Here is a 40,633-nt window from a genome sequence, read left to right as displayed (position 1 = left end):
CCACCGTCATACCGGCGCAGGCCGGTATCCAGTGCCAAGCAACTCGGTGGCCATTGAGTCCGGCGGAAACCAAGGCACTGCGACTGGACCCCGGCCTTCGCCGGGGCGACGGGCTGGGTAGAGTGAAGCCGGGCTGTGCCTTCTGCGCGCTGTGGTCAGGCGGCGGTAGGCCACGGCGGGGCGGCGACTACGGCGGACCAACACCACCGTCATACCGGCGCAGGCCGGTATCCAGAAGGGGGCTCGTAGCCCCGGTCTTCAATCCCGGCGCTTGCGGTTGACCGCCTGGGCGGCCTTGATGATGTCTGCGCCGATCTGCGTTTCGAACTGCTGCCACACCGGGCGCATGGCGCTGCGCCAGGCGTCGCGTTCCTGCGGGCTCAGTTCGATCAGTGTGCTGTTCTTACCGGTGCGGATGCGTTCGCGCTCGGCCTGGTTCAGCGCCTCGGCTTCGCGGTTCACCACGTAGGTCACCTCGTCGATGATGCCTTCCAACTCCATGCGCTGACGATGGGGAATGCCGAACCAGAAGTCGGCGTTGCTCACCAGCATGTAATCGAGCGCACCGTGGTTGGTTTCGGTGATGTAGGGCTGGACCTGGTCAAGTTGCTTGCTAGTGATGTTCGACCAGGGGTTTTCCGCGCCCTGCACCTTGCCGCTCTGCAGCGCGGCATAGACCTCGCCGAAGGGCAGCTTCATCGCGCTGGCACCCAGTTGGGCGAACTGCGCTTCGAGCACCTTGGAGGGCTGGATGCGGAACGCAAGGCCGGCGGCATCTTCGGGGCGGCGCAACGGGCGGGTGGCCGATAGCTGCTTCATGCCGTTGTGCCAATAGGCCAGGCCAGTGATGTTGTGCTCCTCCATCGAGCGCAGCAATTGGCGGCCCTTGGCGCGCTTCTGGAATCGATTGACCGCATCCAGGTCGTCGAACAGGAACGGCAGGTCGAATACTTGCAGTTGCTGGGTGTATTGCTCGAACTTGGCCAGCGAGGGAGCGAGCAGCTGCACTTCGCCCTTGCGCAGGGCGTCCAGCTCGTCGGCATCGCCGAACAGCGTGGAGTTCGGATAGACCTCGACCCGCACCTTGTCGCCCAGGCGCTCCTCCACGAGTTGCTTGAACAGCAGCGCACCCTGGCCCTTGGGGGTGTTGTCCGCCACCACATGGGAGAACTTGATGACGATGGGACCACCCGCTTCGGCGGCAAGGGACTGGGTGGAAAGAAGCGCGAGGGCACTGGCGGCCAGGGCGATCAGAGGCTTGAGCATGGGTACTTCCTTTCTTGTTATCGGGTTGCGTCTAGCCCTCACTGTAGCGTGAGCCAGGCAATCGGTTAGGGGCGTGCGTCGGCCTGCCATTCGCAACGCGCGTGCCAATTTGTAAATGGACCCGGCTAGAGGCGTTGCCGGGCTTTTGACGACGTGAAACCGTCGGTCGCTGGCGGCTTTCCGCCATCCACGGGCGCAGCGTAGGCGGATTTTTGCTGATGGAGCTGTCAGGGCAGGTAGATCTTGAACTCGCCACCGCCAAGCGGGCCGCCGTTGCTCAGCTCGATGTGCCCATGAGTGCCATCGCGCTCGTGCAGGCGGGCGATGCAGCCGGCGAAGTACAGGCCCAGGCCGGTACTGCCGGTGCTGAAATTGATGCTCAGCACGTAGTCCGACTGTTGCTCGATCATCGCTGGTGGGTAGCCTTGGCCATCGTCGTTGATGGCCAGCACCAGTTGCCCACTTTCGTTCCAGGCGCGCACGTGCAGCGCGCTGCGGGCGTAGCGAATGGAGTTGGTAATGACGTTGGCGACTACCGAGCCCACCAATTCCTGGTCGAAGAAGCCCATCAGGTCGAACTCGTCGACCTCGTAGCTGGCTCTGATGGCGCGCGCGGTGAACACCTCGTCCTGGCGGGCCAGCTGGGCCTGGAGGAAGTCCTCGACCTCATGGTAGGCCGGCTTCAGCGGTAGCTGGTTGACCCCGAGCTTGTACAGGCCCAGCAACTGCACCAGCATGCCGTTCAGACGCGAGAATTCGTATTCGATGACGCCGCGCTCGGGACCGCCCAGTTGCTCCGGCGGAAGCTGCGCCACCCAGCGGTTGTGGGTCTGCATCAGCTGGCCGAGAGAGTTCTTCATGTCATGCACGGTGGACGCGATGACGGTGGAAAAATCCAGCGCCGGCCCGTCGGTTTTGCGCTTGCTCGTCACAGGCTGAACGCCTTGCGCCGCAGCAGATGATAGCGCTCGTAGCGGGGGTCGCTGCTGGGCATCATCCGGACCTGGTCAAGGCAGCTCTGGCACTCCTCGCGCAGCGTTGCATCGCCCTTGCCCTCGGCCAGCCGCAACAGGGATTGCGCGGTGTTCAGGGCCACGCTGATGTTCTTCGGCTGCAAGCGCAGGGCCTGGCGGAACAGTTGCAGCGCCTGCTCGTGCTCGCCTTGCTGGTAGCAGCGCACCCCCTGGCGGTTCAGCTCCACGGCCTCCTTGCTGCCCGCGAGAATCGCCGGGTCGTCGGTCTGCTTGGCCACGCGTTGCATGACCGCCGGGTCGTCGCCGTACATCTCGACGCAGGTCGAAAGCAGCGCGTCCGCATCTTCGCCGTGGCCCAGTTCGCGCAACTGGCTGGCAACGTTCATGGCGGTGTCGGCCGAAAAGAACTCGTCCAGTTCGCCGAGCCTGGCGATGGCTTCCTGGGCGAGCTTTTCCGCGCCGGCCTTGTCGCCGGCCTTGGCCAGCGTCCTGGCCTGGGCCAGGCGTCCCCTGGCGACCACGGCCTTGTTTTCCCCGTAGGCCTTGTCCAGTTCGCCGAGGGTCTGGTTGATTTCGGCCTGGACCTTCTTCTCCAGCGGCCCGTCGCCAGCCTGGGCGAGCAGGGCGCCGCTCAGGTTGAGGTAGTTCTCCGGGCTTTTGAAGCGCGAGTTGCGCCCCAGGTCAACGGCATGCCTGTAGGCCTTGGAGGCGCTGCCGAAGTCTTGGTTGAGGCTGGCCACTTCGCCGAGTTGCGCTTGCCGGCGAATCGACAGCGGCGAAAGCCGCACAGCGTCCTCCAGCAGGTGTTGGGCCTTCTGGCTGTCGCCCAGGGTGGCGTGCACGCTGGCAAGCCCGTCGTACAGGCCCGGCAGCATGGGAAAGGCACGGATCGCCTGCTCGTAGATCGAGCGCGCGCGTTCCAGATCGCCACGTTTTTGCAGGAGCCCGCCGAGGGCGAGAAAGGCCCACGGCAGCGGTCGGTCGGCCAGCACACCGTTGAGCAGCGCTTCCAACTCGTCCAGACGGTTCAGGGCCTGCAAGGCATTGGCCTTGAAGCGCAGACAGGCCTGCGCGTAGCGCTTGTCCTGGGCGATCAACTGGTCGCAGGCGGCCAGCACGGCGCTCGGGTCGTCCCGCTCCAGGGCGTCGTAGATGGGCTTGAGCTGTGCCTTGCGTTCGACCAGTTTGTCCAGTCGCTGGGCCAGGCTGGCACGGTTGAAGGGCTTGGTCAGGTAGGCATCGGGCTCGTGCTCCAGGGCGCTGAGCACCATGGCCTGGCTGCTTTCGGCGGTCACCATGACGAAGATGCTGTGGGGGCTGAGCAGCTTGCTGGCGGCCAGCTCCTCGAGTACCTGCTGGCCGTTCTTGCCAGCGCCGAGGTTGTAGTCGTGCAGGATGATGTCGTACTTCTTCTGCCGGCACAGGGTCAGGGTTTCCTCACCCCGGTCCGCGGTGTCGATGTCCTGGGCTCCCATCTGGCGAAGCATGGCCTTCACCGAGCCGAGAAAGTCGGAGAAATCATCCACCACCAGGAAACGCTTGTGGCTGTAGTCGATCATGCTGTCGATCCTTGGGCCTTGTTCCAGTCGACTATCGAGAACGGCAGGCGTTGACGAAGCGTCGTTGACAGTCGGTCTGGAATGTTCGTTTGCAGCGCGCAGGCCGAGTGCGCCCCCTGTCGCTTCCCCCATAGTCCGGATCTGGCGGTCGCCCAGCGACCTGCCGCCCGGGCACTGCTCGGCAGGTACCCGGCGAAGAGACGTCGGCGCATCGCCCCGGCCGTGGCCCTAAGTGTAGTAGACCGGCCCAGGCCAACCATGCCGTCGCTCACCGGGCCGTGCGGCTGTGGGTTCCGAGGGTGGGGGAGCGGTCCGGGTAGGCGGTTTGCACCTGGTCGATGATGAAACGGCTGCGGGGCACCATAGGTATGCGGTTCATTTCTATCGTCAGGTCTTGCGCCGGCACGCAGTAGCGCATGTCGCGGCAGAGCAGGCGCACGCTCGATTGCAGCAGGTCGAGGGTGATCCATTCGCCTGGGCGGCGATGAGGGTGCGCAGGGTCGCCACCACCCTGGGTGATGAAGTCGAAGGGGGTGGCGTGCCGGTGCGTGAAGCGTTCAGGATTGAAGTCGTTCGGCCGTGGCCAGCGGGCCGGGTCACGGTTGGTGCCGAACACATCCAGCAGTACCCGCGTGCCTTGCTCGAAGCGGTAGCCTTGCCATTCGAAATCCTTGCGCACCCGGGCGGCAACGAACGGGAAGAACGCATAGAGCCGGCGCACCTCCTGCACGAATGGCGCGACGAAGGTCTCGTCGGTCATCAGGCGCAGCCGCCACTGCGGGTAGCGGTGCAGGCAAACCGCGGCCAGCGCGACGAAGTGGGCGACGGCGACGATGGGGCGCAGCAGGTTGAGCAGCTCGACGGCAGCGACGCGCTCTTCCAGCAATTGCCCGTCGGCGTCGCGGAACTCGCTGATCGCCCGCAGCGGCGAGGCGGGTGGCGCGGGGCGGCTGTCGTCGCGGTCAGCGCGAATCAACTCCGACGTCCAGCGCTCGGCCTGCTTGCGCCCGCGCCGGGCACACCAGTAGTCCAATACCGGCTTGCCGGCGCCCTCGATCATCGCCGCCAGTTGGCTGGTGCGCTGCTCCACCTCGGCCTCCGCCAACGGCACTCCGGCCCAGGCGCAGGCGGCGCGGCAGAACAGGCGCTGTACCTCGCCCAGCAATTCGACCCGCCCGGCCAGCGCCCAGTGCCGAATCGACGCCTGCCACTCTTGCTCGGCGAGCGTAACCAGCGACTGGATGCTGGCTGGCGTCATGAACGACATGAGCAATTGCTTGCGCGCCCGTTGGGTATCACCGTCCAGACCCTGCACGCCGCCCACACCCAGCAGGTTTCGTTGCAGCAGCAACGGAGCGGCGCTTTCCCGGCTGAACAGGTCCTGCTCGTGGAACAGTCGCGCCATTTCCGCGCCACTGAAGCAGAGCGTGCGTTGGAATAGCAGGCGCGTCTGGAAAAGGGGGCTGCGATAGCGTCGGCACCGATTGGCGATAAAAAAGTAGCCTTCCTTGAACAAAGCCAGTGAGCTTTCCAGAGAGGCATCGCGAGGAATCTGCGGCATTGTTTGGTCCCGGTTGGCGTGGGTGCAGGCGGCGAGTCGGCTGCCGAGTAAGGACGGCAAAGCACCGGTTAGAGCGCCTGTTTTCAGATCGACCACGGGGGGCGGGAATCGTTTTGGGGGTTTACTCGCGGGCAGCGACCGCTCATCCAACGGAGTGCACTTTTGCTGCCGGGCTTTTTCTACCAGGGACATCCTCAGCCTTGGAGGTACCGCCATGAACCGGACAGAAGACGCTCCGAAGAAGCCCGATGACCTGGCCAAGGACAGTCCCGCCGATGTGAAGCGGGCGATAAAGCGCAACCGCGAGGAGCTGAAGAACGGCGCACAGGTTCCGGGCGGGTCCTATGATGTCGACCCCGCCTACGCATCTGCCGCCGCAGCCGGCGCCGACGACTCCTTCGCCGGCGACCTCGACGAGCAACTTGACCAGCCGACTAAGTCGCCCTGAGCCGGCAGCCCGCCAGGGTGGCGGCGCTGCCCTGGCGACCGAGGACAATCTCTCCGCTTTCGCCTATACCTCAACAGCGAAAGGGCCAGGTTTGCCGTACCCGTTATCGGCCGAACATGTCTGCGATGGACAGCTCGCAGCTGGCCCATCGCCCGTTTGGGGCGACGAACATGAGCGGAATAACCGACAAGGAAAAGTTCACCGAACTACTGCAGAACATCCGCCACTACAGCACGCTGCGTTTCGCCATGCTGACGGTGTACATGGCAGCCAACGGCGGCATGCTTGGTACCTTCTTCGATTGCACATTCGCCTCGCGCAACCCTGACGTGCTGCCGCTGTTCCGAGTCGGCGGCATGGCGTTGGCCGCTGCGTTTCTGATCTTCGAAAGCGCCCTCAACCATAACCTCAGCGACTACTGGGACAGCGTCGAACGCTATGTGGGCAAGGCAGACGCCTTCGTCGCCAATCGCTCCCGGCTGTACAAGGCCAGCGTGCCGTTCGCCACCCACTCAATCTTCGTCCTGTCTGGACTGTTCTGGTGGTATTGGGCGGCGGATTTCTATCCGTGCAGGGAATAGCAGCCCGCACACCTCGGCGCCCGAAGCCATGCTGGCACGCCCGATAAGGCGACGACGCATAAAAAAAGCCCCACGACCGGAGCGGGTCATGGGGCGAAGCGGTCGATTGGTTCGACCGGGAGCATGGGGTTCAGGCCTGGGGTTGCCAGCCGCCACCCAGGGCCTTGTAGATGGCGACGATGCCGCGATAGAGATCGACTTCCGCCTGGGCTTGGGCGTCCTCGGCGGCCAGTCGCTCGCGTTCGGCATCCAGCAGTACGAGGAAGTCCGCGGTGCCTTCGCGGTAGCGGATCGCCGCCTGTTCGGCGGCTTCGCGGCTGGCTTCCGATTGGCGTAACAGGGCGAGCAGCCGCTGCTGGGTCTTGGCATAGTCGTTGAAGGCGTTTTCCGACTCTTCGAGAGCCAGCAGCACCTGCTGCTCGTACTGGGCGAGGGCGCCGTCCGCTTCGGCCTCGGCCCCGCGCAGCCGGGCGCGCACACTGCCCAGATCGAACGCTGCCCAGCTGATGCTCGGGCCGATGCTCCAGGCCCGCGCCGCGGAGGAGCCGATCTGCGACCCGCGCCCGGCGGTGAAGCCGAGGAAGCCGGAGAGGCTGACCCGCGGAAACAGGTCCGCCGTGGCGACACCGACGTTCGCCGTGGCGGCTGCCAACTGGCGTTCGGCGGCATGGATGTCCGGTCGGCGGCGCAGCAGTTCGGCAGCGTCGCCAATCGGCAGGGCCTTGGCGATGGCCGGCAGCTCGCTGGGCGAAAGGTCGACATCGAGCTGGTCCGGACGCTGGCCGAGCAGGGTGGCGATGCGGTGCCGGGCCCTGGCTTCCTCGGCCTGCAGGCGCGGCAGGCTGGCTTCGGTGGCAGCCAAGCGGGCATCGCTGCGCAGCACGTCGAGCTGGCTGCCGATGCCAGCCTCCCGCAGTTGCTCCGTCAGGCCGCGGGACTTGCGCTGGTTCTTCAGGTTGGCACGGGCGATGCGCTCGCGCAGCTGGGCACCGCGCAGGTTGCCGTAGGCGTCCACCAGTTCGGCGATAAGACTGACCTGCAGCTGATAGAGCTCGGCCTCTGTGGCTTCCACCTGCGCCTCGCTGGCTTCGATCTGGCGCCGGATGCGGCCGAACAGGTCCAGCTCCCAGGCCATGTCCAGGCCCAGGTCGTAGCGCTCGGTCCTTACCCGGTCCTCGCCCAAGCCTGGCTGCTGGCCCTTGCCGATATCGGCGCTGGCGCGGCTGGTCACGGTAGGCACCAGGTCGTTGGCCGCATCGTCGCGAATCGCCCGTGCCGCCCGCAGGCGGGCAAAGGCGACGCGCAACTGGCGGTTTTCCGCCAGGGCCCGTTCGACCAGGGCATCGAGGGTCGGGTCCTCGAACTGGTGCCACCAGGCCGCCTCGAAGCGGGAGCGGTCGTAACTCGCCGCTTCGGCATGGGCCAGCTTGGCCGGTGCGGTCGCGGGGGCCCGATAGTCCGGGCCGACGGCACAGGCGCCAAGGGCCAGCGCAAGCAGCGCCGGTGCGAATACCTTGATCATGCGTGGGCCTCCTTGAGCGAGACGGCTTTCTTCGCTTCGCGGGTTTCCACGAAGGCGCGAATCAGCAGATAGAACACCGGGGTCAGCAGCAGGCCGAAGAACGTCACCCCGAGCATGCCGGAGAACACTGCCACGCCCATGGCATAGCGCATCTCGGCACCGGCGCCGGAGGACAACACCAGGGGCACCACACCCATGATGAAGGCGAAGCTGGTCATCAGGATCGGCCGCAGTCGCAGGCGGCAGGCCTCCAGCACCGCGCCCAGGCGATCCATGCCTTCCTCCTGCTTGTCCTTGGCGAACTCGACGATGAGGATGGCGTTCTTGCAGGCCAGCCCCACCAGCACGATCAGGCCGATCTGGGTGAAGATGTTGTTGTCGCCGCCGGAGAGAATCACCCCGGTGATGGCCGACAGCAGCGTCATCGGCACGATCAGGATCACCGCCAGCGGCAGGCTCCAGCTCTCGTACTGGGCGGCCAACACCAGGAAGGCCAGCAGCACGCAGAGCGGGAAGACGAACATGGCGGTGTTGCCGGCAAGGATCTGCTGGTAGGTCAGCTCGGTCCATTCGAAGGTCATGCCGTTGGGCAATTCCTCGCGCAGCAGTTTCTCGATCGCCGCTTCGGCCTGGCCCGAGCTGTAGCCGGGCGCGGCAGCGCCATTGATCTCGGCGGTGAGGAAGCCGTTGTAGTGCATCACCCGGTCCGGCCCCGAGCTGTTGGACACCTTGACGAAAGTGGACAGCGGCACCATCTCGCCACGGTTATTGCGCACCTTGAGCTGGCCGATCTGCTCCGGCTCCAGGCGGAACTTCTGCTCGGCCTGCACGTTGACCTGATAGGTGCGGCCGAAACGGTTGAAGTCGTTGGCATACAGCGAGCCCAGGTAGACCTGCATGGTGTCGAAGATGTCGTTGATCGCCACGCCGTGGGTCTTGGCCTTCTCCCGGTCGATGTCGGCATCGATCTGCGGCACGTTGACCTGGTAGCTGGTGAACAGCGACATCGGATCGAGTTCCGGCAATTGGCGCGCTTTGGCGAGGATGCTCTGGGTCTGCTTGTACAGTTCCTCGTAGCCCAGGCTGCCACGATCCTGCACCTGCAGGCGGAAGCCGCCGATGGTGCCCAGCCCCATGACCGGCGGTGGCGGGAAGATAGCGATGAAGGCGTCCTGGATTTGCGCGAACCGCCCGTTCAGCTCGGCAGCGATGGCGTTGGCGCTCATCGAGGGGTCCTTGCGCTGGTCGAACGGCTTGAGCGGGGTGAACACGATGCCGCTGTTCGGACTGTTGGTGAAGCCGTTGATCGACAGGCCAGGGAAGGCCACGGTGTTTTCGATGCCGGGGTGCTCGGCGGCGATCTCCGACATGCGTTTGATCACCGCTTCGGTACGGTCGAGGGTGGCCGCGTCCGGCAACTGGGCGAAAGCCACCAGGTACTGTTTGTCCTGCTGCGGCACGAAGCCGGTCGGCGTGCTGGCAAAGCCCAGGTAGCCCAGGCCGACCAGGCCCGCGTAGACCACCAGGGCGATGCCGCTGCCGCGCAGGACCCGGCGCACGGTGCCGACATAGCCACGCCCGGCACGTTCGAACACGCGGTTGAAAGGCTGGAACAGCCAGGCGCCGAAGAGCTTGTCGAGCAGCCGGGAGAAGCCGTCCTTGGGCGCATCATGGCTGCGCAGCAAGGCGGCGGCGAGGGCCGGCGACAGGGTCAGCGAATTGAACGCGGAAATCACCGTGGAGATCGCGATGGTCAGTGCGAACTGCTGGTAGAACTGCCCGGACAGGCCGGAGATGAACGCCGTCGGCACGAACACTGCGCAGAGCACCAGGGCGGTCGCGATGATCGGCCCGGTCACTTCCTTCATGGCTTGCTTGGTGGCCTCCACCGGCGTCTTGCCGAGGCCGATGTTGCGCTCGACGTTCTCCACCACCACGATGGCGTCGTCCACCACGATGCCGATGGCCAGGACCAGGCCGAACAGCGACAGCGCATTCAGCGAGAAACCGAACATGTGCATGATGGCAAAGGTGCCGATCAGCGACACCGGCACGGCGGCCAGCGGGATGATCGAGGCGCGCCAGGTCTGCAGGAACAGGATCACCACCAGCACCACCAGCACGATGGCTTCCAGCAGCGTGTGCACCACCGCCTCGATGGAGCCGCGCACGAAGATGGTCGGGTCGTAGACGATTTCGTAGTCGACGCCCTGGGGGAAGTCCTGCTTCAGCTCGGCCATGCGTTCGCGCACCAGGTCGGAGATGGCGATGGCGTTGGAACCGGGGCGCTGGAAGATCGGGATGGCCACCGCCGGCTTGTTGTTGAGCAGCGAGCGCAGGGCGTATTGGCTGGAGCCCAGCTCGATACGAGCGATGTCCTTCAGACGGGTAATTTCGCCGTTTTCGCCAGCCCGCACGATGATGTTCTCGAATTCCTCCTCGTTGACCAGGCGACCTTTGGTATTGATCGACAGCTGGAAGCTGGTCTCGCCGGGGGCGGGCGGCGCGCCGAGGGCGCCGGCGGCGACCTGGCGGTTCTGCTCGCGAATGGCGTTGACCACATCGCTGGCGGTGAGGTTGCGCGACGCGGTCTTGTTCGGGTCGAGCCAGACTCGCAGCGAGTAGTTGCCCAGGCCGAACAGCTGCACGTCGCCGACGCCTTCGAGCCGCGCCAGTTCGTCCTTGATGTTCAAGGCGGCGTAGTTCGACAGGTAGAGCATGTCGTAGCGGTCGTCCGGCGAGGTCAGGTGCACCACCATGGTCAGGTCGGGCGATGCCTTGTCCACCGTCACGCCGAGCCGCTGCACCTCGGTGGGCAGGGTCGGCATGGTGCGGGTGACGCGGTTCTGCACCTGCACCTGCGCCTTGTCCAGATCAGTGCCGATGGCAAAGGTGAGGGTGAGGGTCATTTTGCCGTCGGCGGTACCCTGGGAGGACATGTAGAGCATGTTCTCCACCCCGGTGATGGCCTGCTCGAGCGGCGAAGCGACGGTCTCGCCGATCACCTTGGGGTTGGCGCCGGGAAAGCTGGCGCGCACCACCACGGTGGGCGGCACCACGTCCGGGTATTCGCTGATCGGCAGCTGGAACAGCGAGATGGCGCCGCCGATCAGGATGATCAGCGACAGCACGGCGGCGAAAATCGGCCGCTGGATGAAGAATTGCGAGAAATTCATGGCCTGGTTCCCTGGTTAGCCGCGCGGCGTTTCGGCGGCGTTCTGCTTGGCGACCTTGGGTGCTTCGGCGGCCTGGATGGCGCGGCGTTGTTCCTTGAGCTGGGCGAGGGTCTGCTCGTCGGCCATCGGCACTTTCTGCGCCTCTACCGGCATGCCCGGGCGCACGCGCTGCAGGCCGTTGACGACGATGTTGTCCTGCGGACCGAGGCCGTCGCGCACGATGCGCAGGCCTTGCAGCTTCGGCCCCAGTTCGATGGCGCGGTACTGCACGGTGCCGTCGTCGCCGAGCACCAGGGCGAACTTCTTGCCGAGGTCGGTTCCCACGGCGGTGTCCTGGATCAGCACGGCGTCGTAGGTGGCGCTACCCACCAGTTTCAGGCGGGCATACAGGCCGGGGGTGAAGCGGCCATCGGCATTGTCGAACACCGCGCGGCCACGAATGGTGCCGGTGCGCGGGTCGACCTGGTTGTCGACGAAGTCCATGTGGCCGAGGTGCGGGTGGCCATCCTCGTTGGAGAGGCCCAGGTAGACCGGGCTCTGCTCGCCACGCTCGCCCTGGCGGGCCAGTTCGCTGTACTTGAGGAACACGCGCTCGTCGGCATCGAAGTAGGCGTAGACCTTGTCGGTGGACACGAGCGTGGTGAGCAGACTCTGCCCCGCGTTGACCAGGTTGCCGGCGGTCACTTCGGCCCGGCCGACGCGGCCATCGATGGGCGCGCGAACCTCGGTGAAGCTCAGGTTCAGCCGCGCCGCTTCCAGCTGCGCCTCGGTGGCGGCGACGGCCGCGCGGGCTTCCTGGGCGGCACTGGCGCGGGCGTCGGCCAACTCGGCGGAAATTGCATTGCTCTTGCGCAGGCGCTCGCCGCGCTGGGCTTCGCTGGCGGTGCGGGTCTGGTTGGCGCGGGCTTGCTGCAGTTGGGCTTCCAGGCGCTTCACTTCGGCCGCGAAGGGACGCGGGTCGATCTGGAACAACAGGTCGCCTTTTTTCACTCGCGAGCCCTCGTCGAAGGCCACGCGGTCGATCAGGCCGGAGACGCGGGGGCGGATCTCCACCGATTCCGGGGCCTCCAGGCGCCCGGTCAGCTCATCCCACTCGGTGATCGGCTGCTGGATCACCTGGGCCACGCTGACCTGCGGCGCGGGCATCGCCGGGGTGGCTTCGGGGGCGCGTCCGCAAGCGCCGAGGACCAGGAGGGCCAGGGCGAGAAGGGGAAAGCGCAGGGCGTTCAATGACTGTTCCATGTGGGCTCCGCAAGTCGAATCTATCGGTAGGCGCTGCGAAGTCTGCTGGCTAGAGCGGCTCGGCACGAATCGAATGGTGCGAAGTTAGTTATCACTGCCGCTGATGATTGCCGCAGTGGCATTGATAATTGGCTATGGCACGGCGCCCAGGAGGTTGTATGCTTGCCAAATGGCCGCCGCCATGCAGCCACCTGGCAATAGAGGACTCCGCCATGCACGCCACACTGTCCGATCTTCCCCTGTTCCATGCGCCGCAACAGAACGCTCCCTCGATCTGGAGCCTGCTCGGCCTGCCTTCGGAAACGCCGCAATTGCAGGCGGAAATCCAGAAGGGAGTGAACTACAAGACGGTGGAGTCCTTCGCCAAGCAGGCCATGCTCGACACCAGCATCATTCTCAAAACCATCCACCTGAGCGGCCGTACCCTGGCCCGGCGCAAAGAGAGCGGCCGCCTGCAGCCGGAGGAGAGCGACCGACTGGTGAGCTTTCTGACGGTCTACGACGCCGCCCTGCGGCTGTTCGGCGGTAACCCGGAGAAGGCCGCCAAATGGCTGAACAGCCCGGAGCGGGCACTCGGCGGGCAGTGTCCGATTGACGATGTGCGGACCGAGCTGGGTACCCGTGAGGTGCTGCGGCTGATCAATCGCCTCGAACACGGCATCTTCGTGTGAAGCTCTATCGCATCAGCAAGCGGCGTTACCTGTCCGGCTGCTGGAGCGGCGTCGGGGCGGAAACCTACGGTGGCCGCTGGAACAGCCCCGGCCGCCGCGCGGTGTATTGCGCCGGGTCGATTTCCCTGGCGATCCTCGAAGTGCTGGTGCACATCAAGGATGAAGAGACCCTGAACGAATTCGCCCTGCTGGAGATCGACGTACCGCGGGAGGCATTGATGCAACTCGCTCCGCTGCCGGAGCAGTGGAATGCGGAGCCCATCGCCGGCGCCTCGCAAGCGGCCGGCGATGCCTGGCTCGACAGTCTCGCGTCGATGGGACTGGTGGTGCCTTCGGTAGTGGTGCCGCAGGAGCGCAACGTGCTGCTCAATCCGTTGCACCCTGATTTCCAGCGCTGCCTGGGCACGGCCGCCGAGGTCGACCTGCGCTTCGACCCGCGCCTTCTGTAGGGCCGACAGACCGTTGGAAACCTATCTGCGTTGGCAATGACTGCGTTAGCAGGTTGGATCGCCAGCCCGGCTCGTTTGAAGCGCGTAAAGTCGGGTACGACCCCGGCGGCTTCCTCGCCTGTTTTTTGCGGGGCCGCCTAGGCCTTTTGTCTTACCTGCCTCGCAGACGCTTTTCAACGGGCTGCTAGAGGCTGTCCGGGTCGCCGATGAACATCTGGATACGCGAGCGCAACCAGCGCTCGGCCGGATCGTTGTCCTGGGCTCCGCGCCAGGCCATGGAGAGTTCGAAGGCGCGCGGCGTGTCGAACGGCAATTTCTCGGCGCGCAGGCCCCCGGCGGCGGCGAGCACCTCGGCGGCGTAATCGGGCACCGTGGCGACGATGTCGGTGCCGGCGATCAGGCTGCCCAGTCCGTTGAACTGCGGCACCGCCAATACCACCTTGCGCTTGCAGTCGATCAGCGCCAGTTCCTCATCGATGAAACCATTCAGGTCGCCAGCGAAGGACACCATCGCATGGGGGCGTGCGCAGTAGTCGGCCAGCGTCATCGCGCCGGGAATCGAGTCGGCACGCAGCAGCATCGGCCGGCTGCGGCGCAGGGTCTTGCGCTTGGCGTTGGCCGGTAGTTCGTCGGTATAGCTGACGCCCACGGAGATTTCCCCCGATGCCAGCAGGCTCGGCATCAGCAGGTAGTTGGCGCGGCGCACCACCAGCACCACTCCCGGCGCCTCGGTGCGCAAGCGTTTGAGCAGGGGGGGCAGCAAGGCGAACTCGACGTCGTCGGACAGGCCGATGCGGAACACCGCGGTGCTGGTGGCCGGGTCGAAGTCGGCGGCGCGGCTGATGGCGGTGGAGATCGAGTCCAGCGCCGGGGAGAGCAGGGCGAAGATCTCCTGGGCCCGTGCGGTAGGCTCCATGCTGCGGCCGGTGCGCACGAACAACGGGTCGTCGAACAGGGTACGCAGGCGCGCAAGGGCCGCGCTGATGGCCGGCTGGCCGAGGAACAGCTTCTCCGCGGCGCGGGTCACGCTGCGTTCGTGCATCAGCGTTTCGAACACGATCAGCAGGTTGAGGTCAACACGGCGTAAGTCGTTGCGGTTCATTCCCTGTTCACTCGAAGTCGCTGGGTAGACGATTGACTGGGGGACAATAGTAAAGCGGATGAGTGGCTTGCACATGACCATTTCACGCTATCAAATGGCAGTAGGGGTTTTAATGCCGCCTTCGGCCTGGTATTCAGGCAGCCCAGCGCCGGTGCGGTGTAATCACTGCCGGGCATGACAACTATCAATAGCGACGGGTAGTGTTGTCTGGCAGCAGGGGCTAGAGTCCCTACCCAATGAAGTGTCAATCCGTGATCCGAGGTTAGCGATGCCACGCATGATCCGTTTTCATCAGTTCGGCCCGGCCGATGTGCTCAAGATCGAGGAATCCCCCTTGCGGCATCCGGCGGCTGGCGAAGTGCTGATACGCGTCGAGGCGCTCGGGGTGAGCTGGAACGACGTGCTCTGGCGGCAGGACCTGGCGCCGCAGCACGCCCGCCTGCCGGCCGGCATTGGCAGCGAGCTGGCCGGCGTGGTGGAGGCCCTTGGCGAAGGCGTGAGCGACCTGGCCGTTGGTGACCGGGTCGCCAGCTTTCCGGCCCATAGCGTCAACGACTATCCGGCCTATGGAGAACAGGTGGTGCTGCCGCGCACCGCGCTGACCCGTTATCCGCAGCAGCTCGGCCCGCTCGAAGCCTGCGTGCACTACACCCCTTTGCTGATCGCCTATTTCGGGTTTGTCGAGCTGGCGCGCCTGCAGGCCGGCCAGCACGTGCTGATCACCGATGCCGCCCATTGTTCCGGCCCGGCCGCGCTGCAGCTGGCCAAGGCGCTGGGTGCCCAGGTCTTTGCCAGTACCGCGGATGCGGAGGATCGCGACTATCTGAAAGCCCTTGGTGCGGACCAGGTGATCGTCACCGAGGAACAGGACCTGGTCGGGCGTATCGCCAAGCTCACCGATGGCAATGGCGTGCAGGTGGTGCTGGATGCCTGTGGCGGGCCGCAGATGGGGTTGCTGGGCGACGTGATGGCTCCGTGCGGCAAGCTGATCCTCTATGGCCTCAATGGCGGCAACCAGACGCCTTTCCCCGCCTGCGCGGCATTCAAGAAGAATTTCAAGTTCTTCGTGCACTGCCTGCAGGACTTCACCGGCCAGCCTGAGCTCGGCATTGCTCAGGACAAGGCCGCCCTGGAGCGGGCACTGGTCCATATCAACCAGCTCACCGCCGACCGGCTGCTGCCGACGCAGATCGACCGCGTCTTCCCCTTTGCCGAGGTGCAGGACGCTCACCGCTACATGGAAACCTGCCCCAAGCGCGGCCGCGTCGTGCTGCAAGTCAGCCAGTGACAGCTTCGGCGTAGTCCAGCCTTCTCCCGATACTCGTCGCCACGCGCCGAGAGCGCCGGCGGCGCCAGCCTGTCTGCCACCGTGATCCCGGTGGAAACTTTTCCCCTCGCGTGCCAGTCCTCCCAATACCAGCTTTGTTTCAGCACTGGAGGACGCTTTCATGTCGCAAGCCAAGCAGACGCTCCCGCCGCAGCATCAGCAAGAGCCGCATGGCAAGGAAAGCCAGATGGATCCCCGCCCGCAATACAAGGCCGATGAATACCGGGCCGCAGGCAAGCTGCAAGGCAAGGTGGCCCTGATCACCGGTGGCGACAGCGGCATAGGCCGCGCCGTCGCCGTGATCTATGCCAAGGAGGGGGCGGACGTCGCCTTGCTCTACCTGGGGCACCACGACGACGCCGAGCAGACCCGCCAGGAAGTCGAAAAGCTCGGCCGGCGCTGCCTGTGCCTGGCCGGCGACGTGGCCGACGGCGCATTCTGCCGCCAGGCGGTGAGCGAGACAGTCGATAAGCTCGGGCACCTGGACATCCTGGTCAACAATGCCGGCGAGCAGCACCCGCAGAAGAGCCTGGAAGACATCGACGAAGAGCAGTGGGAGCGCACGTTCCGCACCAACATCTTCGGCATGTTTCACCTGACCAAGGCGGCGTTGCCGAAGATGAAGGCCGGCGCCGCCATCATCAATACCACTTCGGTGACCGCCTACAAGGGCAACCCGGTGCTGATCGACTACTCGGCCACCAAGGGCGCGATCACCAGTTTCACCCGCTCGCTGTCGCTGAACCTCGCGCCGCGCGGCATCCGCGTCAATGCCGTGGCCCCAGGGCCGATCTGGACGCCGCTGATCCCCTCCACCTTCGAGGAGGAAACCGTGGCCCATTTCGGCGCCAACACGCCAATGCAGCGCCCCGGACAGCCCGAGGAGGTGGCGCCGGCCTACGTCTACCTGGCCAGCAACGACTCCTCCTATGTCAGCGGCCAGGTGCTGCACATCAACGGCGGTTCCGTCATCAACGGCTAGGAGGCGGCCATGGCCAGGGTGATCTGGAAAGGCGCTGTCAGCTTCGGCCTGGTGCATATCCCGGTGGCCCTGGTTCCGGCGACCCGCAGCCAGGGCATCGACTTCGACTGGCTGGACAAGCGCAGCATGGACCCGGTGGGCTACAAGCGCGTCAACAAGGCCACCGGCAAGGACATCGACAAGGAAAACATCGTCAAGGGCGTTGAGTACGAGAAGGGCCGCTACGTGGTGATCAGCGAGGAGGAAATCCGCGCCGCGCACCCCAAGACCACGCAGACGGTGGAGATCATCGCCTTCGTCGAGGCGGCGGAAATCCCCCTGCTGTACATCGACCGCCCCTACTACCTGGCCCCGGACCGGCGCGGCGAAAAGGTCTACGGGCTGCTGCGCGAGGCCCTGAGCGCCACCGGCAAGGCCGGCTTGGCCAAGGTGGTCATGCACACCAAGCAGCACCTGGCGGTGGTGATGCCGATGGGTGAGGCGCTGGTGCTCAACACCCTGCGCTGGGCGGACGAAGTGCGTGGCGTCGAGGCGCTGGAGCTGCCCGACGCGGCCATCAAGCCCGATCTGAAGAAGGGTGAGCTGGACATGGCCAAGCGCCTGGTGGAGGACATGAGCGAGGCGTGGAATCCCGAGCAGTACCGCGACAGCTTCCAGGACGAAATCATGGCGCTGGTCGAGCGCAAGGCGAAGGAGGGCAGGATCGAAGCGGTGGCCACGGTGGAGGCCGAGGGCGAGCGCCGCGCTGCCGACGTGATCGACCTGACCGAGTTGCTCAAGCGCAGCCTGGCAGGCAAGGGCGAGGACGACGACGACGGCGAGGCCAAGGCGTCGAAGCGGCCCCGCAAGAGTTCGCCAGCCAAGCCTGGCAAGCGCAAGACCGGTTGACCCCAGACCTGAGCGACAGGAGTGGCGATGGCCAAGTCCCTGAGCGAATACCAGCGCAAGCGCGATTTCTCGATCACCAGCGAGCCGGAGGCGCAACCGCCGCGCAAGACCAGACGCAGCCAGGGTACCTTGCAGTTCGTCATCCAGAAGCACGCAGCGCGTCGGCTGCACTACGATTTTCGCCTCGAACTGGACGGCACCCTGAAGAGCTGGGCGATACCCAAGGGCCCCTGCCTGGACCCGAAGGTCAAGCGACTGGCCGTGCACGTGGAAGACCACCCGCTGGGCTACGCCAGTTTCGAGGGCAGCATTCCCGAAGGCCAATACGGAGCCGGCGACGTCATCGTCTGGGACCGGGGCGTCTGGTGCCCGGAAGATGCCGACCCGGCGGCCGCCTACCGGGCCGGCAAGCTCCGGTTCACCCTCGAAGGCGAGAAACTCGCCGGTGGTTGGGCACTGGTGCGTACTCACCTGCGGGGCAGCGGCGACAAGGAGCAGTGGCTGCTGATCAAGGAGCGGGACGAGACGGCGCGGCCCGCAACCGAGTACGACATCGTCGAGGCGCGCCCCGAGAGCGTGCTGAGCGACACTCGAATCGCGAGCAAACCGGCGGCACGCTCCGGCAAGGCTGGGCAGCCACGACAGTTGGCGGGTGCCCGCAAGGCCGCGCTGCCGGAAGCGCTGAAGCCGGAACTGGCCACCCTGGTCAGCGAGCCACCCGAAGGCGACTGGCGCTACGAAATGAAGTTCGATGGCTATCGCCTACTGGCGCGCATCTCCGACGGCCAGGTGCGTCTGTTCACCCGCAATGGCCACGACTGGACCGCCAAGCTGGAGGCGCAAGCCCGGGCCTTGGCGGAGCTGGATCTGGATTCCGCCTGGCTGGATGGCGAAATCGTCGTGCTCGACGAACGCGGCATGCCCAACTTCCAGGCGCTGCAGAACGCCTTCGAAACCCAGCGCAGCCAGGGCATCGTTTATTACCTGTTCGACATCGCCTATTGCAACGGCATGGACCTGCGCAAGACTCCGCTCGAGCAACGCAGGGCGCTGCTGGGCGGCTTGCTCAAGGGACGCAAGCCGGGCTTGCTGCGCTATTCCGAAGACTTCGACGCCCATCATCAGGACATCCTCGAAAGCGCCTGCACGCTGTCCCTGGAAGGCGTGATTGGCAAGCGCGCCGGCAGCCCCTATGTGTCCCGTCGCAGCGGCGACTGGATCAAGCTCAAGTGCAAGCATCGCCAGGAATTCGTGATCGGCGGCTACAGCCAGCCGAAAGGCAGTCGCAGCGGCTTCGGCGCCCTGCTGCTGGGCGTGCACGATGAGCAGGGCGGTCTGCGCTATGCCGGGCGGGTCGGTACCGGCTTTACCGAGGCGAGCCTGAAAGCCCTGCACCAGCGCATGAGCGAACTGGAGACAGCGAAGCCGGCGTTCGCCAACCCGCCTACCGGCAGCGAGGCGCGGGGAGTTCGCTGGCTGGAGCCGGCGCTGATCTGCGAAGTGGAATTCGCCCAGTGGACCGACGAGGGCATCGTGCGGCAAGCGGTATTCAATGGCCTGCGGGAGGACAAGCCGGTGCGACAGATCGTTCACGAAACGCCGGCCGGCCCGCCACCGGCCAAGCGCCGCGAGGAGGTGGCCGGCATAGCCATCAGCCACGGCGAGCGGGTCATCGACGCGCAGAGCGGCACCGCCAAGTTCGGTCTCGCCGAGTTCTATCTGCATATTGCAGAGTGGGTTTTGCCCGAGTTGCAAAAGCGTCCGCTGTCGATCCTGCGAGCGCCCGAAGGTGTCGGCGGCGAGCAATTCTTCCAGCGCCACGCGGACAAGCTGGCGATTCCACACATGGGCCAGATCCAGCACGAGCCGGGGGAAGCGCCGCTGATGCAGATCGACAGCCTGGAGGCGCTGGTCGGCGCGGTGCAGATGGGCACCATCGAACTGCACACCTGGAACGCCCGGAGCGACCGCATGGATCGCCCGGACCGCATGATCTTCGACCTCGACCCGGACCCCGCGCTGCCTTGGCGCAGCATGCTGGAAGCCACCCAACTGACCCTGGCCGTGCTGGACGAACTGGGGCTGAAGAGCTTTCTCAAGACCAGTGGCGGCAAGGGCATGCACCTGGTGGTGCCGCTGGCCCGCCGCCATGATTGGGAGGAGGTCAAGCGCTTCGCCAAGGGCATCAGCCTGCATATGGCCAAGGTGCTACCGGAACGTTTCGCCGCGAAGATGGGCCCGAAGAATCGGGTCGGCAAAATCTTCATCGACTACCTGCGCAACCAGGAAGGCGCCAGCACGGTCGCCGCCTACTCTGTCCGCGCGCGCCCAGGCTTGCCGGTATCGGTACCCATCGCGCGCGATGAGCTGCCATCGATCAAGGACGCCGGGCAATGGACAGTGGCCAATCTGGAGCAACGCCTCTCCACACTGAGCGCAGACCCCTGGGCCGATTACGCCCATGATCAATCCATCACCCAGGCGATGCGCAGGCAGCTGGGGGTCTAGTAACGGCAACTGTGTTGTTGTAGCAATCCACAGCGCACCTTCAATCGACACCGTCATACCGGCGCAGGCCGGTATCCAGAGCAGGCAACTCGGTACCAGTTGAAACCATCACGACTCCAGGGTACTTCGCCGGGGTGACGGGCTGGTTGGTAGCGGAGTCAGGGTGAACTGCGAGCCGCGTGCTTCCTTGGGCTCGGCATCAGGCTTCCGTGTCGTAGCAATCTACGGCGCACCTTCAACCCACTCCGTCATACCGGCGCAGGCCGGTACCCAGGAGCAGGCGACTCGGCGCCAGTTGGAAGCATCGTGAATCCCGGGCACTCCGCCTGGACCCCGGCTTTCGTCGGGGGCGGGCTGGTGAGGGTCGTGGAGTGGAGCAAATGAGGGGGCACGGAGAATCGGGACTCTGTCCGGAGCGGGTGAGATCAATCCCCCAGCGGTTCGTCCTCCAGCTTGCCGTTGCTCGGTGAGCCGGGCTTGACCTCTTCATGAGGCTCGTAGTCCGGGCCCAGGCGCATGTCGCGGGGGTTGCCCGGATCGTTGTGCACGATGGGGTCCGGTTGGGGAATGTCGGCGTGCTGATTCATCAGCGTTCTCCTGTCTGCTCGGCGGGCGACGGCCCTGTGTGGAATTGAATCAGGCCGCCTCGATAAGTTCCTGTTTTGCCCGGCAGCAGGCGATGGGCGGCGCGGCCTGGATCGGTGAACTTTTGGCGGCAGGTCCGTTCGGAATATTCAGGGTCGGTGATTACCGGCGCAGTCCCTGAGAACACAGCCTCCGTGTTAGCAGCTACGCCACCGGCAGGCCACGTGGCCCATTGGGCTGCAACACGGGGCAGCTATCCCAGCGATCTACTGGAGCCTGAGGAGAGTTGCTCGATGAGCGATGCCAAGCAGCAGCCAGCCAGCCACGCACCCTTGCCCCTGGACGATGCCATGCGCCTGCCGCGCATCGCCATCGAGGGCACCGAGCCGGTGCTCGATGGGGGACGCTTCGCGGTCAAGGCGGTGGCTGGCCAGACGATCACGGTGAAAAGCACGATTTTCGCCGATGGCCACGAGCAGTTGGCCGCGATCCTCGGCTGGCGCCTGGAAGGCGAGGACAACTGGCATGTAACGCGCCTGACGCATCTGGGCAACGACCTCTGGCAAGGCCAGTTCACGCCGCTCAAGGTCGGCCGGCACCAGTTCGTCGTCGAGGCCTGGTGGGACCGCTTCGAAACCTATCGCTACGACCTGTCGAAAAAGCATGCCGCCAGCCTGGACATCAGCCTGGAGCTGGAGGAGGGGCGGCTGATGCTGGCGGAGGCGGTCGAGCGCAGCCAGGGCGAGACCCGCCAGCAGCTCGCCGGCCTGCTGGAGCGGTTGAACAGAGGCATGGCCACCGAGCGCGCCGAACTGTTGCTGTCCGGCGAAGCCGCCTCGGCCATGGCCGCCGCCGATGCCCATGCGCACCGCACCCACAGTCCGGTCTACCCGCTGGAAGTGGAGCGGCCGCTGGCATTGTTCGCCAGCTGGTACGAGCTGTTTCCGCGCTCGGCCACCAGCGAGGCGTCGCGCCACGGCACCTTCGACGACGTGATCCAGCGCTTGCCGATGATCCGCGACATGGGCTTCGACGTGCTGTATTTCCCGCCGATCCACCCCATCGGCCGCAAATTCCGCAAGGGCCCCAACAATACCCTGCAGGCCGGCCCTTACGACCCCGGCAGCCCCTACGCGATTGGCAGCGAGGAGGGTGGCCACGACGCCATCCACCCGCAACTCGGCACCCGCGAGGACTTCCGTCGGCTGGTTGCCGCGGCAGCCGAGCACGGTCTGGAGATCGCGCTGGACTTCGCCATCCAGTGCTCCCAGGACCATCCCTGGCTCAAGGAACACCCCGGCTGGTTCACCTGGCGGCCGGACGGCACCATTCGCTATGCGGAGAACCCGCCGAAGAAATACCAGGACATCGTCAACGTCGACTTCTACGCCGAGGAGGCGATGCCGGACCTCTGGCTGGCGCTGCGCGACGTGATCGCCGGCTGGGTCGACGAGGGCGTGAAGATCTTCCGCGTCGACAATCCCCACACCAAGCCGCTGCCGTTCTGGGAATGGCTGATTGCCGACATTCGCGCCAAGCATCCGGAGGTGATCTTCCTCTCCGAGGCCTTTACCCGGCCAGCGATGATGGCGCGCCTGGGCAAGGTCGGCTTCAACCAGAGCTACACCTACTTCACCTGGCGCAATACCAAGCAGGAACTGGCCGACTACTTCACCGAGCTGAACCGGCCGCCGCTGCGCGATTGCTTCCGGCCGAACTTCTTCGTCAACACCCCGGACATCAACCCGTTCTTCCTGCAGACCTGCGGGCGGCCCGGCTTTCTCATCCGCGCCGCGCTGGCGACCATGGGGTCGGGGCTGTGGGGCATGTACTCGGGCTTCGAGATCTGCGAGTCGGCGGCCTTGCCCGGCAAGGAGGAATACCTCGACTCGGAGAAATACCAGATCCGTCCGCGCGACTACGGTGCGCCGGGAAACATCGTCGCCGAGATCGCCCAGCTCAATCGCATCCGCCGGCAGAACCCGGCGCTGCAGACCCATCTTGGCTTCCAGACCTATCAGGCCTGGAACGACAACATCCTGTACTTCGGCAAACGTACTGCCGACCTCAGCAACTTCGTGCTGGTGGCCATCAGCCTGGACCCGCACAACGCCCAGGAAGCCCACTTCGAATTGCCGCTCTGGGAATTCGGCCTGCCCGACGATGCCGCCATGCACGGCGAGGATCTGATGACCGGCCACCGGTGGACCTGGCACGGAAAAATCCAATGGATGCGCATCGAGCCCTGGCAGACGCCATTCGGCATCTGGCGCATCCACCCCGACGGCGAACCGGAAATCATCGATCGCTGATACGCATTGCCGCCCGCAAGCCGGGGCAGGAAGGGGGAAGTCGCCGCAAGATCGCCCGTAAGGAGCAAAGAATGGCCAGACAGCGCAAGCCAGCCGCATTTATCGACGACCCGCTCTGGTACAAGGACGCCGTGGTCTACCAGGTACACGTGAAGTCGTTCTTCGACTCGAACAACGATGGGATCGGCGACTTTGCCGGCCTGATCGAAAAGCTCGACTACATTGCCCAGCTCGGCGTCAACACCATCTGGCTGTTGCCGTTCTATCCGTCGCCCCGGCGCGACGACGGCTACGACATCGCGGACTACCGAGGTATCCACCCGGACTACGGCGGCCTGGCCGATGCGCGCCGGTTCATCGCCGAGGCCCACCGGCGCGGCCTGCGCGTCATCACCGAGCTGGTGATCAACCACACCTCCGACCAGCATCCCTGGTTCCAGCGGGCACGCCGGGCCAAGCCGGGTTCGGCGGCACGCAATTTCTACGTATGGTCGGATACCAACCAGAAGTACCAGGGCACGCGCATCATCTTCCTCGACACCGAGACCTCCAACTGGACCTGGGACCCGGTGGCCGGCGCCTACTTCTGGCACCGCTTCTATTCCCACCAGCCGGACCTGAACTTCGACAATCCGCAGGTGATGAAGGAAGTCCTGAAGGTCATGCGCTACTGGCTGGACATGGGAGTCGACGGCCTGCGCCTCGACGCCATTCCCTATCTGGTGGAGCGCGACGGCACCAACAACGAGAACCTGCCGGAGACCCACGAGGTGCTCAAGCAGATTCGCGCCGAGATCGATGCCAACTACCCGGACCGCATGCTGCTGGCCGAGGCCAACCAGTGGCCCGAGGACACCCGGCCGTACTTCGGTGGCAACGAGCAAGGCAAAGGCGACGAATGCCACATGGCGTTCCACTTCCCGCTGATGCCGCGCATGTACATGGCCATCGCCCAGGAAGACCGCTTCCCGATCACCGACATCCTGCGCCAGACGCCGGAGATTCCCGACGACTGCCAGTGGGCGATCTTCCTGCGCAACCATGATGAGTTGACCCTGGAGATGGTCACCGACAAGGAACGCGACTATCTGTGGAACTACTACGCCGCCGACCGGCGCGCGCGCATCAACCTGGGTATTCGCCGGCGCCTGGCACCGCTGCTGGAGCGCGACCGCCGGCGCATCGAGCTGCTCAGCAGCCTGCTGCTGTCGATGCCGGGCACGCCGGTGCTGTACTACGGCGATGAAATCGGCATGGGCGACAACATCTACCTGGGCGACCGTGACGGTGTGCGCACGCCTATGCAGTGGTCGGTGGACCGCAATGGCGGTTTCTCCCGCGCAGATCCGGCCAGCCTGGTGCTGCCACCGATCATGGACCCGCTGTACGGCTACCAGACGGTGAACATCGAGGCACAGCAGCGCGACTCGCATTCGTTATTGAACTGGACCCGGCGCATGCTCGCCGTGCGCAAACAGCAGAAAGCCTTCGGGCGGGGCACGATGAAGATGCTGGCACCGTCCAACCGGCGCATCTTCGCCTACCTGCGCGACTACACCGGTCCGGATGGCAATCATGAAACCATTCTCTGCGTGGCCAACGTGTCCCGCGCCGCCCAGGCCGCCGAGCTGGAGCTGTCTGCCTATGCCGGCATGGTGCCGGTGGAAATGCTCGGCGGCAGTGCCTTCCCGCCGATTGGCCAGCTGCCTTACCTGCTGACCCTGCCGCCCTATGGCTTCTACTGGTTCCTGCTCGCCGCCGAGGCGCAGATGCCCAGTTGGCACCAAGAGCCGGTGGCGAGCATGCCGGAGTTTTCCACCCTGGTGCTCAAGCGCATCGAAGACCTGCTGCAGCCGCAGCCGCGCAAAGTACTGGAGAAGGAATCGCTGCCGGCCTACCTGCCCAAGCGCCGCTGGTTCGCCGGCAAGGACAAGCCGCTGGACGAGCTGCAGGTGGCCTATGCCGTGCCATTCGGCGACCCGCAGCAGCCATTGCTGCTCAGCGAGGTGGAGGTGGCCGGGGAACGCTATCAGCTACCGCTGGGCTTTCTCGCCGAGGAAGACTTCGGCACCGCGCTGCCGCAGCAACTGGCCCTGGCCCGGGTGCGGCGCGGCCGCCAGGTTGGCCTGCTGACCGATGCGTTCACCCTGGAAAGCTTCGTCTGGACCGTGCTGGGCATGCTGCGGGAGAACGCGGTCATGGCGTGTGGCGACGATCAGCTGCGCTTCGTTTCCACCGCGCAGTGGGACGATAGCGCACAGCTGCCACAGGATGCCGAAGTGCGCTACCTGTCCGCCGAGCAGTCGAACAGTTCGGTGGTGGTGGGCGGCGCACTGGTGCTCAAGCTGTTGCGGCGGGTGTCCGCCGGCGTGCACCCGGAGCTGGAAATGGTCAGCTACCTCGGCTCCCACGGGTTCTCCCACGTCGCCGCGGTACTCGGCGAGGTCACCCGTGTTTCCAAGGACGGCGCTCCCCATGCGCTGATGATCCTACAGCGCTTCCTGGACAACCAGGGCGATGCCTGGGAGTGGACCCAGACCACCCTGGACCGGGCCATTCGCGATGAGCTGTCCGGCGGCATGTCCAGCGTGGAAAACCAGTACGAAGCGCTGGCGGAGCTGGACCATTTCGCCGCCTTGCTCGGCCAGCGCCTGGGCGAGATGCACGTGGTGCTGGCGGAGGCCCGCGACAACCCGGACTTCGCGCCCGAACAGACCGGCAAGGGCGACTGCCAGGCACTGGCCGGCAGCGTCAAGGCCCAGGTGGAGCAAGCGCTCGACCTGCTGGCACAGCACCAGGGCGACCTGAACGACGCGGATCGCGAGTTCACCGAGCACCTGTTCAAACACCGCAAGGACCTGCTCGACGAAGTCGATCGGCTGGCCCAGCGCGTGGCCGGCGGCCTGCGCATCCGCGTGCATGGCGACCTGCACCTGGGACAGGTGCTGGTGGTACAGGGTGACGCCTACCTGATCGACTTCGAAGGCGAACCCTCGCGCACGCTGGCCGAGCGCCGCGCCAAGTACAGCCCGTTCAAGGATGTCTCCGGCGTGCTGCGCTCGTTCGACTACGCCGCCGCCATGACCATTCGCAACGCCCAGAGCAGCGATACCTCGGAGGAGGCCGACCAGACGCGCCGGCGTATCGCCGCCAGCTACCGGCACAGCGCCCGGGAGAACTTCCTCAACGGCTACCGCCAGGCCGCCGCGCAGATCCCCCATGCCTGGACCGAGCCGGACGGCGAGGACGCCGCACTGGCCCTGTTCAGCATGGAAAAGACCTCCTACGAGATCATCTACGAAGCCGAGCACCGGCCGAGCTGGCTGTCGGTACCCCTGCAGGGCCTGGCGACCTTGACGCAACAGTTATTCGGAGACCCGCAATGAGCGCAACACCCGACGACTCCCTCCTGCCCAGCGATGCCGACGTCGAGGCGTTGATTCGTGCCGAGCATGGCAATCCCTTTTCCGTGCTCGGGCCGCACCGCGACGGCGATGGGCTGATCATTCGGGCCTACCTGCCCGACGCCTTGTCGGTGAAAGTGATCGCCACCCAGGATCGGCAGGAGCTGGCTGACATGTCCACCACCCGCGTACCGGGGCTTTACTGCTGCCGTCTGGAACGCCCGGAGCCGTACCTGCTGCACATTCGCTGGGCTGGCGGCGAACAGCTCACCGAAGACCCCTATGGTTTCGGCCCGCTGCTCGGCGAGCTGGACCTGTACCTGTTCGCCGAAGGCAACCACCGCGATCTCGGCCACTGCCTCGGGGCGCAGCTGGCCGCCGTGGAGGGCGTGGAGGGAGTGCGCTTCGCCGTATGGGCGCCGAATGCCCGGCGCGTGTCGGTGGTGGGCAGCTTCAACGGCTGGGATGGCCGCCGCCACCTGATGCGTCAGCGCCATCCGACCGGGGTATGGGAAATCTTCGTGCCGCATATCGGCCCCGGCGAAACCTACAAGTACGAGATTCTTGGTCAGCACGGTCTGTTGCCGTTGAAGGCCGACCCCATGGCGCTGGCCAGCGAGGTGCCACCGGGCAACGCGTCCAAGGTCGCCGAACCCTTCGAACACGAATGGCGCGACCACACCTGGCTGGAGCAGCGCAGCGCGCGCCAGGCACCCACCGCGCCGATGGCGATCTACGAGCTGCATGCCGGCTCATGGCGGCGCGAGGGTGGGGAAGAGGGGCGCATCTATGACTGGCATGAGCTTGCCGAGCAGCTGATCCCTTACATCATCGAGATGGGCTTCACCCACATCGAGCTGATGCCGATCATGGAGCACCCGTTCGGCGGTTCCTGGGGCTACCAACCGCTCTCCCAGTTCGCCCCGACCGGGCGCTATGGCTCGCCGGCGGATTTCGCCGCCTTCGTCGATGCCTGTCACCAGGCCGGCATCGGCGTGATCCTCGATTGGGTGCCGGCGCATTTCCCCACCGACGAACACGGCCTGGGTCGCTTCGACGGCACTGCGCTGTACGAGTACGAACACCCCTTCGAAGGCTTCCACCAGGACTGGGACACCTACATCTACAACCTGGGCCGTACCGAAGTGCACGGCTTCATGCTGGCCTCGGCGCTGTTCTGGCTCAAACAGTTCCATATCGATGGGCTGCGGGTGGATGCCGTGGCTTCGATGCTCTACCGCGACTATTCGCGCAAGGATGGTGAGTGGATACCCAACCGCTACGGCGGGCGCGAGAACCTGGAGGCCATCGACTTCCTGCGCCATCTCAACGACGTCGTCGCGTTGGAAGCACCGGGCGCCCTGGTGATCGCCGAGGAATCCACCGCCTGGCCCGGCGTCACTCGTCCCACCAGCGAGGGTGGCCTGGGCTTCAACTACAAGTGGAACATGGGCTGGATGCACGACACCCTCAGCTACATGGCCGAAGACCCGATCCACCGCTTCTATCACCACCACAAGATGACCTTCGGCCTGGTCTACGCCTTTTCCGAGCAGTTCATCCTGCCGATTTCCCATGACGAGGTGGTGCACGGCAAACGCGCGTTGATCGACAAGATGCCCGGCGACCGCTGGCAGAAGTTCGCCAACCTGCGTGCCTATCTCACCTTCATGTGGACCCAGCCGGGCAAGAAGCTGTTGTTCATGGGCTGCGAATTCGGCCAGTGGCGCGAATGGAACCATGACCGCGAACTGGACTGGTACCTGCTCAACTATGTCGAGCACCAGGGCGTGCAGCGCCTGGTGCAGGACCTGAACCGGCTGTATCGCCAGGAGCCAGCCCTGCATGAGCGGGACTGCGAGGCGGGCACCTTCCAGTGGTTGATCGGCGACGATGCCGCCAACAGCGTCTACGCCTGGCTGCGCTGGAGCTCCACCGGATTCCCGTTGCTGATGGTGGCCAACTTCACCCCGGTCCCGCGCCACGAGTACCGCGTCGGCGTGCCGATCGAAGGGCTGTGGAGCGAAGTGCTCAACAGCGATGCCGAGTGCTATGCCGGCTCCAACGTCGGCAATGCCGGGGATGTGCGCACTGAAGACATTCCCAACCATGGGCGATCGGTATCGCTGTCGCTCAACCTGCCGCCGCTCGGCGTGCTGATCCTGCGCCCTCAGGACGGCGCGGTCCGGCCTGAGTAGGATGGCCCTGGGGCCGCGCAGTGCCTGGCTTCTGCTCGCTTGGAAAGGCGCCGAGCCGCCTGCTCCTGGATACCGGCCTTCGCCGGTATGACGGGGTGGGTTGGATGCACAAGGCGAAGCGATGCCTTGGCGCTGACGGAAGCACTGCAAGCAGGCAACTCTTGGCCTCGTACCGACTCAGCCCCAGCCCGTCTCCCCGGCGAAGGCCGGGGGCCAAGCGCAGTTTCAGGCTTCCCGCTGTTTTCGATAGATGCTGATCTGCCTGTCTCTGGATACCGGCCTTCGCCGGTATGACGGGGGTGGGTTGGGTGCGCAAGGCGAGGCGAGGCCTTGGCGCTGCCGCAAGCACTGCAAGCAGGCAGCTCTTGGCCTTGTACCGACTCAGCCACATCCCGCCTCCCCGGCGAAGGCCGGGGGCCAAGCGCAGTTTCAGGCTTCCCGCTGTTTTCGATAGATGCTGATCTGCTTGTCTCTGGATACCGGCCTTCGCCGGTATGACGGGGGTGGGTTAGGTGCGCAAGGCGAGGCGAGGCCTTGGCGCTGACGGAAGCACTGCAAACAGGCAGCTCCTGGCCTCGTACCGACTCAGCCACATCCCGTCTCCCCGACGAAGGCCGGGGGCCAAGCGCAGTTTCAGGCTTCCCGCTGTTTTCGATAGATGCTGATCTGCTTGTCTCTGGATACCGGCCTTCGCCGGTATGACGGGGGTGGGTTAGGTGCGCAAGGTGAGGCGAGGCCTTGGCGCTGACGGAAGCACTGCAAGCAGGCAACTCTTGGCCTCGTACCGACTCAGCCCCAGCCCGTCTCCCCGACGAAGGCCGGGGGCCAGACGGGGCGTCCTGCTTCGGCGTCAGGTAGCCAACCGCCGTCGGCTTACTTCGCGACCTGTATGACCACCTTGCCGAAGTGTCCGGCGCCATCCAGGTAGGCGTAGGCCTCGCGCGCCTGTTCGAAGGGGAATACCCGGTCGACCGGCGGACGGATGCCGGTCAGCTCGACGAAGCGGGCCAGGTCTTCCAGCATCTTGCGGCTGCCGACGAAGATGCCCGCCAGCCGCTTGGCGCCGCCGATCAGTGCGAAGGGCTGCAACTCGTTGCCGAAGCCGAAACCGCTGACGCCGCCGATGATGGCCACGGTGCCACCCATCGCGGCGGCCGCTACGGAGCGATTCAGCGTGCCCTGGCCGCCGACTTCGAGCACCAGGTCCACACCCTCGCCAGCGGTGAGCCGCCGCACGTCGTCCTGCCATTCCGGCACCTGCCGGTAGTTGATGACGGCGTCGGCTCCCAGCTCGCGGGCGCGGGACAGTTTTTCATCGCTGGACGAGGTGATGATTGCCCGCAGGCCGGCGGCCTTGGCTAGTTGCAGGCCCCAGATGGAAACGCCGCCGGTACCGAGCAGCAGTACGCTGTTTCCTGGACGCAGCGCCCCCTCGACGAACAGGGCATTCCAGGCGGTCACCCCGGCGCAGGGCAGCGTCGCCGCTTCGGTATAGCTGAGGTGTGACGGCATCGCGACCAAGGCGCTTTCCGGCAGCAACACTTCTTCCGCCAACATGCCGTCGACGCTACCGCCCAGGGCCGCGGCGGTGCTGGCGGCGGTGGGCGCACCCTCGACCCACTGCGGGAAGAACGCGCCCATTACCCGGTCGCCCACCTTGAAGCGGCTGACGGCACTACCCACCGCAATGACTTCGCCAGCGCCGTCCGAGGTGGGAATAACGCCCTGTTCGGCGCTGGCACGGTAGCTGCCGCGGGCGATCATCAGGTCCCGGTAGTTGAGCGATACCGCGTGGATGCGGATGCGCACCTCGTGCTCGGCGGGCGCGCGGCTGGCTTCCTCGGTGAGCTGCAGTCCGTCGATCTGGCTACCGGGGACGATTCGGTAAAGGTGCATGGGGTTCTCTCCTGAACGGTGGGGTGAGCGAGGTCGCCACTATATGGGTTCCTTGCCATCGCCAGTGGTGGAATAATCGACGCACTCTGTTTCCTTTCAGGATTCAATCACGCCATGAACGACCGACTCAACGGTATCGATGCCTTTGTCCAGGCGGTGGACGCCGGCAGCTTTTCCCTGGCCGCCGAGCGCATGCACCTGACCCGTTCGGCGGTGGCCAAGATCATTGCCCGCCTTGAGCAACGGCTGGGCACGCGATTGTTTCATCGCACCACCCGTTCCCAGCGCCTGACGGAAGACGGGCAGGTGTTCTACGAGCGCTGCGTGCGGGCCCTGTCCGAGCTGGATGAGGGCCAGGCGGCATTGGATTCGGGCCGTCGCGAGCCAAGCGGCCGCCTGCGCATCAGCGCGCCGGTACTGTTCGGTCGCTACTGCGTCGCACCATTGATGCGCGAACTGGCCGAGCGCTATCCGCAGCTGAGCATCGAGATGGCCTTCAGCGACCGGGTGCTGGACCTGGCGGAGGAAGGGTTCGATCTGTCGGTGCGGGTCGGCCGGCTGCCCGACAGCAGCAGCCTGGCGTCACGGCGGCTGGGTTCGCAGAGCATGGCCATCTGCGCGGCACCGAGCTACCTGGCCCGGCATGGCCGACCGGCCAATCTGGATGGGTTGGCGCTGCACAATGGCATCACCTATGGCCGTGCCGGCGTCGACAAACCCTGGTTGATACGCGACGGACAGGGAAAGGTGAGAGATGTGCGCATTGCCAGCCGCCTGCGTTTCGATGACCTGCAGGCCATCGTCGATGCCGCCGTGGCCGGGCTCGGCCTGGCCTGGTTGCCCTGCTGGCTGTTGGCACAGTACGTACGCTCCGGCCTGCTGGAACTGGTCATCGACAGCGACCACGTGCTGTCCAGCGAGATCAATGCCGTCTGGCCGCAGACTCGCTACTTGCCGGCGAGAACCCGGCTGGCCATCGACCTACTGGTAGCGGAGATCCCAACGCGAATGGGCCTGCCCAGCGATGCCGCCGGGAGAACCTCGTCAATCGCAGTCTGCCCGTAGCGCCTGCACCTGGCGCGCGATGTCAGGCGGCCGAGCCGAGGTGGCGTTGCAGATTGCGGTGGCGATGGGCGAAGAAGGCGAGAACGATGCGATAGGACAGCCAGCCGGCGATGCGTGGCTCGAAGGTGAGCCGGTCGGTGACGACGCAGCCGGCGCCCCGTGGCGAGATATGCCGTTCATGACGCCAGAGCCGCATGCTGCCCATGGGCGATTGCTCGACGAACCCGATACCCGGCTCGAGGCTCAGCAGGGTGAGGTCTGAATAGTCGAACGGCACGAGGCCGAACAGGCAGATCCAGCTTCGGAACATCGGTTCGCCCGGTTCGAACCCCGTCGAGGCCAACCCGGTCACGCCACGCGGGACCGACATGCGCAGATAGGGCGCCATTTCCTTCGAAACACCCGCGAACGAGGTGATCCATTGCCAGGCTTGCGCGGCGGAGGCCGCCACCGGGGTAGAAAATTCAAGGCTGTAGCGCATCGAAAGACGACCGGGCTGCTTGACTGGGGGCCCAGCATCCCCGGTGCGCGGAAACGATGCAAGCGTCTGTCCGGGGCGTGCAGGCCCTAGCTGTGGAACGCGCAGATGGCATAGCCGACGGTATCGCTGTACAGCTCCTTGAGGAAGTCGTTGAGAAATTCGCGGAAGCTGTCTTTGCCAATGACGCAGGCGCCGTGGTTCGGGTCGTACAGCACCATGGCGCCGCTGGGGAACCGCCATACGCCGATGCCGTGGGCCGGGCCGTCGGGAAAGTAGATCACGAAGATGTTCAGGCTTTCTCGGCCGCCTTCAGGGTCGTGTTGCAGGTAGATATCCGCCCCGTATTTGTCCTCGGTGAACGGGTATCTCCTATCGCTCTTCCACCAGAAGGTCTTGCCGATGGTGATGCGCGCCTGGGCGTCGACGGTATCGAAACCCGCCCAGTTCGTCTGCATCGAATCCTGCAAGTGCAGTGCCTTGCTCTTGTTGACGATGCCCTTGGTTGGGTCCTTCTTGGAGGTGTTCTGGGCGAACCACAGCATGACCAGGGCCAGGCATACCCCTTCGTAGTTGAGCATCGGCCCACCGAGAAAGTGGGCGATGTCGTCCTGTCGCGAGGTAAACAGCAACTGTCCTCCCCGGTTATCGACCAACTGCGCGAAGCTCATCGCGATTTCTCCCTGTCCTGGCGCCCGGCGTGGGCGGTCCCTGCGGGGGAGTGTAGTCAGCCCTGCGCATCCGGCTTGCGCGCCACGATGAATAGCGCCTTGTACTTGCCGGGTAGCCACTGGTAATCGATGGCGAAGCCGGCAGCGGTCAGGCTGTCCACCAGCGCCTGGCCGGTAAAGACCTTCAGCAGTGGCATCAGGCCGAGCAACTTGCCGACCGGCGCGAGCAGCTTGAAGAACTTCATGTTGTCACCCAGGCAGACCGTGCTGCTGACGAAACGACCGCCCGGCTTCAAGGTGCGGTACACCTTGGCGATGACGGCCTCCTTGTCTTCCAGCAAATGCAGGATGTTCAGCGCCAGCACCATGTCCACGCTCTCGACGGGCATGTCGACGGCATCGATGGGCGCCTGCTCGAAGTCGATGTTGCCGACACCCTGTGCCGCGGCCCGTTCACGGGCGATGGCCAGCATGTTCGCCGAGATGTCGACCGCGCGAATGTGCTTCACATGGGGTGCATGGACGATGGCGGTGGAGCCGGTGCCACAGCCCAGTTCCAGCACGTCCATGTCCGGGCGCAGATGATCGCGGGTGATTTGCAGCTTCTTCTGGTAGGCCGCCTCGTCGGCGACCGGTTGCCGGGAATAGCGGCCTGCCATCTTGTCCCAGAATTTCGCGGTTTGCTCCATGGTCTTCGTCCTGTTTGCGGCTGATCGGTCTAAGCGCCTGACCGCCAGGGTAGGACAGAATTCCCCCATTTGTCGGAAACCGCCAGCGATCGCCGCAGCGTCAGCGGGCCGATGCCTGCAGGTTGGTCTTCTGCCGCAGTTTCTTCGCCCGCACCTCGATGGCCAGGTAGGTGAGGCTGGCGACGAGCAGCGGGGCCAGGTAGTACACGGCCCGGTAGCCGATCAAGCCGGCGATCAGGCTGCTGGTGGGCACCTGGTACTGCAGCAGGGCGATGAATACCGCCTCCAGCACGCCGAGCCCAGCGGGCAGATGGACGATCACCACCGCGATGGCGGCAATCATCATGACCCCGAGCACCTGCGTGTAGCCGATTTTCTCCGGCATCAGCAGGAAGACGACCAACCCCATGAGGGACCAGTTCAGGGCACCCAGGAGCATCTGAGTGGCGGCCAGCCAGAGCTTCGGTAGTCGGATTTCCAGGCGCCGGATGGTCCAGGAGCGGCGCCGGGAAAACGCGCAGAGCAGCAGATAGGCGATGGCGACGCCCAGCAGGGCGACGCCCAGCAGGCGCAGGGCACTGCCGCCGATGGCCCAGTTGTCGGGCGGGTCGATCAGCCCGGCGGCGAAGATCAGCCCGCCGAGCCAGAGGTAGCCGAGCCAGTTGGTCAACAGGCTGAGGGTGACGACGTTGGTGATCTCCGAGTTCCTCAGGCCCAGCCGCGAATACAGCCGGTAGCGCAGGGCCAGGCCGCCGACCCAGGCGCCGAGATTGACGTTGAACGAGTAGCAGACGAAGGTCACCGGCATGATCTGCCACCAGGGCAGGTGATGCTTGGCATAGGCGCGGCCGAGCAGGTCGAAGCAGCTGTAGACCGCATAGCTGACGACGGTCACCGCGCCGGCGAGAAGCAGGGTGGTGGTCTTGTAGTCGCGCAGGGTGCCGAGTACTTCCTGCCAGTCCACTTTGCGCGCCATGATCACCAGCAGCGTGGCCATCAGCACGAGGAAAACGATGCTCAGCAGGCGCTTGACCCGCGGCCACCAGGCGCGCTTGCCGGATGGGTCGCGCTGGGGTCGATTCACTGTTGTTCCCGTGGCAGGTGATGATCGAGCTGTTCCAACTCTTCCGGCTGCAGCACCGCCAGCTTCGGCTTGTGCGCCGGCAGCAGGCCGGTCATCGCCGGGAAGTGCCGGAAGAAGTGGAAGATCAGGAAAGCCAGCGGCGCACGCCAGAAATTGCCGCGCAGCATGCGCTCCAGGGTGATCATCTTGCAGTCCTTCTCCACCAGTTCGGTGAGCCGGTCGTTGAGATGGCGGTTGAATACCGGATCGCGGATCACCAGGTTGGCTTCCAGGTTCAGCGACAGGCTGAAGGGGTCCAGGTTGCTCGAGCCCACGGTGGCCCAGTCGTAGTCGGCAAGGGCGACCTTGCCGTGCAGCGGCGTGCGGCAGTACTCGTAGATCTGCACACCGTCGCGAATCAGGTAGTTGTAGAGCAGGCGCGCACCGAGGCGGGCAATCGGCATGTCCGGCTGGCCCTGCAGGATCAGCCGCACCTTCACGCCGCGGCGGGCGGCATTGCGGATTTCCCGCAGCAGGCGGTAGCCGGGAAAGAAGTAGGCGTTGGCGATGGTCAGGCGAATGCGGGCCGAGCGGACCGCCTCCAGGTATTGCTGTTCGATGTCGTTGCGATGGGCTTCGTTGTCGCGGGTGACGAACAGCACCTTGGCGTCGCCCATGCGCTTTTCGAACAGCGGTTGCGGGTCCTCCTGGATGTGCCGCTGCCACCAGTTGCGCGGCGGCTTTTGTGGGGCCGAGACAGTGGCGATGGCGAAACGGTGGATGTCGCGCAGGATCGGCCCCTGCACCTCCACGGCGTAGTCCTGCTTGGCCTCGGGGCCGAAATCGCTGAGATGGTCGGCGGAGAAGTTGAGGCCGCCGACGTAGGCGATCTCGCTGTCGATCACCACCAGCTTGCGATGCAGGCGCCGAAACAGGTTGGTGCGCATGCCCATTACCCGGGGCCGCGGATCGAACATGCGGATGCGCACGCCGACACGGGTCAGCGCGGCGATGAATTCGCCGCTGAGGTCGGCCGAGCCGTAGCCGTCGACCGTCACCTCTACCCGCACGCCGCGCTCGGCAGCGGCAATCAGCTCACGCTGCAGAGCCCTTCCGACCTTGTCTTCGAAGATGATGAAGGTTTCGATCAGCACTTCGCTGCGGGCCTGACGGATCGCGTCGAATACGCGGGAATAGAATTCCTCGCCGTTCTCCAGCAACTCCAGGCGGTTACCTTCGCGCCACGAGAAGCTCATAGATGTACCTCCACCGCCAGCGGTGCATGGTCGGACAGATGCGACCAGGGTCGCGACGCCATGACCTGCGGGTTACTGGTGGTGGCGTTGCGTACGTAAATGCGGTCCAGTCGCAGCATTGGCCAGCGCGCGGGGAAACTCTTGGCGACCTGCCCGTGGGCCCGGGCGAAGGCTTCGTGAAGCCCGGCGCAGCGCTCGAGCACATCATTGGCCCGCAACCGCCAGTCGTTGAAGTCTCCGGCCACCAGCACCGGCGCATCGGCGGGCAGCGAATCCAGCAACCCGCAGAGCAGTTCCAGTTGTTGCAGACGATGGCTTTCGCGCAGGCCCAGATGCACGCAGATGGCATGCAATTGATCGAGCCCTGGCACCTGTAACTGACAATGCAGCAAGCCCCGGCGTTCCGGGCCGCTTATCGAAACGTCGAGGTTCTGGAAGCAAGTGATGGGGAACTTCGACAGCACCGCATTGCCATGGTCGCCATCGGGGTAGACGGCATTGCGCCCGTAGGCGAAGTCCGGCCACATGGTGTCGGCCAGGAACTCGTACTGCGGGGTCTCCGGCCAGTTCTTGTGGCGTTTGGCGTGACGCTCATGGGTGCCGTGGACTTCCTGCAGGAACACCACGTCAGCACCCACCGCACGCACCGCCTCGCGCAGCTCGGGCAGGATGAAACGGCGGTTGAACACGGTGAAGCCCTTGTGGGTATTGACCGTGAGCACGGTGAGCGAGCGTACCGGAGCGGCGTTCTCGACGGGTTTGCTGGCTTGCTCGCTGGCGCTGGTATTGCTCATGCGGCGGCTCCTTCTAGTTGTCCCGGCACGGTCTGCAGGTCCTCGTCCAGGCCGAGCCTTTCCAGCAACTGCCGAGCGTCGTACGGCGCGCGCACCTTGACGTCGTTGTCGAAGTAGCAGAAGACGTCCCGCGAGCGCCGGGGCGCCGGCTTGCGGCGACTGATCAGGTGCGCGTCCTCGGGCTGCGAACCGTGACTCCAGCGGCGAATGCGGCGGGCCCAGTTGTCCAGCGCGGCCGAGGTGTAGCCGCTGGTGTAGAGCTTTTCCGCGCCATGTAGCCGGAGATAGACGAAGTCGCTGGTGAGGTCCTCGTAGTAGGGCCATTTGCCGGCGGTATCGGCCACCACCAGTGCGACGCGGTGCTCCCGCAGCAGGGCCACGAACGCCGGATCGACGAAGCTGTCGTTGCGGATTTCCACGGCGTGGCGCAGGCGTCGCTTGCGGTCGATCTCAAGGTACTTGCGGCCCTCCATGTGCTCATCGCAGCGCTGGGCGATCTCCAGTGCACCCTCGGTATCGGCGGGCAACTGGCGGAGAAAGGACTCGAACAACTGCGCGTCGAACTTGAAACTGGGCGGGAACTGCCAGAGCAGCGGCCCGAGCTTCTCGTTCAGGCGCAGCACGCCGGAAGCCAGGAAGTTCGCGATGGGCGTTTCCACTTCCCGCAGGCGGCGGATATGGGTGATGTAGCGCGGCGCCTTGACGCTGAAGACGAAGCCCTCCGGGGTATCTTCGTACCAGTTGGCGTAGCGCTCGGGCGTTTGCAGGGCATAGAAGGAGCCGTTGATCTCGATACTGCTTACCGCGCGCGAGGCGAAATGCAACTCCTCCTTCTGTTTCAGCCCTTCGGGATAGAAATCTCCGCGCCATGGCGCATACCGCCAGCCGGAAATGCCGATATGAATGGCTGCCATTGCCTGTCTCTCCCTCTGTCTTTGGCGTTCAGCTCTTGTGGGGCGTCGTGGCCATGGCCGGCGGGTCGCTGGCCGGGAAGGAATCCGCAATGCTGTCGTCGAGGCGCTCCTCGGTGCCGCCAGAGGATTCGGCGGGCTCGGTCCGCTGGGGCTGCAGCTCGACCTTGACCCAGCCGTTCTCGCGGTTGTCGAACGCACGGAAGGCGGCGATGGCGTCGCCCAGCGGTTTGATCTGGGTGAGGATCTTCGACGGGTCGATGCGCTTGGCCAGGATCATCTCGATCAGCTTGGGGATGTATTTGCGGTGGTGGCAGTTGCCCATGTTGATGGTCAGGTTCTTGTTCATCGCCGCACCGATCGGGAAGCGCCTCGCCTGCGGCGGATAGACGCCGATGATCGACAGGGTGCCGGCCTTGGCCAGGCACTCGGTGCTCCAATCCAGCACCTGGCTGGGACCGTCGCCGGGGCGCCAGTGGCCCTGGGAGGGGTTGCTGCGCGGGGCGACCTCGGCCACCTCGTTGGCGAAGCGGCTGTGGTCCTCGCGGCTATGGCCGGCGCAGTATGGGTGCTCGGCATCCACGCCCACCGCATCGATGGCACGGTCCACACCGATGCCGCCGGTCAGCCTGCGCAGGGTCTCGACCGGATCCTCGCGATTGAAATCGATGGTTTCCGCGCCTTGCTGGCGGGCCATTTTCAGACGATCTCCGAACTGGTCGATAGCGAACACCCGCGCCGCGCCGAGCAGCCAGGCGCTGGCGATGGCGAACTGGCCGACCGGCCCGCAGCCGAACACCGCAACGGTATCGCCACAGGTGATTTCGGCCATCTCCGCGCCGAAATAGCCGGTGGGAAAGATGTCCGAAAGCAGGATCGCCTGGTCGTCGCTGATCTCGCTCGGCAGTTTGATCAGGCCGATGTGGGCAAACGGGATGCGCGCCTTCTCCGCCTGCAGGCCATGGAACGGGCCGGTGGTTTCCGGCCCGCCGTAGAAGGCCGTGCCGGCTTCCTTGCCATTCGGGTTGGCCACATCGCACTGGGCGAAATAGCCTGCCCGGCAATAGGAGCAGTTGCCGCAGGCGATGGTGGAGGGGATCACCACGCGGTCGCCGATCTGCAGGTTGCGCACGTCCTCGCCGAGTTCCTCGACGATGCCGACGCCCTCATGGCCGAGAATGGTGCCCGGACGCATGCCGCCGACCGTGCCGCGAATGAAGTGCAGGTCGGTGCCGCAGATGGCGGACGCGGTCAGCCTGACGATGGCGTCGGTCGGCGCCTCGATGCGTGGCTCGGGCACGTCCTCCAAACGGATATCACCGACGTCATGGAATACGACAGCTTTCATAGAACCTCCAATCGAAGCGCGACCGCGATGAAACTCAGTGAGCCTGGGCAACACCGCGTAACACGGTGGAACTGGCTTCGCGGCTACGGCTGCTGGAAATGTTGCCGAGGGAGACGACCCCGATCAGGCGCTTCTCGCGGTTCAGCACCGGCAGGCGGCGTACCTGGATATCCGCCATGTTCTGCGCCACGTGCTGCACGTCTTCGTCCTCGAAGCAGTAGCAGACGTTCGGGGTCATCACCTGGCGCACCCGGCAATCCGGGCCTTGGCCGTCGGCCACCGCGCGAATGGTGATATCGCGGTCGGTCACCACGCCCACCAGACGATCGCCTTCGTTCACCAGCAATGCGCCGCTGTCGATCTTCGCCATTAGCGCGGCGGCTTCCTGAATGCTTTGGTCGGGGGTAATGGTTTGCACGTTCCGGGTCATGACTTCGCCGATTTTCATGGCTTTGACTCCTCCGTTTGCAGGATTGCTAGAGATGGTCAGCCTGGGCCCCACCGGCGCGCACCGCGTGGGCGGCACCTATGTATTCCGACTGGAGCGTGCAGTGACGGTTCATCTTTTTTTGGATGAAACGGCGGGTGGAGCGGGGGAGTGGTGCCAGCGTCGATCAGCGAAACGAGACGAGTCGATGCTGCCCATACCGGCGCGCTACCTGGAGCTGAGTGAGCCGTTCGGGCCTGTACGGGGAGCAGGATGCTCTGGCAACGCGCCATGCTTCACAATTATCCGAGGTCTGGCTATCGGATAGGGAGCCTTCGTGGCAGCCTGCCTTACTTTGGAACAGCCAGCGAAGGAGCCGCCATGTTCAACCCGGCCAATGAAACCCACTTCAGCCTGCGCATCGAAGGCACCGAGCACGACCTGCAGGTGCTCGAATTCACCGGCCGCGAGGCCATCAGCCAGCCCTACCGCTTCGACGTCGAACTGGTCAGCGAACGCCCCGACCTCGACCTGGAAAGCCTACTGCACCAGAAGGCCTTCCTCGCCTTCAGTCCCGACGGCCTGGGCATCCACGGCGCAATTCACCGCATCGCCCAGGGCGAATCCGGCAAGCGCCTGACCCGCTACCGGCTGAGCATCGTGCCGCGCCTGGCCTACCTGGCCCACCGCACCGACCAGCGCATCTTCCAGCACCTCACGGTGCCGCAGATCATCGCCCAGGTCCTGGAAGAGCACGGCATTCTCGCCGGCGACTACCAGTTCCAGCTCGGCCCCACCGTCTATCCCGAACGCGACTACTGCGTGCAGTACGACGAGACCGACCTGCATTTCATCCAGCGCCTGTGCGAGGAGGAGGGCCTGCACTATCACTTCCAGCACAGCCCGAACGGCCATGTGCTGGTGTTCGGCGACGACCAGAGTGCCTTCCCCCGGCTCGGCCAGCCCACCGCCTACCTGCAGGACGGCGGCCTGGTGGCCGACGAGCCGGTGGTCAAGCGCTTCAAGCTGCGCCTGGAAACCCGCAGCAACCGCGTCAGCCGGCGGGACTACGACTTCGAAAAACCGCGCCTGCTGCTGGAAACCGCCGCCAAGCGCGACGAACCGCTGCCCGACCTGGAAGACTACGACTACCCCGGCCGCTACACCGAGCGCCCGCGCGGCAGGCACCTCAGCCAGCGCGCCCTGGAACGCCACCGCGCCGACTACCGCCAGGCCGAGGGCCAGAGCGACCAGCCCAAGCTGGTCAGCGGCCACTTCCT

The 40,633-nt window shown here is 65.2% G+C and carries 32 protein-coding genes; 13 read left to right on the top strand and 19 right to left on the bottom strand.

The window, feature by feature from the left end; all coding sequences use genetic code 11:
• Window positions 1–258: 258 nt before the first annotated feature.
• The 4 genes from ACWKV7_RS00160 to ACWKV7_RS00145 all read right to left on the bottom strand — a co-directional run bounded on the left by ACWKV7_RS00160 (window position 259) and on the right by ACWKV7_RS00145 (window position 5,360).
• Window positions 259–1,266, bottom strand: a complete 1,008-nt coding sequence (locus tag ACWKV7_RS00160) for a TRAP transporter substrate-binding protein (RefSeq protein WP_483855609.1) — start codon at window positions 1,264–1,266, stop codon at window positions 259–261.
• Between the two features lie 227 nt (window positions 1,267–1,493).
• Window positions 1,494–2,126 (bottom strand): sensor histidine kinase, encoded by a 633-nt coding sequence (locus ACWKV7_RS00155; protein ID WP_483856263.1) that lies wholly within the window; start codon window positions 2,124–2,126, stop codon window positions 1,494–1,496.
• A 68-nt stretch (window positions 2,127–2,194) separates the two neighbouring features.
• Entirely contained in the window at window positions 2,195–3,799 is a 1,605-nt protein-coding gene (locus ACWKV7_RS00150) for a response regulator (protein WP_483855608.1), read from the bottom strand.
• Window positions 3,800–4,067: 268 nt separating this feature from the next.
• Window positions 4,068–5,360 (bottom strand): cytochrome P450, encoded by a 1,293-nt coding sequence (locus ACWKV7_RS00145; protein WP_483855607.1) that lies wholly within the window; start codon window positions 5,358–5,360, stop codon window positions 4,068–4,070.
• 214 nt (window positions 5,361–5,574) lie between these two features.
• Here ACWKV7_RS00145 and ACWKV7_RS00140 point away from each other — a divergent pair, with 214 nt between their 5' ends.
• Together ACWKV7_RS00140 and ACWKV7_RS00135 are read left to right on the top strand one after the other, a co-directional pair.
• Entirely contained in the window at window positions 5,575–5,808 is a 234-nt protein-coding gene (locus ACWKV7_RS00140; RefSeq protein WP_483855606.1) for a hypothetical protein, read from the top strand.
• 170 nt (window positions 5,809–5,978) lie between these two features.
• Window positions 5,979–6,389 (top strand): hypothetical protein, encoded by a 411-nt coding sequence (locus ACWKV7_RS00135; protein ID WP_483855605.1) that lies wholly within the window; start codon window positions 5,979–5,981, stop codon window positions 6,387–6,389.
• A gap of 130 nt (window positions 6,390–6,519) precedes the next feature.
• Here ACWKV7_RS00135 and ACWKV7_RS00130 read toward each other — a convergent pair whose 3' ends face one another.
• From ACWKV7_RS00130 to mexE, 3 genes are read right to left on the bottom strand one after another with little or no spacing between them, the layout of a single operon-like run.
• Window positions 6,520–7,908 (bottom strand): efflux transporter outer membrane subunit, encoded by a 1,389-nt coding sequence (locus tag ACWKV7_RS00130; protein WP_487249191.1) that lies wholly within the window; start codon window positions 7,906–7,908, stop codon window positions 6,520–6,522.
• The gene (locus ACWKV7_RS00125; RefSeq protein WP_483855603.1) at window positions 7,908–11,087 is read right to left on the bottom strand and encodes an efflux RND transporter permease subunit; all 3,180 of its coding nucleotides are present in this window, start codon (window positions 11,085–11,087) and stop codon (window positions 7,908–7,910) included. Before ACWKV7_RS00125 ends, ACWKV7_RS00130 begins: the two co-directional genes overlap by 1 nt.
• Window positions 11,088–11,102: 15 nt before the next feature.
• Window positions 11,103–12,329, bottom strand: coding sequence for a multidrug efflux RND transporter periplasmic adaptor subunit MexE (mexE, locus tag ACWKV7_RS00120; protein WP_483855602.1), 1,227 nt, complete (start codon window positions 12,327–12,329; stop codon window positions 11,103–11,105).
• Between the two features lie 212 nt (window positions 12,330–12,541).
• On the opposite strand from mexE, the gene parS reads away from it, so the two are divergent.
• Window positions 12,542–13,000, top strand: coding sequence for a type II RES/Xre toxin-antitoxin system antitoxin (gene parS / locus ACWKV7_RS00115; RefSeq protein ID WP_483855601.1), 459 nt, complete (start codon window positions 12,542–12,544; stop codon window positions 12,998–13,000).
• Window positions 12,997–13,449: an RES family NAD+ phosphorylase gene (locus ACWKV7_RS00110; protein WP_483855600.1), complete on the top strand. Its 453-nt coding sequence runs from the start codon at window positions 12,997–12,999 to the stop codon at window positions 13,447–13,449. Before parS ends, ACWKV7_RS00110 begins: the two co-directional genes overlap by 4 nt.
• Before the next feature lie 184 nt (window positions 13,450–13,633).
• Here the strand turns inward: ACWKV7_RS00110 and ACWKV7_RS00105 are convergent, their stop codons facing one another.
• Window positions 13,634–14,551 carry a LysR family transcriptional regulator gene (locus ACWKV7_RS00105; protein ID WP_483855599.1) on the bottom strand — a complete coding sequence of 306 codons (918 nt, stop codon included), beginning with the start codon at window positions 14,549–14,551 and terminating at the stop codon, window positions 13,634–13,636.
• 268 nt (window positions 14,552–14,819) lie between these two features.
• Between ACWKV7_RS00105 and ACWKV7_RS00100 the strand changes: the two genes are divergently transcribed.
• The 4 genes from ACWKV7_RS00100 to ligD all read left to right on the top strand — a co-directional run bounded on the left by ACWKV7_RS00100 (window position 14,820) and on the right by ligD (window position 20,256).
• Window positions 14,820–15,839: a zinc-dependent alcohol dehydrogenase family protein gene (locus ACWKV7_RS00100; RefSeq protein ID WP_483855598.1), complete on the top strand. Its 1,020-nt coding sequence runs from the start codon at window positions 14,820–14,822 to the stop codon at window positions 15,837–15,839.
• Window positions 15,840–15,999: 160 nt separating this feature from the next.
• Window positions 16,000–16,860 carry an SDR family oxidoreductase gene (locus ACWKV7_RS00095; protein WP_483855597.1) on the top strand — a complete coding sequence of 287 codons (861 nt, stop codon included), beginning with the start codon at window positions 16,000–16,002 and terminating at the stop codon, window positions 16,858–16,860.
• Window positions 16,861–16,869: 9 nt separating this feature from the next.
• Window positions 16,870–17,748, top strand: a complete 879-nt coding sequence (gene ku, locus ACWKV7_RS00090; protein WP_483855596.1) for a non-homologous end joining protein Ku — start codon at window positions 16,870–16,872, stop codon at window positions 17,746–17,748.
• Window positions 17,749–17,775: 27 nt separating this feature from the next.
• A complete protein-coding gene (gene ligD / locus ACWKV7_RS00085) occupies window positions 17,776–20,256 on the top strand; it encodes a DNA ligase D (RefSeq protein WP_483855595.1) in 2,481 nt (826 codons plus the stop codon).
• A gap of 425 nt (window positions 20,257–20,681) precedes the next feature.
• On the opposite strand, the gene ACWKV7_RS00080 is transcribed toward ligD, so the two are convergent.
• Window positions 20,682–20,843, bottom strand: coding sequence for a hypothetical protein (locus tag ACWKV7_RS00080; protein WP_483855594.1), 162 nt, complete (start codon window positions 20,841–20,843; stop codon window positions 20,682–20,684).
• A gap of 291 nt (window positions 20,844–21,134) precedes the next feature.
• On the opposite strand from ACWKV7_RS00080, the gene ACWKV7_RS00075 reads away from it, so the two are divergent.
• From ACWKV7_RS00075 to glgB, 3 genes are all read left to right on the top strand, one after another.
• Window positions 21,135–23,153: an alpha-1,4-glucan--maltose-1-phosphate maltosyltransferase gene (locus ACWKV7_RS00075; RefSeq protein ID WP_483855593.1), complete on the top strand. Its 2,019-nt coding sequence runs from the start codon at window positions 21,135–21,137 to the stop codon at window positions 23,151–23,153.
• Window positions 23,154–23,224: 71 nt separating this feature from the next.
• Window positions 23,225–26,539, top strand: a complete 3,315-nt coding sequence (gene treS, locus ACWKV7_RS00070; protein ID WP_483855592.1) for a maltose alpha-D-glucosyltransferase — start codon at window positions 23,225–23,227, stop codon at window positions 26,537–26,539.
• Entirely contained in the window at window positions 26,536–28,755 is a 2,220-nt protein-coding gene (glgB, locus tag ACWKV7_RS00065; protein WP_483855591.1) for a 1,4-alpha-glucan branching protein GlgB, read from the top strand. The genes treS and glgB overlap by 4 nt, the downstream gene beginning before the upstream one ends.
• 873 nt (window positions 28,756–29,628) lie before the next feature.
• Here the strand turns inward: glgB and ACWKV7_RS00060 are convergent.
• A complete protein-coding gene (locus ACWKV7_RS00060) occupies window positions 29,629–30,651 on the bottom strand; it encodes a zinc-dependent alcohol dehydrogenase family protein (protein WP_483855590.1) in 1,023 nt (340 codons plus the stop codon).
• Between the two features lie 114 nt (window positions 30,652–30,765).
• Between ACWKV7_RS00060 and ACWKV7_RS00055 the strand changes: the two genes are divergently transcribed.
• Window positions 30,766–31,716, top strand: coding sequence for a LysR family transcriptional regulator (locus ACWKV7_RS00055; RefSeq protein ID WP_483855589.1), 951 nt, complete (start codon window positions 30,766–30,768; stop codon window positions 31,714–31,716).
• A 22-nt stretch (window positions 31,717–31,738) separates the two neighbouring features.
• On the opposite strand, the gene ACWKV7_RS00050 is transcribed toward ACWKV7_RS00055, so the two are convergent.
• The 9 genes from ACWKV7_RS00050 to ACWKV7_RS00010 all read right to left on the bottom strand — a co-directional run bounded on the left by ACWKV7_RS00050 (window position 31,739) and on the right by ACWKV7_RS00010 (window position 39,374).
• A complete protein-coding gene (locus ACWKV7_RS00050) occupies window positions 31,739–32,197 on the bottom strand; it encodes a hypothetical protein (protein WP_483855588.1) in 459 nt (152 codons plus the stop codon).
• Window positions 32,198–32,283: 86 nt separating this feature from the next.
• On the bottom strand, window positions 32,284–32,865 hold the full coding sequence (locus tag ACWKV7_RS00045; protein WP_483855587.1) for a hypothetical protein: 582 nt from the start codon (window positions 32,863–32,865) through the stop codon (window positions 32,284–32,286).
• 56 nt (window positions 32,866–32,921) lie between these two features.
• Window positions 32,922–33,554 carry a class I SAM-dependent methyltransferase gene (locus tag ACWKV7_RS00040; RefSeq protein WP_483855586.1) on the bottom strand — a complete coding sequence of 211 codons (633 nt, stop codon included), beginning with the start codon at window positions 33,552–33,554 and terminating at the stop codon, window positions 32,922–32,924.
• 100 nt (window positions 33,555–33,654) lie between these two features.
• The gene (locus ACWKV7_RS00035) at window positions 33,655–34,638 is read right to left on the bottom strand and encodes a lysylphosphatidylglycerol synthase transmembrane domain-containing protein (RefSeq protein WP_483855585.1); all 984 of its coding nucleotides are present in this window, start codon (window positions 34,636–34,638) and stop codon (window positions 33,655–33,657) included.
• Complete coding sequence (gene clsB / locus ACWKV7_RS00030) at window positions 34,635–35,873, bottom strand: cardiolipin synthase ClsB (protein ID WP_483855584.1); 1,239 nt, start codon at window positions 35,871–35,873, stop codon at window positions 34,635–34,637. Before clsB ends, ACWKV7_RS00035 begins: the two co-directional genes overlap by 4 nt.
• Window positions 35,870–36,667 carry an endonuclease/exonuclease/phosphatase family protein gene (locus ACWKV7_RS00025; RefSeq protein WP_483855583.1) on the bottom strand — a complete coding sequence of 266 codons (798 nt, stop codon included), beginning with the start codon at window positions 36,665–36,667 and terminating at the stop codon, window positions 35,870–35,872. The genes clsB and ACWKV7_RS00025 overlap by 4 nt, the downstream gene beginning before the upstream one ends.
• Window positions 36,664–37,581: a DUF72 domain-containing protein gene (locus ACWKV7_RS00020; RefSeq protein WP_483855582.1), complete on the bottom strand. Its 918-nt coding sequence runs from the start codon at window positions 37,579–37,581 to the stop codon at window positions 36,664–36,666. The genes ACWKV7_RS00025 and ACWKV7_RS00020 overlap by 4 nt, the downstream gene beginning before the upstream one ends.
• Window positions 37,582–37,609: 28 nt before the next feature.
• Entirely contained in the window at window positions 37,610–38,926 is a 1,317-nt protein-coding gene (locus ACWKV7_RS00015) for a zinc-dependent alcohol dehydrogenase (RefSeq protein WP_483855581.1), read from the bottom strand.
• 34 nt (window positions 38,927–38,960) lie between these two features.
• A complete protein-coding gene (locus ACWKV7_RS00010; RefSeq protein WP_483855580.1) occupies window positions 38,961–39,374 on the bottom strand; it encodes a CBS domain-containing protein in 414 nt (137 codons plus the stop codon).
• A gap of 360 nt (window positions 39,375–39,734) precedes the next feature.
• Here ACWKV7_RS00010 and tssI point away from each other — a divergent pair.
• Window positions 39,735–40,633, top strand: an 899-nt coding sequence (gene tssI, locus ACWKV7_RS00005; protein WP_483855579.1) for a type VI secretion system tip protein TssI/VgrG, incomplete at its 3' end; no start/stop codon positions are given.

The sequence above is a fragment of the Zestomonas ipomoeae genome (genome assembly GCF_057128665.1).
Note: the sequence above shows the minus strand (reverse complement) of the source record. Positions and strands in the feature narration are given on the sequence as shown.

Excerpts from the sequence above, each read along its gene's own strand:
- ACWKV7_RS00025 (WP_483855583.1), bottom strand. The coding sequence starts at position 36,667 with ATGAGCAATACCAGCGCCAGCGAGCAAGCCAGCAAACCCGTCGAGAAC.
- clsB (WP_483855584.1), bottom strand. The coding sequence starts at position 35,873 with ATGAGCTTCTCGTGGCGCGAAGGTAACCGCCTGGAGTTGCTGGAGAAC.
- ACWKV7_RS00080 (WP_483855594.1), bottom strand. The coding sequence starts at position 20,843 with ATGAATCAGCACGCCGACATTCCCCAACCGGACCCCATCGTGCACAAC.
- mexE (WP_483855602.1), bottom strand. The coding sequence starts at position 12,329 with ATGGAACAGTCATTGAACGCCCTGCGCTTTCCCCTTCTCGCCCTGGCC.
- ACWKV7_RS00105 (WP_483855599.1), bottom strand. The coding sequence starts at position 14,551 with ATGAACCGCAACGACTTACGCCGTGTTGACCTCAACCTGCTGATCGTG.
- ku (WP_483855596.1), top strand. The coding sequence starts at position 16,870 with ATGGCCAGGGTGATCTGGAAAGGCGCTGTCAGCTTCGGCCTGGTGCAT.
- ACWKV7_RS00155 (WP_483856263.1), bottom strand. The coding sequence starts at position 2,126 with ATGAAGAACTCTCTCGGCCAGCTGATGCAGACCCACAACCGCTGGGTG.
- ACWKV7_RS00135 (WP_483855605.1), top strand. The coding sequence starts at position 5,979 with ATGAGCGGAATAACCGACAAGGAAAAGTTCACCGAACTACTGCAGAAC.
- ACWKV7_RS00050 (WP_483855588.1), bottom strand. The coding sequence starts at position 32,197 with ATGCGCTACAGCCTTGAATTTTCTACCCCGGTGGCGGCCTCCGCCGCG.
- ACWKV7_RS00095 (WP_483855597.1), top strand. The coding sequence starts at position 16,000 with ATGTCGCAAGCCAAGCAGACGCTCCCGCCGCAGCATCAGCAAGAGCCG.
- ACWKV7_RS00045 (WP_483855587.1), bottom strand. The coding sequence starts at position 32,865 with ATGAGCTTCGCGCAGTTGGTCGATAACCGGGGAGGACAGTTGCTGTTT.
- ACWKV7_RS00160 (WP_483855609.1), bottom strand. The coding sequence starts at position 1,266 with ATGCTCAAGCCTCTGATCGCCCTGGCCGCCAGTGCCCTCGCGCTTCTT.
- ACWKV7_RS00145 (WP_483855607.1), bottom strand. The coding sequence starts at position 5,360 with ATGCCGCAGATTCCTCGCGATGCCTCTCTGGAAAGCTCACTGGCTTTG.
- ACWKV7_RS00075 (WP_483855593.1), top strand. The coding sequence starts at position 21,135 with ATGAGCGATGCCAAGCAGCAGCCAGCCAGCCACGCACCCTTGCCCCTG.
- ACWKV7_RS00060 (WP_483855590.1), bottom strand. The coding sequence starts at position 30,651 with ATGCACCTTTACCGAATCGTCCCCGGTAGCCAGATCGACGGACTGCAG.
- parS (WP_483855601.1), top strand. The coding sequence starts at position 12,542 with ATGCACGCCACACTGTCCGATCTTCCCCTGTTCCATGCGCCGCAACAG.
- ACWKV7_RS00040 (WP_483855586.1), bottom strand. The coding sequence starts at position 33,554 with ATGGAGCAAACCGCGAAATTCTGGGACAAGATGGCAGGCCGCTATTCC.
- ACWKV7_RS00100 (WP_483855598.1), top strand. The coding sequence starts at position 14,820 with ATGCCACGCATGATCCGTTTTCATCAGTTCGGCCCGGCCGATGTGCTC.
- ACWKV7_RS00055 (WP_483855589.1), top strand. The coding sequence starts at position 30,766 with ATGAACGACCGACTCAACGGTATCGATGCCTTTGTCCAGGCGGTGGAC.
- ACWKV7_RS00140 (WP_483855606.1), top strand. The coding sequence starts at position 5,575 with ATGAACCGGACAGAAGACGCTCCGAAGAAGCCCGATGACCTGGCCAAG.
- ACWKV7_RS00010 (WP_483855580.1), bottom strand. The coding sequence starts at position 39,374 with ATGAAAATCGGCGAAGTCATGACCCGGAACGTGCAAACCATTACCCCC.
- ACWKV7_RS00125 (WP_483855603.1), bottom strand. The coding sequence starts at position 11,087 with ATGAATTTCTCGCAATTCTTCATCCAGCGGCCGATTTTCGCCGCCGTG.
- ACWKV7_RS00150 (WP_483855608.1), bottom strand. The coding sequence starts at position 3,799 with ATGATCGACTACAGCCACAAGCGTTTCCTGGTGGTGGATGATTTCTCC.
- ACWKV7_RS00015 (WP_483855581.1), bottom strand. The coding sequence starts at position 38,926 with ATGAAAGCTGTCGTATTCCATGACGTCGGTGATATCCGTTTGGAGGAC.
- ligD (WP_483855595.1), top strand. The coding sequence starts at position 17,776 with ATGGCCAAGTCCCTGAGCGAATACCAGCGCAAGCGCGATTTCTCGATC.
- ACWKV7_RS00020 (WP_483855582.1), bottom strand. The coding sequence starts at position 37,581 with ATGGCAGCCATTCATATCGGCATTTCCGGCTGGCGGTATGCGCCATGG.
- treS (WP_483855592.1), top strand. The coding sequence starts at position 23,225 with ATGGCCAGACAGCGCAAGCCAGCCGCATTTATCGACGACCCGCTCTGG.
- glgB (WP_483855591.1), top strand. The coding sequence starts at position 26,536 with ATGAGCGCAACACCCGACGACTCCCTCCTGCCCAGCGATGCCGACGTC.